General features: G+C 41.1%; 48 protein-coding genes (1 of these 48 running past the window's edge). 34 read left to right on the top strand and 14 right to left on the bottom strand.

Annotated elements, in window-relative coordinates; translation table 11 throughout:
* Positions 1 to 1,401 carry the 3' portion of a serine hydrolase gene (locus ACM0OP_RS03125; protein WP_414526920.1) on the top strand. The gene continues 84 nt to the left of window position 1, outside the view, so 1,401 of the gene's 1,485 nt are visible here — the last part of the coding sequence; its start codon lies beyond the left edge, outside the window; its stop codon occupies positions 1,399 to 1,401.
* A gap of 25 nt (positions 1,402 to 1,426) precedes the next feature.
* On the opposite strand, the gene ACM0OP_RS03120 is transcribed toward ACM0OP_RS03125, so the two are convergent.
* Positions 1,427 to 3,025, bottom strand: a complete 1,599-nt coding sequence (locus ACM0OP_RS03120) for a DGQHR domain-containing protein (protein WP_414526919.1) — start codon at positions 3,023 to 3,025, stop codon at positions 1,427 to 1,429.
* A 181-nt stretch (positions 3,026 to 3,206) separates the two neighbouring features.
* On the opposite strand from ACM0OP_RS03120, the gene dndC reads away from it, so the two are divergent.
* From dndC to ACM0OP_RS03065, 11 genes are all read left to right on the top strand, one after another.
* Positions 3,207 to 4,805 (top strand): DNA phosphorothioation system sulfurtransferase DndC, encoded by a 1,599-nt coding sequence (gene dndC, locus ACM0OP_RS03115; RefSeq protein WP_414526918.1) that lies wholly within the window; start codon positions 3,207 to 3,209, stop codon positions 4,803 to 4,805.
* Positions 4,806 to 4,886: 81 nt separating this feature from the next.
* A complete protein-coding gene (gene tnpA, locus ACM0OP_RS03110; protein ID WP_414526917.1) occupies positions 4,887 to 5,318 on the top strand; it encodes an IS200/IS605 family transposase in 432 nt (143 codons plus the stop codon).
* A gap of 196 nt (positions 5,319 to 5,514) precedes the next feature.
* Positions 5,515 to 7,500, top strand: a complete 1,986-nt coding sequence (gene dndD / locus ACM0OP_RS03105; RefSeq protein WP_414526916.1) for a DNA sulfur modification protein DndD — start codon at positions 5,515 to 5,517, stop codon at positions 7,498 to 7,500.
* A 468-nt stretch (positions 7,501 to 7,968) separates the two neighbouring features.
* Positions 7,969 to 10,119: a sensor histidine kinase gene (locus ACM0OP_RS03100; protein ID WP_414526915.1), complete on the top strand. Its 2,151-nt coding sequence runs from the start codon at positions 7,969 to 7,971 to the stop codon at positions 10,117 to 10,119.
* Positions 10,120 to 10,192: 73 nt separating this feature from the next.
* Entirely contained in the window at positions 10,193 to 10,594 is a 402-nt protein-coding gene (dndE, locus tag ACM0OP_RS03095) for a DNA sulfur modification protein DndE (RefSeq protein WP_414526914.1), read from the top strand.
* A 26-nt stretch (positions 10,595 to 10,620) separates the two neighbouring features.
* Complete coding sequence (locus ACM0OP_RS03090) at positions 10,621 to 12,075, top strand: DNA phosphorothioation-associated putative methyltransferase (RefSeq protein ID WP_414526913.1); 1,455 nt, start codon at positions 10,621 to 10,623, stop codon at positions 12,073 to 12,075.
* A gap of 204 nt (positions 12,076 to 12,279) precedes the next feature.
* Positions 12,280 to 13,572: an AmpG family muropeptide MFS transporter gene (locus tag ACM0OP_RS03085; protein WP_414526912.1), complete on the top strand. Its 1,293-nt coding sequence runs from the start codon at positions 12,280 to 12,282 to the stop codon at positions 13,570 to 13,572.
* A complete protein-coding gene (locus ACM0OP_RS03080) occupies positions 13,557 to 13,982 on the top strand; it encodes an ABC transporter permease (protein ID WP_414526911.1) in 426 nt (141 codons plus the stop codon). The genes ACM0OP_RS03085 and ACM0OP_RS03080 overlap by 16 nt, the downstream gene beginning before the upstream one ends.
* Positions 13,983 to 14,076: 94 nt before the next feature.
* On the top strand, positions 14,077 to 14,283 hold the full coding sequence (locus ACM0OP_RS03075) for a hypothetical protein (protein ID WP_414526910.1): 207 nt from the start codon (positions 14,077 to 14,079) through the stop codon (positions 14,281 to 14,283).
* A 104-nt stretch (positions 14,284 to 14,387) separates the two neighbouring features.
* Positions 14,388 to 14,798, top strand: coding sequence for a GNAT family N-acetyltransferase (locus tag ACM0OP_RS03070; protein ID WP_414526974.1), 411 nt, complete (start codon positions 14,388 to 14,390; stop codon positions 14,796 to 14,798).
* A gap of 184 nt (positions 14,799 to 14,982) precedes the next feature.
* The gene (locus tag ACM0OP_RS03065; protein WP_414526909.1) at positions 14,983 to 15,744 is read left to right on the top strand and encodes a HEAT repeat domain-containing protein; all 762 of its coding nucleotides are present in this window, start codon (positions 14,983 to 14,985) and stop codon (positions 15,742 to 15,744) included.
* 18 nt (positions 15,745 to 15,762) lie between these two features.
* Here ACM0OP_RS03065 and ACM0OP_RS03060 read toward each other — a convergent pair whose 3' ends face one another.
* The 5 genes from ACM0OP_RS03060 to ACM0OP_RS03040 all read right to left on the bottom strand — a co-directional run bounded on the left by ACM0OP_RS03060 (position 15,763) and on the right by ACM0OP_RS03040 (position 24,210).
* A complete protein-coding gene (locus tag ACM0OP_RS03060; protein WP_414526908.1) occupies positions 15,763 to 16,980 on the bottom strand; it encodes an EAL domain-containing response regulator in 1,218 nt (405 codons plus the stop codon).
* Positions 16,958 to 20,908, bottom strand: a complete 3,951-nt coding sequence (locus tag ACM0OP_RS03055; RefSeq protein ID WP_414526907.1) for a PAS domain S-box protein — start codon at positions 20,906 to 20,908, stop codon at positions 16,958 to 16,960. The genes ACM0OP_RS03060 and ACM0OP_RS03055 overlap by 23 nt, the downstream gene beginning before the upstream one ends.
* 495 nt (positions 20,909 to 21,403) lie before the next feature.
* Complete coding sequence (locus tag ACM0OP_RS03050; RefSeq protein WP_414526906.1) at positions 21,404 to 22,729, bottom strand: TIGR03279 family radical SAM protein; 1,326 nt, start codon at positions 22,727 to 22,729, stop codon at positions 21,404 to 21,406.
* A 45-nt stretch (positions 22,730 to 22,774) separates the two neighbouring features.
* Entirely contained in the window at positions 22,775 to 23,740 is a 966-nt protein-coding gene (locus ACM0OP_RS03045) for an undecaprenyl-diphosphate phosphatase (protein ID WP_414526905.1), read from the bottom strand.
* Between the two features lie 197 nt (positions 23,741 to 23,937).
* A complete protein-coding gene (locus ACM0OP_RS03040) occupies positions 23,938 to 24,210 on the bottom strand; it encodes a hypothetical protein (protein WP_414526975.1) in 273 nt (90 codons plus the stop codon).
* Between ACM0OP_RS03040 and ACM0OP_RS03035 the strand changes: the two genes are divergently transcribed.
* From ACM0OP_RS03035 to nadB, 3 genes are all read left to right on the top strand, one after another.
* On the top strand, positions 24,092 to 24,739 hold the full coding sequence (locus ACM0OP_RS03035) for a DUF3120 domain-containing protein (RefSeq protein ID WP_414526973.1): 648 nt from the start codon (positions 24,092 to 24,094) through the stop codon (positions 24,737 to 24,739). The genes ACM0OP_RS03040 and ACM0OP_RS03035 overlap by 119 nt on opposite strands.
* Positions 24,740 to 25,057: 318 nt before the next feature.
* A complete protein-coding gene (psbU, locus tag ACM0OP_RS03030) occupies positions 25,058 to 25,483 on the top strand; it encodes a photosystem II complex extrinsic protein PsbU (RefSeq protein ID WP_414526904.1) in 426 nt (141 codons plus the stop codon).
* Between the two features lie 194 nt (positions 25,484 to 25,677).
* Positions 25,678 to 27,354, top strand: coding sequence for an L-aspartate oxidase (nadB, locus tag ACM0OP_RS03025; protein ID WP_414526903.1), 1,677 nt, complete (start codon positions 25,678 to 25,680; stop codon positions 27,352 to 27,354).
* Between the two features lie 91 nt (positions 27,355 to 27,445).
* Here nadB and ACM0OP_RS03020 read toward each other — a convergent pair whose 3' ends face one another.
* The gene (locus ACM0OP_RS03020; RefSeq protein ID WP_414526902.1) at positions 27,446 to 28,444 is read right to left on the bottom strand and encodes a vitamin K epoxide reductase family protein; all 999 of its coding nucleotides are present in this window, start codon (positions 28,442 to 28,444) and stop codon (positions 27,446 to 27,448) included.
* Between the two features lie 101 nt (positions 28,445 to 28,545).
* Entirely contained in the window at positions 28,546 to 29,394 is an 849-nt protein-coding gene (btpA, locus tag ACM0OP_RS03015; RefSeq protein ID WP_414526972.1) for a photosystem I biogenesis protein BtpA, read from the bottom strand.
* Between the two features lie 752 nt (positions 29,395 to 30,146).
* On the opposite strand from btpA, the gene rimO reads away from it, so the two are divergent.
* Both rimO and ACM0OP_RS03005 read left to right on the top strand, forming a co-directional pair.
* Complete coding sequence (rimO, locus tag ACM0OP_RS03010) at positions 30,147 to 31,475, top strand: 30S ribosomal protein S12 methylthiotransferase RimO (protein ID WP_414526901.1); 1,329 nt, start codon at positions 30,147 to 30,149, stop codon at positions 31,473 to 31,475.
* A 234-nt stretch (positions 31,476 to 31,709) separates the two neighbouring features.
* Positions 31,710 to 33,209: a DEAD/DEAH box helicase gene (locus tag ACM0OP_RS03005; RefSeq protein WP_414526971.1), complete on the top strand. Its 1,500-nt coding sequence runs from the start codon at positions 31,710 to 31,712 to the stop codon at positions 33,207 to 33,209.
* 74 nt (positions 33,210 to 33,283) lie between these two features.
* On the opposite strand, the gene ACM0OP_RS03000 is transcribed toward ACM0OP_RS03005, so the two are convergent.
* A complete protein-coding gene (locus ACM0OP_RS03000; protein ID WP_414526900.1) occupies positions 33,284 to 34,234 on the bottom strand; it encodes an aldo/keto reductase in 951 nt (316 codons plus the stop codon).
* Positions 34,235 to 34,524: 290 nt separating this feature from the next.
* Between ACM0OP_RS03000 and ACM0OP_RS02995 the strand changes: the two genes are divergently transcribed.
* Positions 34,525 to 35,994: a BCD family MFS transporter gene (locus tag ACM0OP_RS02995; RefSeq protein ID WP_414526899.1), complete on the top strand. Its 1,470-nt coding sequence runs from the start codon at positions 34,525 to 34,527 to the stop codon at positions 35,992 to 35,994.
* A gap of 38 nt (positions 35,995 to 36,032) precedes the next feature.
* On the top strand, positions 36,033 to 36,839 hold the full coding sequence (locus ACM0OP_RS02990) for an inositol monophosphatase family protein (protein WP_414526898.1): 807 nt from the start codon (positions 36,033 to 36,035) through the stop codon (positions 36,837 to 36,839).
* Between the two features lie 238 nt (positions 36,840 to 37,077).
* On the opposite strand, the gene ACM0OP_RS02985 is transcribed toward ACM0OP_RS02990, so the two are convergent.
* The 5 genes from ACM0OP_RS02985 to petP form a co-directional block, all read right to left on the bottom strand.
* Complete coding sequence (locus ACM0OP_RS02985) at positions 37,078 to 37,440, bottom strand: cupin domain-containing protein (protein ID WP_414526897.1); 363 nt, start codon at positions 37,438 to 37,440, stop codon at positions 37,078 to 37,080.
* A gap of 37 nt (positions 37,441 to 37,477) precedes the next feature.
* Entirely contained in the window at positions 37,478 to 37,765 is a 288-nt protein-coding gene (locus ACM0OP_RS02980) for a hypothetical protein (RefSeq protein ID WP_414526896.1), read from the bottom strand.
* A gap of 187 nt (positions 37,766 to 37,952) precedes the next feature.
* Positions 37,953 to 38,993, bottom strand: coding sequence for a chlorophyll synthase ChlG (chlG, locus tag ACM0OP_RS02975; RefSeq protein WP_414526895.1), 1,041 nt, complete (start codon positions 38,991 to 38,993; stop codon positions 37,953 to 37,955).
* Positions 38,994 to 39,162: 169 nt separating this feature from the next.
* Positions 39,163 to 40,263 (bottom strand): Get3/ArsA fold putative tail anchor-mediating ATPase NosAFP, encoded by a 1,101-nt coding sequence (locus ACM0OP_RS02970; RefSeq protein ID WP_414526894.1) that lies wholly within the window; start codon positions 40,261 to 40,263, stop codon positions 39,163 to 39,165.
* An 87-nt stretch (positions 40,264 to 40,350) separates the two neighbouring features.
* A complete protein-coding gene (gene petP, locus ACM0OP_RS02965; protein ID WP_414526893.1) occupies positions 40,351 to 40,542 on the bottom strand; it encodes a cytochrome b6f subunit PetP in 192 nt (63 codons plus the stop codon).
* A gap of 158 nt (positions 40,543 to 40,700) precedes the next feature.
* Between petP and ACM0OP_RS02960 the strand changes: the two genes are divergently transcribed.
* The 15 genes from ACM0OP_RS02960 to ACM0OP_RS02890 all read left to right on the top strand — a co-directional run bounded on the left by ACM0OP_RS02960 (position 40,701) and on the right by ACM0OP_RS02890 (position 57,495).
* A complete protein-coding gene (locus tag ACM0OP_RS02960; protein WP_414526892.1) occupies positions 40,701 to 41,375 on the top strand; it encodes a Uma2 family endonuclease in 675 nt (224 codons plus the stop codon).
* Positions 41,376 to 41,629: 254 nt separating this feature from the next.
* Positions 41,630 to 42,475, top strand: coding sequence for an ABC transporter permease (locus ACM0OP_RS02955; RefSeq protein WP_414526891.1), 846 nt, complete (start codon positions 41,630 to 41,632; stop codon positions 42,473 to 42,475).
* 62 nt (positions 42,476 to 42,537) lie between these two features.
* Entirely contained in the window at positions 42,538 to 43,887 is a 1,350-nt protein-coding gene (locus ACM0OP_RS02950; protein WP_414526890.1) for an ABC transporter ATP-binding protein, read from the top strand.
* 14 nt (positions 43,888 to 43,901) lie between these two features.
* Positions 43,902 to 47,327, top strand: coding sequence for a glycosyltransferase (locus tag ACM0OP_RS02945; protein WP_414526889.1), 3,426 nt, complete (start codon positions 43,902 to 43,904; stop codon positions 47,325 to 47,327).
* Positions 47,308 to 48,387 (top strand): glycosyltransferase, encoded by a 1,080-nt coding sequence (locus ACM0OP_RS02940; protein WP_414526888.1) that lies wholly within the window; start codon positions 47,308 to 47,310, stop codon positions 48,385 to 48,387. The genes ACM0OP_RS02945 and ACM0OP_RS02940 overlap by 20 nt, the downstream gene beginning before the upstream one ends.
* 15 nt (positions 48,388 to 48,402) lie before the next feature.
* Complete coding sequence (locus ACM0OP_RS02935; RefSeq protein WP_414526887.1) at positions 48,403 to 49,077, top strand: class I SAM-dependent methyltransferase; 675 nt, start codon at positions 48,403 to 48,405, stop codon at positions 49,075 to 49,077.
* A 25-nt stretch (positions 49,078 to 49,102) separates the two neighbouring features.
* A complete protein-coding gene (locus ACM0OP_RS02930) occupies positions 49,103 to 50,029 on the top strand; it encodes a glycosyltransferase family 2 protein (protein WP_414526886.1) in 927 nt (308 codons plus the stop codon).
* A 46-nt stretch (positions 50,030 to 50,075) separates the two neighbouring features.
* Positions 50,076 to 50,621 (top strand): dTDP-4-dehydrorhamnose 3,5-epimerase, encoded by a 546-nt coding sequence (gene rfbC, locus ACM0OP_RS02925; protein WP_414526970.1) that lies wholly within the window; start codon positions 50,076 to 50,078, stop codon positions 50,619 to 50,621.
* Complete coding sequence (gene rfbD / locus ACM0OP_RS02920) at positions 50,614 to 51,507, top strand: dTDP-4-dehydrorhamnose reductase (RefSeq protein WP_414526885.1); 894 nt, start codon at positions 50,614 to 50,616, stop codon at positions 51,505 to 51,507. The genes rfbC and rfbD overlap by 8 nt, the downstream gene beginning before the upstream one ends.
* The gene (locus ACM0OP_RS02915; RefSeq protein ID WP_414526884.1) at positions 51,504 to 52,580 is read left to right on the top strand and encodes a glucose-1-phosphate thymidylyltransferase; all 1,077 of its coding nucleotides are present in this window, start codon (positions 51,504 to 51,506) and stop codon (positions 52,578 to 52,580) included. The genes rfbD and ACM0OP_RS02915 overlap by 4 nt, the downstream gene beginning before the upstream one ends.
* 34 nt (positions 52,581 to 52,614) lie before the next feature.
* Positions 52,615 to 53,592, top strand: a complete 978-nt coding sequence (locus ACM0OP_RS02910; protein WP_414526883.1) for a glycosyltransferase family 2 protein — start codon at positions 52,615 to 52,617, stop codon at positions 53,590 to 53,592.
* A 123-nt stretch (positions 53,593 to 53,715) separates the two neighbouring features.
* Positions 53,716 to 54,603 (top strand): glycosyltransferase family 2 protein, encoded by an 888-nt coding sequence (locus ACM0OP_RS02905; RefSeq protein ID WP_414526882.1) that lies wholly within the window; start codon positions 53,716 to 53,718, stop codon positions 54,601 to 54,603.
* Between the two features lie 145 nt (positions 54,604 to 54,748).
* The gene (locus ACM0OP_RS02900; protein WP_414526881.1) at positions 54,749 to 55,723 is read left to right on the top strand and encodes a GDP-mannose 4,6-dehydratase; all 975 of its coding nucleotides are present in this window, start codon (positions 54,749 to 54,751) and stop codon (positions 55,721 to 55,723) included.
* Positions 55,724 to 55,742: 19 nt separating this feature from the next.
* A complete protein-coding gene (locus tag ACM0OP_RS02895; RefSeq protein WP_414526969.1) occupies positions 55,743 to 56,864 on the top strand; it encodes a glycosyltransferase family 4 protein in 1,122 nt (373 codons plus the stop codon).
* Positions 56,865 to 56,907: 43 nt separating this feature from the next.
* A complete protein-coding gene (locus tag ACM0OP_RS02890) occupies positions 56,908 to 57,495 on the top strand; it encodes a Uma2 family endonuclease (RefSeq protein WP_414526880.1) in 588 nt (195 codons plus the stop codon).
* The last annotated feature ends 176 nt before the right edge of the window (positions 57,496 to 57,671 follow it).

Genomic DNA, 57,671 nt, shown 5'->3' with positions numbered 1-57,671 from the left:
TCGCGGGGACAACCCACAAACCACCGCCCCCGTCAGCGTAAAGTCCAAAAAGTGGGCAAGAAAAAAGTCAAATTACCACTACAGCAGCAGCGTTCTACCAAACCAGAAGTAGCTTTAACGCGGCTAAATCAGCATAATATCCCTCCCACACATCCCAATGGACTACGCAGGCCAAAATCACGGCTAGTAATGCCAGCAGCCGTAAAACCCATTTCCGCTATGCAGATGATCACACCTCAAACTCATCCCCAAACTGTGACATTAAAGACAGTGCGGAAAACGGGGAGACGAGTATCACGCAAAACACGTTTAAAGCCTATGGCCAGAACGATGTTATATGCTGTGCGCTTGTTAATTGTGGGTGTCGGCATTGGTGCGATCATGGGTACAATATTATCAGTTTTAGACCCGGCAACTCGTATGCCCAGTAATTCTGCGGCGCATAATTTGGGACAAAATCCGCCACAATTATCCCCTAGCAATGCTACTGGTTTATATTTATCTCAAGAAATTACCCCTTTAAAAAGTGCCATTCAAAATTTGGCCGCGACCAATTCCAATCTCACACCTGGGGTATTCTTGGTTGATTTAGAAAATGGTGGCTATGTGGATATCAATGGTTCTGGCACTTTCTCTGCGGCTAGTACGATTAAAATACCAATTCTGATTGCTTTTTTCCAAGATGTGGATGCTGGTAAAATCCGCTTGGATGAAATGCTGACAATGGAAAAAGATATGGTGGCTGGTGGTTCGGGAAATCTGCAATACCAAACAGTGGGAACCAAGTATACCGCCCTAGAAATTGCCACTTTAATGAGTACCATCAGCGATAATACAGCTACTAATATGCTGATTGCCAAATTGGGCGGTCAGGAGACGCTGAATCAAAGGTTTCAAAGTTGGGGATTATCAGTTACCGCTATTCGCAATCCTCTACCAGATTTAACGGGAACTAATACTACTAGTCCCAGAGAATTAGGAAGTTTGATCGCTATGGTGAATCAAGGTAATTTGGTGAGTATGCGATCGCGTGATTTGATTCTGGATATTATGCGCCGCACAGAGCGAAATCATCTTCTACCCTCCGGTTTAGGCACAGGTGCAAGAATACACCACAAAACAGGTGATATAGGTACAATGTTAGCTGATGCAGGTTTAATTGATACCTCCACTGGCAAGCGTTATATTGCTGCTGTTATGGTGCAACGTCCCCATAATGACCCAGAAGCAGAAAAATTGATTAGTGCTATTTCTGGGGCAGCTTATCAGCAATTTAGCCAAAATTCTGCACCCAATCCCGTGATGAATCCCCCAACATCTCCAAATATGCTCAACAATAATCCAGTTCCCAGTGGTAATCAACCGCCATTCTCAACTCCCCAAAATTTTCCTTCAAGATAATCGACAGTATCGTAAACTGTGTGAATTATAAAATTGGTGGAAGTCCTACTTGCTTGGGTTGAACAAAATTACCATCAAAACCTATGGTTTGATTTTCTGTAGTTCTCGCATCAGCCAAAGCCTTCCGCAGTTCAGCACGTTCCATTTGATCCTGAACTCCACCCAAAATATAAATTAGTAACTTGGCTGCTAATTCCCTTCCAGAAACCTGCACCCGCTTTTTATTAGGGTCATACAAAACGCCATACCATAAAGACTGTGGATACTCCATACCACTCAAACCGCCTTGCTGGTCGAATTTCCGCAACTTCTTAAAAATATTTACTAGTGTAAAACCTTTTTGAAAAACCAAAATTCCCAAAGCTTGCGCTAAAGCCACTTGAGCAACAGGACGAAAAAGCAGATTTCCTTCCCCCCCATCTTTTTCAAAACTAAAGCGTCGTAAAGCTGGAGTGTCTTCTTCATCCAGCAGCTTATAACTGGGAAGACTGGCTAAATGATCAAATAGCTGGCTAAATTCCTCAATTCCCTGTTCAAGTTCTTCATCCTCTGGACGCATGGGAATTAAGCCTTTTTCTAGAGGTTTCCAGTGAGGGAATTTTTGCCCCAAATAGCGCTCACACATATCATGGAGAGCTTGCAGAGTGGTTAATACAGTAGAATTAGATGCTACTGTCCCACTATTCCAATTAACACGAGGATTGCGGTCTTGTTGTTGTGCTAAAAGCGGATGAGTAACTGCAATTTTTCTCGCAACAATTGAAAAACCATCATCCTCATTTAGCTGTGCTAACTGACCTTTAGTTAATGGTGCAGCCATTAAGTTAACATGAACAAAGATGGATCTCACTCTTCGTCTGGCTTCGGTGCGAGTTTCCCCAGCAGCAACCGCGCAGATAAATTCGATACCAATTTTTTCTTTGGGTAAGGTTTGCAAGTAATCAAGGTCTACTTGGTACTTATCTCTCAAATCATCTAAGGTAATAAAGTTATCGTCAGCAGTTTTATCTTTTTTATAGCGCTGCAATTTACGAGTTTTGATTAACTCCATCAACCCTTGTACACTCATAAGTCGGTGCTGACCATCCAAAGCATAAATTGTCACATTATCTTCAGAAATATTCAGCAGACCAACTTTACCATCTTTATCTAAAGGGGTGAAATCAGTAGTAGATTTTAAGGCTATTCCCTGAGTATCCCACTCAGCCGCTTTGGGGTTATCTACCCAGGGTTGATTAATTACTACCAGTACAGGGGGGAATTTGTGACTTTTCCGCGCTGCTAAATACTGTACTAGGGGCGCTTGACGTGTCCAGTCAATGGGACGTTGCTGAATTTCATCAATGCTATCTGCATCAATTTCGATGTTACCAGTATCTGGATTGTACTTTTTTTCCAGCAAGGGTAAACCAGAGGCGAAGTGAACACGACCAGCAAACCATTCCAAGGTAACAGAACCAACAAAAGCCTCAGTACCCCCCATCTCGGTTTTTTGCACTAGAATCTGGTCTTTTTTCCCCAGGAACTTCTCTAGCAGTAAGGCGAGTACCTGTTTATCCTTGTTTTCTCGTTCCAGATACTCTTGAGCGATGTCAGCAGTTTGATCGGATACATTCTTCTTCATATTAATTTTTAAAAACTAAATGGTGTAGGATAGTGTAATTGTCTAAAAATTGAGTAATAGAAGTAAGGTTATTTAAAAATTTTGCACCCACTTAAGTAAATTTTGCCTGTATACCAGCTAATTCTATTCACTGGGATAGTAAAAATAAAGTCACGCCCATATTTAAAAATATAGAGAGATTATGACTACAGCACAAAAACCAGAAAAAAAAGGTCAGCAACAGCGTACTGTAGCAGATTTAGTGGATGATATCCAAGCGCTGACGACTGAAATTCAAGAATTGTATTGTTTAGATGAGATCCCTTGGGTGATTGGTTATTCAGGTGGTAAGGACAGTACAGCAACTTTACAGCTGGTTTGGAATGCGATCGCCGCACTCCCTCCTGAGCAGAGAACGAAGACAATATATGTTATCACTACTGATACCCTGGTAGAAAATCCTGTAGTTGCTGCATGGGTACGCAATTCTCTTAAACAGATGGAATCTGAGGCTAAAGCCCAAAATTTACCATTTGCACCGCATCTATTACAACCAGAGGCTAAAGAAACATTTTGGGTGGGTTTAATTGGAAAAGGGTATCCAGCACCCAAAGGAAAATTTCGCTGGTGTACAGAACGGCTGAAAATTAATCCTTCTAACCGCTTTATTCGTGATGTGATCCGCAGCAGTGGTGAGGCCATTGTGGTATTAGGTACTCGCAAAGCTGAAAGTACAAAACGGGCTAACAGAATGAAAAAACTGGAAGTTCATCGGGTACGGGATCATCTTAGTCCTAATATGAATTTACCCAACTCTCTGGTTTATAGCCCCATTGAAGATTGGGACAATGATGAGGTTTGGATTTATTTAATGCAATGGGAAAACCCTTGGAATTACAGCAATAAAGATTTATTCGACATCTATAGAGGTGCGTCTGCTGATAATGAATGTCCTTTAGTAGTTGATACCACTACTCCCAGTTGTGGAGGATCGCGTTTTGGTTGTTGGGTTTGTACATTAGTTAGTGAGGATAAATCCCTCGCTGCGATGATTCAAAATGATGAAGAAAAAGAGTGGATGCAACCTTTACTAGATTTTCGTAAACAATTGGATGTGGAAGAAAACCGCAAGCGCCGAGATTTTAGGCGGAGAAATGGGGATGTCCAACTGTACGAACGTAACTTAGATGGTGAAGTCTCAGTTGAGCCGATTCCTGGCCCTTTTATTAAAGAAGCGCGTGAAGATTGGCTCAGAAAGTTGTTGACAATTGAAAAAGAATTACGGCTGAAAGCACCAGAAAATATGCGCGATATTACTCTCATAACTCTAGAAGAAATGAGCGAAATTCGCCGGATTTGGTTAGAAGAAAGACACGAATTTGATGATAGTTTACCCCGGATTTATCAAGAAGTGACTGGTGAAGTTTTCAAAGATCCTCGTCCCGGTGCTGGCTATAGTCTCCTGGGTAGCGATGAGTGGGAAGTGTTAGAAGAAATTTGTGGCGATGATGCTATGCACTTAGAACTGATGTCTAAGCTGTTAGACACAGAACGCCAGTACAGGAAAAAAGGTCGTCGGGTGGGAATATATGACAGTTTAGAGAAATGTTTTGTCACCAGTTCCCATTCTCCAGAGGAAGCGATTAAAAATGCTCATTTGAAACGCGATTTAAAAACAGCCGTTGACCAAGGGGATGTGAAAAAGGTCAAGCAGTTGACTTTGGGCGATGCTGTGGATGAAAGCGACGACGCAAGCGATGAACAGCCAAGTTGGGGAAGTATGAAGTTTAAAAAGAGTTAAGGAGAAATTTTGATTATCAAATACCGGGCGATTGAAATCGCGGCTACACAAACGAAACCCGCCTGCGCGGGTTAAGGAGAAATGAGAGCAAATTTTACGCAATTGTATTTACATTATGTTTGGGCAACATGGGATAGATTACCGCTAATTAAACCTGATATTCAAAAATTAGTTTATACAGCAATTGTTAGAGAATGTAAACGATTAAAATGCACGGTTATTGTCATCGGTGGTGTTGAGGATCATGTTCATCTTTTAACAGGTTTTCCAGCAACTGTTAGTGTATCGGAAGTGATTAAACAAATTAAAGGTAGTTCTTCTCATTTTATTACTCATGAAGTTAAGCCAGATGAATTTTTTAAATGGCAAGGTAGTTATGGAGCATTTACAGTTAGTCATGATGCTATTGACAATGTAGCTAATTATATTAGAAACCAAGGCATACATCATAGTGAAAAATCTATCATTCCTTTATGGGAACTTACTCCTATTTCAAATAGCCCTGGCGACTAGAAGTCGCGGCTATACAAACATGACGCGAAGCGTCTTCCTGTAGGGAAGGCCGCCTGCGCGGGTTAAAAACTTCACTTTTCCATTAGTCCACGGAGGTGGACTTCGCTTGTGTAGCCGCGTTCGCCCTTGGCGTTGCGTTAGCAATATTCATTCGCCCGGTATTGTCTCGCCCCGTATCTTAAAAACTCAAAGATAAATGATATTTCTTGAACTTGTATTACAAAACTTTGGTCCTTACTGTGGTCGTCAGGTAATCAACCTTGACCCAAAAATTGATGGAGAAAATTCCTATCCAATTATTCTATTAGGTGGAATGAATGGGGGCGGAAAAACTACCCTGATGGATGCAATTCGCCTAGCATTATATGGTCATCGCGCCCAATGTTCTACCCGTGGTAACTTGAGTTATAACGATTTTCTCAACCAATGCGTTAATAGTCACAGTTCACCCACTGAAGATACTCGCATTGAATTGGTTTTTGAACACATTGAAAATGACCAACCAGTAAAGTATAGAGTTGTCCGGCGTTGGACAAAAAACCCTAAAGATGGTAAAGACCAATTAGGTATTCTAGATGCTCAAGAATGGCTGGATACGGCTTTAGTTAATATTTGGGATGAGTATATAGAAAATCTCTTACCTTTAGGGATTTCTAATTTGTTTTTATTTGATGGTGAACAAGTTAAGGAACTCGCCGAACAAGAAACACCTCCATCGATTGTAGTTGATGCAATTCGCGGACTTTTAGGTTTAGAATTAGCTGAACGTTTAGGTGGTGATTTAGAAATTATCGTCAATCGGAAGAGAAAGGAAATTGCTGATACTCAAGATTTAGCTGATTTAGAAGAAATTGAACAGGAACTCAAGCTACAGCAAGAGGAATATCAGGAAGTTGAAATTCAATTAAAGGAACTGAGCGAGAATTTAGTAACAGCAGAAAAAAAGCAGCAAGAAGCTGTGGATAATTTCATTTCTGAAGGTGGTAAAATTGCAGGCGATCGCAGTTATTTAGAAAAACAAAAATCTCAACTAATTGCTGAGTCAGAAAATAGCCGTCAAGCCATGCGCGGATTAGCTGCGGACATTTTACCTTTAGCTTTAGTTGCACCTTTGCTAAATCAAACTTATATCCAAGGACAAAAAGAATTTCGGACTCAACAAGCCAAGGTCGCATATAATTTATTATTACAACGAGATCACCGATTAATTGAATTAATTAACCAATTAGCCATTGCTGATCAACAAGTTGGAAAAATTCAAGAATTTATCGACGCAGAAAATAATATCCTCAAGCAAGATACAGCAGGGGAAGTTTGGCTATTATCTGATACAGAAACTCTGCATCATTTAGATAATATTATTCATCATTATTTACCTTATACAAAAAATGCAACTCAAAAGCAGCTAGAACTACATCAAACTCAAGAAGAAGAAGTTATTACCCTAGAAAGACAAATTCAAACAGCCGCATCTCCAGAGGATTATCAAAGGCTGGTAGATGAATTGCAAGCAGCACAACAAGAAGTTGCAGAAGCGCAAGCAGCTTGTGAAATAGCGAAACAAAATTTAAATGAATTAGAAACTCAAATTCGGACTACTAAAAAAACTTTAGAAAAATATACAGAAACCAATATTGATCGCAAATATAATGAACATATTATTACGGCAACGGCTAAAGTTCAAGATACACTCAAACTTTTCCGGGAGAAACTGACTCTCCGCAAACTGAATAAATTAGAAGTTGAAGTTACAGAATGTTTCCGCTATCTGCTGCATAAATCTGATTTAGTGCATCGTGTGGCCATTCATACTGATAGTTTCAGCCTCTCGCTGTATGATTTCAATGGTAAACCAGTACCTAAGCATAGACTTTCAGCAGGCGAAAAACAACTGTTAGCGATCGCCTTCCTCTGGGGATTAGCGCGAGTATCTGGACACCGCTTACCTGTAGCCATAGATACGCCTCTGGGTAGATTAGACTCATCTCACCGGGGAAACCTCGTAGAACGCTATTTTCCATCTGCGAGTCATCAAGTAATACTATTGTCTACTGATACGGAAATCGGTAAACAGGAAGTAGAAACACTGAGAAATAATCAGGCGATCGCTCGTGAATATCTCCTTAAATACGACTCCTCCACCCGCCAAACCACAGTCATAGAAAATAAATATTTTTGGTAATGCGTCAGTCTGGCGGTATGAGAGGATGTTTTAAAAGTTTTAGGCGAAACTACATAGGCCAAGTTAATGAAAAATCAAGGTTCTTAACCCGCGCAGGCGGCCTTCCCTACAGGAAGACGCTTCGCGTCAAGTTTGTGTAGCCGCGACTTCTAGTCGCCAGGGCTAGTAATAATCGATACTTTACAAACATCCTCTGAGCTAATCAAGATCATGACTCTGCTGTGCGAACAAAAAATCGCAGGTTTCAGCTAAAATACGGTATTCTGATAAACTTATAGTAGTGGCGTGGCAAGGCTAAAATGTTGCAATAGATTTTTGAGAAAATTGAGATAAATCAATGTTTTCTGCTTTTCCATGCACTATTTTAAGCTTGCCACGCCAGTAGTATAAAATTAAAAGAATCACGTAACGAGTCGCTTCCCTGTCAAGTTTTTAGACACGCTCGTTTCCCGCATACCGACTATTCTTATGAAACCCCTGATTCAGATTGGTGTTTTAGCAGATCGAAATATTCAGCATACGTTACAAAGCTGGCAAACAACGGCAGACTACCTCACCGCCGAACTTCCGGAATATCAATTTGCTATTGTTCCCCTCGATTTCACCCAGATGGGGGTAGCAGTAGAGCAGGAAGCAGTGGAATTCATAATTACCAGTCCGGGGATGTATGTGGAATTTGAAGCCCTCTATGGAGTGAATCGCCTAGCAACTTTAAAGCACCTCCGCCTGGGACAGGCTTACACTTTATTTGGTGGAGTAATTTTCTGTAATGCCGATTCTGAAGATATTCAGAACCTCACCGACTTACGAGGTAAACGCTTTCTGGCAGTTGCGGAAAATTCTTTTGGCGGTTGGCGATTAGCATGGCGGGAAATTGTCGAAGCGGGGATCAATCCTCACCGAGACTTCCAAAGTCTGCACTTCAGCAATAGCCATGATGCCGTTGTCTATGCCATTGAGCGAGGTGAGGCAGATGCGGGAACCATTTCCACTAACGTTTTAGAACAGATGGCGTTGGAAGGAAAAATTGACCTGAAAAACTTCAAAATCATTAATCAGCAGACCCAGTATGGAGAAAAGTTTCCCTTTGCTTTAAGTACCCGATTATATCCCGAATGGCCTTTTGTAGTTACTCAAAAAGCACCGAGTGATTTAGCAGAACAAGTAGCGATCGCATTACTGAAATTGCCCAAAGATCACCCAGCCGCAAAATCCGCAAAATCCGAAGGTTGGACAATTCCCCTCAATTATCAATCAGTCCATGAGTGCTTTCAGGTTTTGCAGGTTCATCCTTATAAAGATTTCGGCAAAATTAGTTCCAGCTTTCAACTTGCAGTCAAAGGATCAAATGATGGACTGTGGGACTGGAATCTAGAAACAAATGAAGTCTTCTTCTCAAATCGCTGGAAAGAAATGTTGGGGTATGCAGAAGCCGCTTTCCCCAATCACTTTCAAGAATGGAAACAGCGTTTGCACCCAGATGATCAAGATCGGGTTTTGACAACCTTCCAACAATACTTTGAGGGGCAACTTTCCACCTGTGAACTAGAATATCGCCTGCAACATCGTAACGGTAACTATCTCTGGGTGTTTTGTCGGGGGGTATTGTTGCGCGATGTCTGGAACCAACCATACCGCATGGCAGGTTCCCACACCGATATTACCCGACGCAAACAGGCAGAGGAAGAATTGCGACAATCGGAATTACAACTCAAAACCCAAACTCAGCAATTGCAACAGGCATTAAAAGAGTTGCAGCAAACCCAAATGCAATTGATTCACAGTGAAAAAATGTCCAGTTTAGGACAACTGGTTGCCGGAATTGCTCACGAAATCAACAATCCAGTCAATTTCATTTATGGTAATCTGAACTATCTAGAGGAATCTGTTCAAGGCTTATTGAATCTGGTTCAAATTTATCAGCAATGCTATCCCCAACCAGTAGATGCTGTTGAGGTAGCAATAGAAGAGTTTGAACTCGGCTTTGTGCGTAACGACCTGCCACGATTGCTCAATTCTATGCGAGTTGGCAGCGAACGGATTCGAGATTTAGTGCATTCTTTGCGAAATTTCTCCCGCTTGGATGAAGCCGAAGTCAAACCAGTTGACATTCACGAAGGAATTGAGAATACATTACTACTTTTGCAGCATCGTTTAAAGAGGGATGCTGATCAATCTCGTATTGTTATTCAGAAAAAATATGGTGATTTGCCACAAGTGGAGTGTTCCCCAGGACAACTGAACCAAGTATTTATGAATATCTTGAGCAATGCCATAGATGCCTTAGAAGAGACTATTGCCCATCAGCCAAATAATTTTACTCCTACCATTACTATTTGCACTAAAATCATAGCTGAACGTTGGATTTTTATTCACATTGCAGATAATGGATTAGGAATGGCAGAAGAAACCAAGCTACGATTATTCGACCCATTCTTTACAACTAAACCCGTTGGTCAGGGAACAGGATTAGGGCTATCCATTAGCTATCAAATTGTAGAACGACATCATGGTAAACTTAACTTTTTATCGGAACCCGAAAAAGGAACAGAATTTCAGATTCAGCTTCCCGTTTTTCGAGATAGCCGTGTTTCATTAAAGTGCGAAGTCAAAAAATAATTAGTTCATTTACAGCTAGATATGATCAAGTGTTCTAGATTGTTAATTATAATGATTTTTTTTAGTTTTAATTATGGAATCTCCCATCGAAAGAATTAAACTCTCTCAAACAGCTAAAGACCAACTTCTTAAACTCAGACGCAGTACAAAAATTGACCAATGGAATGTATTATGTCGTTGGGCGTTTTGTCGTTCCCTCGCCGAAGCAACCGCACCCTCACCCGTACCAATTCCCCAAGATAGCAACGTGGAAATGACCTGGCGCGTATTTGGCGGCGAAATGTCTGATATCCTTCTCCTCGCCCTGAAACAACGCTGTCACAACGACGGCTACCCCATAGATAAAGACAGCCTAGTTACCCAATTTCGCCTGCACTTGCATCGGGGGATTGGTTACTTAGCAGGTGATCCAAATATCAAGAAAATTGAAGATTTAATCCAACTGGCGCTGAAAGATGGAAAGGATATTAATTAACTGTTAACTGTTGACTGTTAACTGATATGCCTGAATCTTTAGAAATCGAGCGTCATCGAGCTGCGATCGCACGTAATGATATCTCTCGCCCCGTGCGTTTAGCAATAGAATGGGCAATCCTCCATCAGGAAACCTCATTCTTTGATTACGGTTGTGGTTACGGTGGTGATGTGCAGCGTGTAGGAAATTTAGGCTATACCAGCGCTGGCTGGGACCCTTATTATTTTCCCCATGACACCATTACCGCCGCCGATGTGGTCAATTTGGGTTATGTCCTCAACGTGATTGAAGATCAAGAGGAACGCCGTCAAAGTCTCATCCATGCTTGGGAACTGACTCAGCAAGTGTTAATTGTGGCGGCACAAGTATTAATTAATGCCCCTAGTAAAGCACAACTTGCTTACAGCGATGGTATTGTCACGCGTCGCAATACTTTTCAGAAATATTATGAACAGCAAGAACTGAAAACTTACATAGACGAGATTCTCAATGTCGATGCAGTACCTGTAGCTTTGGGTGTGTATTTTGTTTTCCGTGATGACGCTGCAAAAGAAAGTTTTAAAGCTATCCGCTTCTTTTCTAGCACTGCTACACCCAGAGTCCGTATCCCCAGCAAGCGGTTTGAAGATTACCAAGAACAACTGCAACCACTGATGGACTTTTTCGCCAAACGTGGCAGACTACCCGTTAAAGGTGAATTAGCTAACCAAGCAGAATTACTGAGTGAATTTGGTAACTTCCGCCGGGCTTTTAATGTGGTGTTACAAGCTACTGATGAGGCAGAATGGGATGCGATCGCCTATCGTCGTTCCTTAGATATCCAAGTATATCTCGCCCTCAGCCACTTTGATCAACGTCCGTCATGGCAAAAACTAGCGCCAGAAATGCGTCACGATATCAAAGCCTTTTTCGGTAGTTATGCAGAAGCCTGTGAAGTCGCCGACCAAAAACTATTTAGTTTAGGTAATCCCAAAGTTGTGCAAACAGCTTGTGAAAAAAGCAAAATTGGCAAACATACACGGGGCGCGCTTTATGTTCATGTTTCCGCACTCCCAGCATTAGACCCCTTATTACGAATTTATGAAAGCTGTGCCAGCCGCACCATTGGCCGTGTCGATGGAGCCACATTAATCAAATACAACATTGAAAAACCGCAAATATCCTATTTATTCTACCCAGAATTTGACAGTGATCCCCATCCCGCATTAACAGCCAGTATCACCATTGACTTAAAAACTTTATACATAACTCACCGTGATTATGCAGATAGAGATAATCCGCCAATTCTGCATCGCAAAGAAAACTTTGTCACTCCCAATTACCCCCGCTATGAGGAATTTGCTCAACTTACCCAACAGGAACAGCAACTAGGATTACTCAAGCAGAAAAGCGAAATTGGAACTCGTGCTGGTTGGGAAAAATGCCTCGCCACACACGGGGTAGAAATCATAGGTCATCAAATTCAAGTCATTGGTGATTGATGATTGGGTATTGAGAATAAATCCATGCCTAGTCCCCAATCCCCAGTCCCCAATCCCCAGTCCCCAGTCCCCAATCCCCAGTCCCCAGTCCCCAGTCCCCAGTCCCCCAGAAAACCTGAGCAACTTTTTATCTGTGCGTAGAATATGACAGCAGCTATGGCAAGATAACTGCAATTCACAAAATTGGGAAACTAGCGTAACAAAATGAAACCAGTGCGATCGCTGCTGACAGTTTTCGGTAGCCGTAAAATGGCGGCTTTAACATTCATCGGTTTTTCGTCCGGTTTGCCCTTATTCTTAACCAGTAGAACCCTGCAAGCTTGGATGACTGTGGAAGGAGTAGATTTAGGTGCTATAGGCTTATTAAGCCTTGTGGGTCTACCCTACTCCTTAAAATTTATCTGGTCGCCTTTCATAGACAGGTTTACAATCCCAATTTTAGGTAGACGAAGAGGCTGGTTAATTACACTGCAAATTGGTTTATTGATTGCGATCGCCCTCATGGCTTTCCAACAACCGAAACAAGCATTACAATTATTAGCAGTTAATGCAGTAGCGATCGCCTTTTTAGCCGCTAGTCAAGATATCGTTGCTGATGCTTACCGCACCGACGTTCTGGAAGAATTAGAATTAGGAGCCGGTGCAGCCGTTTTCGTCTTAGGTTATCGGATAGCACTATTATTCACAGGTTCTCTAGCATTAATCCTCGCCGATATCATGCCCTGGTCATTCGTTTACCTATTCATGGCTTTAGGTATGGTAATTGGCATTATTGCCACCTTATTTGCCCCAGAACCCAAAGAAATCAGTCCACCAGAATCCTTAGCTGCGGCCGTAATTCTACCCTTTGGGGAATTTTTCCAGCGCCAGGGTGTAGTCAAAGCTCTTTTAATCCTGGTGTTTATCCTCCTGTATAAATTGGGCGATGCCTTTATCAACAATATGGCCACACCCTTTTTATTGCAAACAGGATTCACCCAAACCGATATCGGCGCAATTCAAGGGGGAATGGGGCTAATCGCTACCATCGTTGGTACTCTTTCCGGGGGCGTGATTTTGAGTAAAATTGGACTCAATCGCTCACTTTGGTTATTTGGCGGTTTGCAAGCAGTCAGTAACTTAGCTTATTATGTTCTCTCTAACCTCGGTCAAAACTACCAGGCTTTAGTTTTAACCATCAACATCGAAAACTTTTGTGGCGGGTTAGGCACAGCAGCCTTTGTGGCCTTCTTGATGAATATGTGTAACCAGCGCTTTTCTGCCACTCAATATGCTTTATTATCCAGTTTTATGGCTGTTAGTCGTGATATTCTAGTTGCGCCATCAGGGATTTTAGCAGAAAGAACCGGTTGGCCGTTATTTTTCATTATTAGTATGGTCGCTGCTATCCCAGGACTACTTCTATTACCATTCTTTGCCCCTTGGAACCCTAAACCAGTGGCAATATCCAGACCAGGACTAGAGGAAGACGACGAGGATTTATGGGGAACCAAGTAGTTATTATTGTCGGCACATTTATTCTCTTAATCACCGGCTTGTTGCTCGGCTATGTTCTCACCCAGTTAGTTTTAGGATTTCTAGCGTTTAACCTCCTAACTATCTTGGGAACATTGAGCCTATTCGTGATTTTTGGTACACTCTATTACGTTTTGTTTTGGCAGCTAAAACGAGAACAATCTCCAGTAGTACGACCACAGAGACCAGAGCAAGCCCGAACAATAATAACTGAAGCAACACCTGAGGCAATACCTGATGATGATTTGAAAAACAAATTAATTGCCAAGTTAGGAGGTGATATTGCCGCAGCCGAACGTTTAATTGAACAGGCTAAGGTAAACTATCCGCAAATGCCAGAAATTTGGTATTACGAGCGAGTAATTGATGATTTGGAACGGGATCAACGCTAATCATCCTCAAAAGCAGGTAGAATATGTCAAGTAAAGTTCACAAATCTTCAGCTAGATTCTCCAAAAAGCAGCCCTATCCGATTTTAATTAAATTATGACCATAATTCGTCAATACATTGCCCCATTGCTGGCGGTGTTAGTATTTTCTTTAGCTCTCGTGGCAGTCAGCGCCCGCATTTTTTTACCCTCAGATATGGCAGCACCCGCACCCATTGAAGAAAATGGCGAAATAGGACGCTGGGAAACTGGTGAGTCACAATTCTTTGTCCTGGCACAACCATCTGTGGTTGATTTATCTTGAGTGTAGCAAAATAGCCCTGGAAATTGAGTTTGTCTGAGTCACTGCTACCCGATTACTATATACGTCCTGGTTCTACACTAGAGCAATCGCTGCTAGTTAAATTTATGCAGCAAACTTACCAGGAACTATTTCCCCAGCAAGATTTTACACATTTAGTGGCAACAGTGGAACAATATTTATCCCCACATACACCCTTGTGGTGGGTAGATTATTTGGGTGCAGGTGCTTCTCCCCAACTTCCCATTGGTTGTGTTTGGGTAGGAAATGCCATAGATCAAGTCCAGGGCGATCGCCATGCTCACATTTTCCTGCTTTACGTCGTCCCAGAACATCGGCGGCGAGGAGTAGGTACAGCTGTGATCAAATATGTCGAAAATTGGGCAGTTCAAAGAGGCGATCGCCAAATCGGTTTACAAGTTTTTCCATCTAACCCCACCGCCTTAAATCTTTATAATCACTTAGGTTATCAAACCCAATCCCTCTGGATGCTAAAATCACTTCATAACCATAAATAAGCTCATATAGCTGGGGACTGCGGACTCCGGACTGGGGAATGAATTAAGATCCGAATGATGTCTCGGTTTTATCATCCGTTTATGTCCTAAATTTCTTGGCGGTTGTTATATATCAATTATTTACGCCCTCAGATAAACGATTAATTAGGTTCAACTAAAACCTACTAGCGCATTTAAATTCAATATGTATGACGAAGAAGAACTAAACTTACTTGATAGCGAAGTAGAGCTAGAAAGTCCCCTAGATCACATGGAGCTACTGGATGCGACTTCTGAACTGCCCAAGCCCGATCCAGAAGAGATGCTGGCTCTGTTAGAAAATCATCAACCCCAGCAACGAATGTTAGCAGCTCGTGCTTTTTGTGATCTTCAAGAGCCACGAGCTACACCCCATTTAATTCGCCTCTTAACTGATACCTGTCCCCTTGTACGAGTCAGTGCAGCCTATGGTATTGGACGCAATCCCAGCCCAGAAGCCGTGGAACCGTTAATTATTCAACTTGACAAAGACTGGAATGGCTATGTGCGTAAAGGAGTAGTTTGGGCTTTAGGAAACTGCCGCGATCGCCGTTCTCTAGCCCCCCTAGCCAATGCTTTAAGAACAGATATATCCGCAGTCCGTTTATGGTCTGCTAGTGCCTTAGCGCAGATGACAGACGTAGGTTATGAAACAGTTGTAGGAGCCATCCCTCCCCTAATTGAAGCCTTAGTCCAAGATCCAGTAGCAGCCGTCCGCAGTAACAGCGCTTGGACAATTGGCCAATTATGCCGAGAATTGCCATCTAACATAGTTTATGCCACAGCCATTGATGCCCTGATTCAAGCCTTTGCCGAAGACCAGGATTTGGGAGTCCGGGAAGACGCTAAAGCCTCCCTCTTAGGCGTAGGTGATCCTCGTGGTTTACAGTTGATTGAAACCCTAGAACAAGAAGGATGGTTTTCTTAACTAACTTTACCCACAGAGTTACACAGATAAACTGATACTATTCCAGAAAAAATTTTCTAATTCAGCAGCTGGTAATGGACGACTGAATAAAAATCCCTGCATAGCATCACATTTATTTTGGCGTAAAAAAGATAGTTCAAATTCTGTTTCTACACCCTCAGCAATTACCTGTAAGTTGAGATTATGCGCCATTTGTATTAATGCCTTAGTAATCGCAGATTTCTGAGAGTCATTATCTACATTATGAATAAAGTAACGATCAATTTTTAATGTATCAATTGGTAAATTCTTCAGGTAAATTAAGGAAGAGTAGCCTGTACCAAAATCATCAACAGCAATGCCTACACCCAAATTATGTAACTGATTCATAATAGCGATCGCACTATTAGCATTTTGGATAATCATGCTTTCAGTCAGTTCTACTTCTAAAAACCTTGGATCTAAGTTATTTATCTCCAGAAATTCATTTAACTTTCTGAAAAAATTGGGATGATTAAATTCCAAGACTGATATATTGACAGCAACTTTCAAAGATTTGCCAGTCATATCTTTCCAGACTCTAATCTGTTGACATACAGTCTCTAACACCCATGTATCAATAGCAGTAATCAAACCTGTAGACTCTGCAACAGGAATAAATTCCCCTGGAGAAACCTCACCCAATTCCGGACTATTCCACCGCAATAAAGCTTCTGCGGCCATCATTTTTCCAGAATCAATATCAACAATAGGTTGATAATAAACTTCAAATTCATGAAACTTTTTTTGGTGAATAACTCGGTGTAGATTCATTTCCAGCAACTGCATCTTGGGAGTAAATGTTTGAGTTGCAGGTTGATTAGATCCAGATAAATACATTTTTAATGTAGCTTGTCTGTTTAAGCGATTCATAATCGCCCTTAACAGTTCCGTGCGAGTAAATGGCTTTGTGAGATAATCATCCGCACCCATATCCATACCCTGACGAAAATCAGACTTAGCCGATTTCGCAGTCAAAAAAATAAACGGAATTGTTGCAGTCAAAGGTTCTTCACGTATTGCTGTTAGCACACCTAAACCGTCAATTTCTGGCATCATCATATCGCACAAAATTAGATCAGGTTTGAAAGATGTTGACAAATGGATGCCAACTTTGCCATTCTCAGCCGTCATCGTCTCAAAATTCTCAGCCCTTAATAAATCTAAGAGATTTTCACGAACTGATTCTTCATCTTCAATAACCAATATTTTCGTCATTTATTTCCTCAGTTTTTATCTGATAATTTAATGGCAACTTCACAGTAAATACCGTACTTACACCCTGAGTGCTGGTGACAGAGATTTTACCTTGATGTAAATCTACGCATTTTTTCACAATTGTCAAACCTAAACCAGTTCCCATAATATTGCCCACATTCTTAGCCCGATGAAAAGATTCAAATAACCTGGGTAAGTCTTCTTCTGGAATACCAATTCCTTGATCGTGAATTTGGAAGATTGCTTCTTCATCCTCACAACTGAGGTTGAATTTAACTGTGCTGTTATTAGGGGAATATTTGATAGCATTGCAAAGTAAATTATTGAGAATATGTTCTAATAATTTACGATCCATACAGCATGAAATAGATTCATGTTGACTAGTAAAATCAATTACGCACATATTACTATTATTCGTCTGTACTTCCGACAATAAATAACGAGAATATTCCACCAAATCGAAACAGCTAGGGTGATAATCTAGTTTTCCCGCTTCTGTCTTGCCAATTATTAAAATATCATTTAGCATTTCTGTCATCCGCTTCACAGCAGCTTGAATCCGATGTAAATGAATTAGTTGTTTTTCTGCTGTCCATTGGTGGCGATAATGTTCTAGTAATTCCGCAGAAGAAAGAATCGTACTCAAAGGCGTGCGAAATTCATGGGAAGTCATGGAAACAAAACGAGATTTCAGTTCATTTAGTTCCTTTTCCTTTTCTAAAGCTACTTTCAGTTCTTGTTCTAATTGTTTAATTTCGGTGATATCTGCCAAGTAACCCACAACTTCTAATGGATTACCTCCTTGATCCCGTACTAGCTTACCTTTGTCATGCAGCCACCGATAAATGCCATCTGTATGTAAAAAGCGATATTCCAAAGTATAGTGTTTTTTCTGCATTACCTGGGAAAGTGCAGACAGTACATAAGATAAGTCTTCTGGGTGGATACGACTCATCCACAGGCGAGAATTTTCGGTAATTTCCCTAGCTTGATAGCCGGTAATAGCAGTAATATTTTCACTAACAAAAGTAAAATTAAAATCTTTAGTGCTGGAAGTATAGATGACAGCCAGACTAGATGAAAGTAAATATTGCAGACGTTTTTGGCTGACTAGTAAAGCCGTTTCTGCCTGCTTGCGCTCAGTTATATTGGTTTGAATAGCAATGTAGTGAGTCAGTTTCTCCGCCACATCATAAACTGGCGAAATATTTAACTCATTCCACAATAACCTACCATCTTTATGATAATTCTGGAGAATCACAGTGCAGTCTCTTCCTGCTGCCATTGCAACGGACAGTTCCGCTATGGCAGATTGATTACCATCAGCACTTTGAAATGAACAAAAGCTTTTACCAATCACCTCTGCCGGACTATAGCCTGTGATAGTCTCAAAGGCAGGATTTACATAGATAATCGGTATGTGAGGAAGAGTACCATCGGCAATAATAATCCCATTACTACTGGCAGCGATCGCCCGATTCCGTAATCTTAAACTTTCTTCTGTGTGTTTGCGTTGAGTAATATCTGTATGAATGCAGATTGTACCCATAAATTTACCCGTAGTATCTTTAATGCCATCAGAACGCAGATAAACTTGCATGATGCGATCGCTAGCAGTGCGGATAGTTACCTCACCACGCCAAGACTGATACTTTTGAAAATGAGTAGAGAATTTTTGATAAGCTGCTTGATCGTGAAAAATTACTTGACATCCACCAGCTGTTTCTAATTGCTCCAAAGTATATTCATACTGTTCCACAAAAGCCGGGTTGACATAGATAACTTTACCGTTAATGTCGCTAATCATAATGGCATCACTGATGCTTTCTATAGCTTTGCGAAAGCGTAGTAGTGATTCCTCTGCTAACTTCCGTTGGGTAATATCGGTAGAAATACCACCCACGCCATAGGAAGTGCCATCAGCATCTTTTAAAGGAAACTTAATAGACAAGTAGGTGTGCAAACCATCCTCTTGAGGAACCACTTCTTCCGTAGTGATAGCCACCCCATTGATCATGACTTCATGGTTATTCAGAGCAAAGTCATTGGCAAAATCAGCAGGCCAAAGTTCATGTATGCTTTTGCCAACAATTTCCTCTGAACTTAGGTTCAATAGCTGTTGATACTTGCGGTTGGCTAGGAGGTTATTACCATCAGGATCAGTCAGATAAATCACCGCCGGAGAATTATCTAAAATTGCTTGTAGCTGTTGTTCCGTTTGCCTCAGAGCAACTTCTGTAGATACACGATCATCAATATCAGTATTAGTCCCAAACCATTCTACAATCATACCCTGTGGATCGCGCATTGGCACAGCCCGGATTAAATGCCAACGATAGGTTTGATCACTAGCTCGCAGACAACGAAATTCCACTTCATGAGGGGTTCCCTCTGCCAAAGATTTCCGCCAGCCAGATAGAGTTCTTGGCAAATCATCAGGATGTATCCCTTGCTGCCATTTTATCCCTAAAACTTCTTCAGCACTGCAACCAAAATAATCAACCACCCGTTGATTAACATACTCCAATTCCCCTTCAAAATTAGCAATCCATACTTGTTGTGGGATAGATTCTGCCAAAAACCGAAACCTTTCTTGGCTCTCCTCTCGTTCAATAATTTCTGATCCTAGCTGCTGATTGATTTGAGTTAGAGCAATAGTTCTTTCTCTCACACGCCTTTCTAGTTCTTGGTTAAGTTTGGTTAGAGCTGCTTGGACTTGTTTTAATTCGGTAATATCTTCAGCAATGCCGGCAAAACGATAAAGTTGTCCTTGTTCATTATTGACAGGAAAGGTTTTAGCACAAATCCAACGCAATTCACCACTAGGGCGATGAATAGGAAATTCTCCGGTAAAATTCTGCCCTGATAATAAACCATCGACAACATTTATGTAGTGATCTCGATCTGAGGGATGAATAGAATCCAGTAGATTTTTGCGGAAATTGTCAGTAATTCCAGCAGAAGTTCTGCCCCAAATTGTTTCATAAGCCGGACTTATATAATATAGTTTCTCCTGATAAGCATCGCGCAGAAAAAAGACTTGAGGAATATTTTCTGTGACTTGGCGAAATAACTCTTCACTGCGGCGAATTTCTGATTCTTTTTGTTTATAATCGCTGATATTTCTTTGTATAGATACAAAATGAGTAATTTCGCCTTCTGAATCTAGAATTGGGACTATGTTAACGTCAACCCAGTAAGTAGCACCGTCTTTATGGTAGTTAATTAATTCTGTCCTGATTGATAAACCCTCTTGCAGTGCAGTCCGAATTTGCTTGAGTTGCGTTTGAGAAGTTAGTACACCTTGAAGAATACGTGGTGTTTTCCCAATTACTTCACCGGGGGTATAACCAGTCATCTTGGTAAACCCTGGATTAACATAAACAATTAGAGGCCCATCAGGTTCATCTAAACTATCAGCCGTAGTAATTAAGATAGCATCATTGGCATTGACTACTGCTGACTCTAGCAAGCGTAACTTTTCTAGAGGAGTTTGTGAATTTTCTGTTAGTTTTTCCTTGGTTGTTTTTGCTAAAGCTTGACAAATACTATTGGGAGTTATACTACCTACCAGTTGACCATATCCATCTACAACTGGCACAATCTCCCATAGATGCTGGTGCAACAGTGTAAGTACAGTTAATATACTGTCAAATTCCTCCAATTTCAACGTAACTTCTACAGGTTGCATAACTTGAGAAATTGTGGTTTTTTTTAAATCAACCCCTGAAACTAAAATCTGGATGACATCTTTAGGTGTTAAATACCCTACTACTTGTGACTGTGAAAGTACCAGAATAGTAACGCCATGATTCGCCATCAGCGACATAGCCTCTGATAATGATTTTTCTATATCTATGGTGATTGGAGAAAAATTAATAATAGACTTTAAACATCTTAGCCAGGGAAGCTGAGGTGAGGGTTGCATATAACAGTTTTGAATGGAAAAATAATTATAGATGATTATTCATTTATCATCTAATATACTCAGTAATTGCCTCCGAAATATAACTGATATTTGCTAACTCAAGCATCACTAGTTAAGAGGTTGTTTGATAAATTTTTACCGGTAAGTTTTATCACATTTTTACCCACCTTAATCCCCCCTTACCAAGCCAGGGCTGATTCATTAGCTTGTGTTGGAGATTTGTCAAGGGTATAATCTCACGCAAAGGCGCAAAGACGCAAATAAAAATTAGGTATTTCGGGCTGAAGATACCAAAATTTGTTGTCCTAATTGTGGATTTTCCCTCAATTTTTATCTCTTTGACCCTTGCAATTTTACCTGTTTTAGGGAACGAAACAGCCCTGCCTTACCAAGGGGGGGAAACAAGAAAATCCAGTTCCCTCTCCTTTGCAAGGGGAGGGTTAGGGAGGGGTAAAACAATATTTGATACATTAATCATCACTTTTCAAACACCCTCTAAGAAATACAAGTATTGATTAGTTCCTCAATACCAGAGATAGGGAAAATTTTGGTGTTCAGCTTTGTAGCTACTTCTGCAACAGTCATATCATCTAAAAATACTAATTCTCCATGTTTAAGCATAATTTGTGGTAGTAAAATTCCCTTGCCCAAATCTTGATCTTGAAGATTTAAAAGTAAGTCATGACCTGTGATTAAGCCAGTTACACTAATTTTTTGCCCCCAATAATTACTAGATAAAGCCTGCATATTAATTTCTAAATTTTCTACAGCATTTAATTGTTTTAGTATCGGTTGAAAGGCTTTTTCTACAGCATTGCCTACTACCCAAGTGAGTTTTTGGGGCTGATCAATTTTTGGCGGTAATAATTCTGCGGCTGTAGATGTAAATTGTTTAATAAATAAACGAATAGAACCTACACCGTTATCGATTTGGGGATATTCTTCATATTCTGCTTCACTGGGTAATTCTTCACCGGCAATTAAAAACCACTCATCGGCTAACCAAGCAAAGCCGGAACCAAATTTTTGGCGAAATTTTTGGGAGATGGTTTGTACTTGAGAAATCACTTCTTGGGCTTTTTCTCTGGTGACAGGAATCAGTTCATCTTCTTGGGGGCGAAACCGTGTTAATCCGACGGGGACGACAGCTACTGATGCGACAGCCGGGATTTCACCAGTATGAAAAGAGGCTAAATCCTTGAGGGTTTGTTCCAGGTGTTGACCATCGTTTATACCAGGACACACAACTACTTGGGCATGAATTTGTAGTCTGCGGTCTTGGAACCATTTAATTTGTTTTAAAATTTTTCCTGCACGCTGATTTTTCAGGAGTCTAATTCTAATTTCGGGTTCTGTTGCATGGACGGAAACAAATAGGGGAGAGAGGCGCATTTGTTCAATACGCTGCCATTCTCGTTCTGATAAGTTGGTGAGGGTTAAGTAGGAACCATATAAAAAGCTGAGACGGTAATCATCGTCTTTGAAGTATAAGCTGTCACGCTTACCTGGTGGTTGCTGGTCAATAAAGCAAAATGGACAACGGTTATTACATTGAATTAAGCCATCAAATAGGGCGGTGGCAAATTCTAGCCCTAAGTCTTGGTCGTAATCTTTTTCGATTTCAATATGATGAGTTGTACCGGATCTGTCTAAAACTTCTAGTTCCAGAATTTCATCAGCACAGAGAAATTGATAATCTATTAAATCACGGGGTTGGGTGCTGTTGATACTGACTATGGCATCCCCGACTTCAAAGCCAATTTCGGCGGCGATGGAATCGGGTAATACTTTGGTGATTTGGGCTGGATGGATGGTAGACATGATTGGGGATTGGGGACTGGGGATTTCCGAATGACTAATGATTATTTAACTATTTTTCAAGAAGCCGGTGCTGATTGCACCTAAGATGAGGATACCAAAGGCGAGGCGATACCAAATAAATACCCAGGTGCTTTGGGTTTTGAGAAATTGGATTAAGCCGGCGATCGCCATATAAGAAAATATCCCAGATGAAATTGTCCCGATAATCATGGGAATCATCCCGATGTTACCTACGCCTACTGCTAAAAAATCTTTTAATTCTACTAATCCGGCTAGGGTGATGGCGGGAATACCTAGCAAAAATGAGAATCTGGCGGCTGTTTCTCTTTCTAAACTCATAAATAGTCCTCCGGTGATGGTGGAACCGGAACGAGAGACTCCAGGAATTAAGGCTAAACATTGGGCAAAACCCATCCATAGTCCATCTTTCATGGTGAGATGCTGAAAGTCTCTTTGACGTTTTCCCAGTTTTTCTGCTAATCCCAATAACAGTGACATGAATATAGAGGCGATGGCGATCGCTGTCAGGCTTCTTAAAGGCGAGTTATCGTAATCTGGGATAAATCTTTTAATTAATAATCCAAAGACAACGATTGGGAATGTTCCCAAGGTAATTCCCAGAAACATCTGGAAATCTTGACTGTTATAGTCTTTCTGGGCTATGGCTTTTGTTGTACCTTTGGCAATTTGCGCCATATCATCCCAGAAGTACCACAGCACAGCAACAATACTACCCAGTTGAATAATCGCAGTAAAAGCGACTCCCGGATCACCCCAACCCAGGGCTACAGGGACAACTTTTAAATGGGCTGAACTACTGATGGGGAGAAATTCCGTCATTCCCTGGACAAAGCCTAAAAAAATAGCTTGCAAGATATTCATTTCTTGTTGTACTTCTTCTACACCGGAGTTAGCTTCGGTACTGAAAACTGCGATGGGAAATACTACAACTGAAAAAATAGCAGAGGCTGCACTTAACACTACAAACCCTTGACGTTTGAATAAATCCATTTAAAATTACCTGCGATCGCTTTTACTACAAACAATTACACAAACAGCTGTCTGGGTAACTCTCCAGGAAAAAGTCATTAGGAAGTTACCGTCTTCTCCCCCCTGCCCCCTGCCCCCTGCCTCTTCTCCCCATTCTCGGTAAATTTTAAATGCCCTGGGGGGGGATTTTGAATGTGATATCTTAAATAAGATAAACTTTAGTAACAAATATTAAAAACTTTGATTAATAATACCTTGTCTTCATACACTACTCCCACTACCCCTATTAATACTGATGTACCAGCCAATGAGTTTGGTTCACAGAGCATCAGTAAGTTAGAATCTACACTGGCTTTATCGCCGTCTATTCCCATATCTCCGGCTAGGCGAGAAACTTGGTTAGTATTGGCTGCGGCTGTATTTTTGGTATCAGTACCAGTATTTATAGAAGCGCCATTAGTGCGATCGCTACCAATTCTAAGTATAGCCATAACACCATTTTGGGTGTGGCTGAGTTTTACATTAATGTCCAGTTCCAGGACTTATCTGTGGGGAGATTTACTCTTTGGCTTTAGCTGGAGTTGGCTAGCAGGAGGGATTTACTGGGGTTGGTTACGTTGGGAACCCTTATGGCATTTACCTGTAGAGTCTATCGGTTTGCCCTTTGCAGTTTGGTGTCTCATGAAGAACTGGGGTAAAATAGGCAACTGGTTTTATTTAGGTTCTTTACTGGGTACAGCTTTGACTGATGTCTATTTTTATCTGGTAGATTTGATACCTTATTGGCGGCAAATTATGCAAGTTGAGCCTGCTAATGTGTCACCTATATTACAAACTGCTTTAATACAAGTGCAAACCCCTTGGGGACAAAGATGGGCGGTAATTTTGGCTGTCTTACTGTTAACGACAGGAATTTTGCCTTTACAGACAAAGGAAAAACATTGGTACGCTTTTAGTGGCGCAGTCTTAAGTACAATTTTGGTAGATAGTTTATTCTTAATAGCTGCCTGTGCGGCTTAAAAATTTTGTCAAGATATGTGTAGTATGAAAACCGGCCAAATTAGTATTTGGCTCCCGATTCCATTTGTGTAGATATAGCGATCGCCCAGACAGTTAAGACAAAAACATCTCATGAAACCCTTTCAATGAGGGAGTTTCAACCTATTCACTGTATAAGCGCAGAAAGGGGAAGTATTTCTTGTTCCCTGTTCTCGGCTATAACTTTTTGTAAAAATAAAACCAAACCCAGTAGCAGCAAATATTGCGGGTATTAATACACTGTATATTAGTTTTTGATGACTGCTGTATTTCAGTTTGATGGAAAGAGGGAGAAAAATTATGAAAACATTGGTGCGTTTATTAACAGTATTTAGCCTGTTGCTTGGTAGTTGGGGATGGCTGGGAACTCAGATCGCCACTGCTGCTAATATCAACAGTGTGGGATTTGGACAAGTTTCAGTTTTGGCAATTACACGGCAAAATAGAGCTGATGCCAAGTTAGGCACAGAATTTGGTAAAAAACTTGATTTGAATAATACCAACGTGCGCGCTTTTCAACAGTATCCAGGGATGTACCCCACTTTAGCTAAGAAAATTGTACTTAATGCTCCTTACCAAAACGTTGAGGATGTACTAGAAATTCCGGGATTAAGCGATCGCCAAAAACAACTTTTGCAAAGTAACTTAGATAGCTTCGCTGTCACCGAACAAGAAACAATCTTCAACGCTGGAGATGATCGCTTTAACAACGGTATCTACAGATAACTGTCTAGACAGTTAATGTAATTCAATATAGGAAAAAGCAGCCAGCTTCCCATTGTCGGGAGTGGCCGCTTTTTCTCAAAATGGAAACAAATAAATTACCGAAGAGGTACAGGAAAAGGTGCGTTTTGCCCCCCTGCTCCCCTGCTCCCTGCTCCCTGCTTCTTTTAACCCGCCCTTGCTATCCCAATTAGACTTTGCTGCAAATAGATATTCCGAGCCAATTTGATGTTTTAGTAGTCGGTGCTGGTGCTGCTGGACTATACACAGCACTGTGTCTACCAGAGAAATTGCGAGTCGGCTTAATTACCAAAGAAACCGTGACTCTATCTGCTAGTGATTGGGCGCAAGGAGGTATTGCGGCGGCGATCGATCCAGAAGATTCACCATCATTACATATTGAGGATACATTACAGGCAGGTGCGGGCTTGTGCGATCGCCCAGCCGTAGAGTTCCTAGCCGAAAAAGCTCCTGAGTGTATTCAATCCCTGGTGAACTTAGGAGTAGCTTTTGACCGTCACGGTAAGTCCTTAGCTTTAACATTGGAAGCCGCCCACTCTCGCCATCGGGTTCTCCATACAGCCGATACTACAGGTAGGGAAGTTACCACTACCCTGACAGCCCAAGTATTGCGCCGCCAAAATATTCAAGTCATCCAGCAGGCCCTGGCTTTGAATTTATGGATAGAACCCCAAAGCGGGAGATGTCAAGGAATTAGCCTGTTTTATCAAGGTAAAATCACCCCCATTAAAGCTAAAGCTGTGGTCTTAGCCACTGGTGGCGGTGGTCAAGTATTTGCCCAAACTACTAATCCAGCTGTCAGCACAGGAGATGGGGTAGCGATCGCCTATAGAGCAGGCGCAGTTCTTAGAGATTTAGAATTTGTGCAATTTCACCCCACTTCCCTCACTAAACCCGGTGCAGACCACTTTCTGATTAGTGAAGCTGTCCGGGGGGAAGGCGCACACCTGATTGATGACACAGGAAAGCGTTTCGCCTTTAACTATCATCCAGCCGGTGAACTAGCACCCAGAGATGTAGTCAGTAGAGCCATTTTTAACCATCTTAAACAGACAGCCGTGGATCTAGCCACTGCCCATGTCTGGTTAGATATGCGCCCTATAGCCCCAGAAAAGATTCTGTATCGGTTCCCCAACATTGTCAAAGTTTGTCAACATTGGGGCGTGGATGTCTTCCATCAACCCATTCCCGTAGCCCCAGCAGCCCATTACTGGATGGGTGGGATTGTGGCTGATTTAAGGAATCGCACAAACATTCCTGGTTTATACGCAGTGGGAGAAACCGCCAGTACGGGAGTGCATGGAGCCAATCGTTTAGCCAGTAATTCCTTACTAGAATGTATTGTGTTTGGAGCGCAGATGGCTAATATTGACCTAGCAGATATTACACTATCTTCAGAAGCAATACTGCCATTGCCAGAATTTACAGTTAATGATAGTGAATGGCAAAGGCAAAAAATACAGCTAGAAAAACTGAGAGAAAAATTACCCCGTTTAGTTTGGCAAAGTGCGGGAATTTGTCGAGAACAGTCAGGTTTGACAAATGCGATCGCTACTGTAGAATCTTGGCAAAAAGAATTTGCTACTTTGCCCTTAAGTCAATTCTTACTTAATTTAAATCCCAATCAAGCGGTCAGTTTCCCAATATCAGATATAGAACAGCAATTGCGACTATGGGCAGAAACCCGTAACTTACTGGATGTCGCCTATTTAATTCTCAAAAGTGCCGCCTTTAGAACTGAAAGCCGGGGTGGACACTATCGCTTAGATTATCCTCAATCAGACCCTGATTGGCAAGTTCATACTTTAGTCCAGAAAAAGTCTTCCCAACAGTCTCTGATTTGGAAAAATTAGATATAGCTGGGGAGTGGGGAAGTAGGAAGCAGGGAGCAGCATTGAAACTCCTAACTTCCTTAGCTCTTGCTATAACACGTAATCTCAGTAACTATCTGAAGTATCTGAAATTTCTCGGACCCGTGTAACCAGAAACCTTTGCTAGTTGCTCCAGGTTTTGCACTCCTCCATATAGCTCACCATTAATAATCCAACTGGGGAAGCCTTTGATGTTGGCTGCTTGACACACTTCTGGTTGACCTTTAGGGGTATCAGCAGCGCATTCAATGGGAATATTATTCTCTTCCAAAATATCGTAAGCTTCTTGACCAAAGAGTAGTTTTTGTTCGTGGCAATGAGGACACCAATATGCTACATATTCCTTGGCATCTGTAGTTGCTAAATGCCGAGCTAAGGCAATTTCCGCCTCACCAGAAGTAGTAGTGATTTTCCAACCAAAAGCGGGATCAGGATAGACTTCGGGGGTAAAGCTAATTCTTTGAGATTCTCCAGGAGGTGCATCTGAGATGACACCTGATGGATTCACACCAGAATAGATACCTAAAGTACCGATGAGCGTGACCATCGCCACAATAATTCCCGCAAATAATATTTGTCCGATATCCTCCCAATCACGACCGATAATTGTCAAAACTAAAAGACTGGTAGAGAATAAAGCCGAGCCAATGCAATAAGGACAAAGGGCTTGGATTTCAAATGCCAAAACATACATTAAATAGCCACTAAAAACTGACATGGCGATCGCCCCTAGCAAGAGTAGCCACCAAGTCAAGTTTTCTAGTTTTTGCAGAGTATTTTTGTCACTTGGCTTCCATACCAAAGGCGCAACAGCGAAAATTAACATACCGACATAAGCCAACAAGCCGAATAAAGCCAGTGGCTGACCCCCAAAAATAGGGATAGTTGCCCAAGGACTGGATAGGACATCATTACAGCCCTTACCACCAGCTTCAGCCACACAAGCGGTAGTCCCACCCGTTAACTTTTCGATAGTGAGATAAGCTGTTGTCAAAGCACCAAGTCCAGCGATCGCCCCCATCAATGGACGCGACCATTTATGAATCCAAGGAGTAGAACGACGGCGAATCATAAGCTTTTAATTGGTTATTGGGGACTGGGGATTGGGGACTGGGGATTGGGGACAATCTTTCCTTTTTGCGCCCTACGCCCCGGCTTTTTCCCCTTGCTACTCTAAGAATGTATTTTCATGGGGCGGGAAATAGACTCCATAGCGGGAGTATGACCCAGACTATTTGCGGCTTCTACAAATTGAGCGACGCGAATCGGGTCAATTGGTTGCTCAATCCGACCGTGACGCTTCAGAGAACTGGAAATAATCACACCATTTGCTGCCTGCATCAGTGTAGCAATATTTTCCCAGTTGGCTCCACTACCGATAAACACCGGAGTCCCATTTGCCGCACCACAAGCCAGTTCTAAGTCTTCTAAGTTGGGAGGACTACCCGTAGCCCAGCCAGACAAAATTACGGCATCTGCTAACCCTCTTTCAATAGTATCTTTCACAGCAACAGTGAGATTTGGGGAACCCAATGGCCGGGCGTGCTTCACCAACACATCAGCAAAAATCTTAACATCGCAGCCTAATTCCCGCCGATAGCGGAGTAATTGATGAGCTTCTCCTTCTATTAATCCTTGGTCTGTGGCCATGACTCCTGTGAGAACATTCACCCGAATAAATTGTGCTTGTACGCAGCTGGCGATCGCCATTGCACTTTTGGCATCGTTACGTAAAACATTTAACCCTATGGGCAGTGTCACCAAATTTTGGATTCGTTGTACCACCACAGTCATAGCACTGACAACTGCGGGATCAACTTCGTTTTTGGCAAAAGGCGCATCGAAAAAGTTTTCCACAATAATGCCGTCCACCCCGCCACTGGCCAGGGCTGCTGCTTCTTGTTCCGCACGGTGAATTACCGTTTTGAGATTACCTCCCCAACGGGGCGAGGTGGGCAGTGGAAGTAGATGAACCACGCCAATAATCGGTCTTCGAGTTTTAAATAGCTGATATAAGTCCACGTCTTTCATCCGCTTTGCGGGGTCTAGTGTTCACCAGTCGAGAGTCTAGAAGTTGTTTGACTATTGACTATTGAACGCCAGTCACCTCAAGTCAACCGAACCTGCTGATGACGCTGGCTCCTCTTGACTTTTAACTAACTAGTCAAATGTATTTTCAGTTGGTTGTTTTACTGCCTCTTCCCTAAGATGGAAATTATCGTAAAACCTCCCCTAAGATATGTTAAGATAAAACTTGGCTAGAAGAGGAGTTTGCCACTCACAAAACGCAAGGCAGCTTTCCCTAGTTTAGGCAACTTGTCAGCACATCGTTGTCGGCACATCCTAAACACCAGGGTAGTATTACTGCTTTATTAGGCGTGGTCTCGTAATCCTGAGTCGCCAAAACGACCCAGAGAGCGCGATTTACCTGCGGGTAGCGACTTCTCAAAATCAGCCCTTTGGGCGGCTTCCCGTCGGGTAAATTAACAACACAAGCGCTGCGGTAATGAAAAATACCAACAGACAATTTGTTAAAAAAATATAAGTGTCTCAGGTTATCCAAGACACTAACCTTACCCAGGGAAATAGACTAAATAGTAAAAACCTCATAACATGGCAGAAAAATATCCATGTTATGTATACACAGGCAGTAGCTGGCAGTTAAAACCTGCTATCCTATCCCTGAGTGTGTACAGGTGTATCTCACAAGGAGCAAAATATATATTTGCTGCTTGGTGATTCAGAATACAAAAAACGGAAAATGTTTGCAAAATATGGGTGAAAAGCCAACGATTGCAATTTCGCACTTAGGGTGCGAGAAAAATCGCATTGATACAGAGCATATGCTAGGACTGCTTGTAGAAGCAGGCTATGGTGTAGATACAAATGAAGAGTTAGCCGATTACGTTATAGTTAATACTTGTAGTTTTATAGAAGCAGCAAGACAGGAATCTGTCAGAACTTTAGTAGAACTGGCAGAAGCCAACAAAAAAGTGGTGATCACTGGCTGTATGGCGCAGCACTTTCAAGAACAACTATTGGAAGAGTTGCCTGAAGCAGTAGCATTAGTAGGCACTGGTGATTATCACAAAATTGTTAATGTAATTGAGCGTGTCGAACAAGGAGAACGGGTAAAAGAGGTTAGTCTAGAACCAACCTACATTGCCGATGAAAATACCCCCCGCTATCGGACAACAACTGAAGGGGTTGCTTACCTGCGGGTAGCTGAAGGATGTGATTATCGTTGTGCATTTTGTATTATTCCTTATCTGCGAGGAAACCAGCGATCGCGTACTATTGAATCTATAGTTGCTGAAGCGGAGCAGTTAGCTAGTCAAGGAGTGCAGGAAATTATTTTAATTTCCCAAATCACCACCAATTACGGGTTAGATATCTATGGTAAACCAAAGTTAGCCGAATTACTTCGCGCTTTAGGTCGAGTAGATGTACCCTGGATCAGAATGCACTATGCATATCCCACCGGGCTAACTCCAGATGTCATAGAGGCAATTCAAGAAACTCAAAACGTCTTACCATATCTAGATTTGCCCCTTCAACACTCTCATCCAGATATTCTTCGCTCAATGAATCGTCCCTGGCAAGGACGGGTAAATGATGGGATTATTGAACGCATCAAAGCAGCCCTCCCAAACGCCGTACTCAGGACAACATTTATAGTTGGTTTCCCTGGAGAAACAGCAGAGCATTTTGAGCATCTACTAGAATTCGTCCAGCGTCACGAATTTGATCATGTTGGTGCATTCACCTTTTCACCGGAAGAAGGAACGCCCGCCTATAAGCTAGCCAATCAGTTACCCCAAGAACTGATGGACGAACGCTGGCATAGATTAATGGCGTTGCAAGAGCCGATAGCCGGTAAAAAAAATCAACAGGAAATCGGCAAAATTGTTGATGTCCTGATTGAACAAGAACACCCTGATAGTGGAAAGCTGATCGGTCGCTCAGGCAGATTTTCCCCAGAAGTCGATGGTCAGATATATGTCGATGGCGAGGCAAAATTAGGAACCATCGTGCCAGTAGCAATCCACAGTGCTGATACTTACGACCTTTATGGTGAAGTGGTCAATAGTTACCACAACTAAAGGTAGCAGGGTGAGTCTAACACCATGCAGTGTTGCAACCTGAGAGTCACATCCAGCCTAATAGCGGACTCTCTTGCCTGAAAATTGCTTGTTTCAGACACGCTACGCCAACAGCCTAGCGCTTTCTCTCAAGTGAGAGTTTCAGACACTGGCTGGAAATCTGACAAAGGCCGGAAACTGCCGTCAGATGCACAAATCGAATCGAAAACCAAAAAACAAAATCTAGGAGAATTAATGACACTTTCTTTTCAAGAACTCGGTCTTTCACAAAAACGTGTTGAGCAATTAGAAAATATTGGCTTTACAGCACCTACAAATATTCAAGCTCAAGCCATTCCCCAACTACTAGCAGGTCGGGATGTCGTGGGTCAATCTCAAACCGGAACAGGCAAAACAGCAGCATTTTCTCTGCCAATTTTAGAGCAGATAGATGTCAATCACAAAGCTGTACAAGCGTTAGTATTAGCCCCTACCCGTGAGTTAGCAATTCAAGTTCACGATGCCATCAACCAATTTGTCGGTAACGACGGATTGCGGATTTTGGCAATTTATGGTGGTCAATCTATCGAACGCCAAATGATGCAACTCAAACGTGGTGTTCACATGGTTGTGGGTACACCAGGGCGGATGATTGACTTACTAGATAGAGGCTGTCTCAAACTGGATCAAGTCAAGTGGTTCGTTTTAGATGAAGCCGATGAAATGTTGAGCATGGGCTTTATTGATGACGTGATCAAAATCTTGTCTCAAGCCCCCAAAGAGCGCCAAACAGCGTTATTCTCGGCGACAATGCCCCCATCCATTCGCATGATTGTTAACAAATTCTTGCGAAATCCAGCTACCGTTACCGTTGAGCAACCAAAAGCCTCACCTAACAAAATCAATCAAGTAGCTTATTTGATTCCCCGTCATTGGACAAAAGCCAAAGCGTTACAGCCCATTCTGGAAATGGAAGATCCAGAAACAGCTTTAATCTTTGTGCGTACCAGACGGACAGCAGCAGAACTCACCAATCTACTGCAAGGAGCGGGTCACAGTGTAGACGAATATCACGGTGACTTGTCCCAACAGGCGCGGGAGCGATTATTAACCCGATTCCGGAATCGTCAAGTGCGCTGGGTGGTAGCAACTGATATTGCAGCACGGGGATTAGATGTGGATCTGCTGTCCCATGTAATTAACTTTGACTTACCAGATAGCGCTGAAACCTATGTTCACCGCATTGGTCGTACAGGTCGGGCTGGTAAAGAAGGTACAGCAATTTCCTTAGTACAACCTTTTGAGCGCCGCAAACAGCAGGCATTTGAGCGCCATAATCGCCAAAATTGGCAGTTGCTTTCTATTCCTACACGGGCGCAAATTGAAGCCCGACACATCCAGAAATTGCAAGAACAAGTGAAAGAAGCCTTAACTGGCGAACGCCTAGCTTCATTCTTGCCGATGGTCAGCGAACTGATTGAAGAATATGATGCTCATGCGATCGCCGCAGCTGCATTACAAATTGCTTACGATCAAACTCGTCCTGCTTGGTTGCAGACAGGCGTAGATCCTCAAGATGATGCTCCTTCCACCAAGCCCAAATTGGCCAAGCGTCGTGGTGGTGAATCTTCAGGTGACAGAAACCGTTCCTGGAACAAATCAGACAGCAACGGTAGTACTCCCAAGCCCAAACTGCGGAGCGGTAGTAATCGCCGGGACGCTTCTGTATCATCTTCCAATGCAGGTAGAGATTAAGCTTCTGAGTAAGTAATCATTAGTCATCAGTCATTAGTGATATATAGCGACTAAAGACTCATGACTAATAGCTGTTAACTCAGCCAAAGACGAGTAACTTTTTCTAGTTGCCCTATTTCCTCAGTGTTTAATTTCCAGCCCAAAGCACCTGCATTTTGTTTTACCTGTTCAGGAGTTTTGACCCCAGCAATAGGAATCACATTTCCTTGAGCAATTAACCAATTCAGGGCTACTTGAGCAGGAGTGCGATCGTACTTTTCTCCCAGACTGTTAAGTAAAGAAATTACTGGAGCAATTTTTTGCAACCCTTCTTTACTAAATCGGGGATCAACCTTCCTCGCACCACTGGGAGTTGCAACGCGCTCAGGTGTGTATTTACCTGTAAGCAGTCCTTGTGCTAAGGGACTATAGGCCAAAATAGTCACACCCAATTCACGGGCTGTGGCTAAAATTCCATTACTTTCAATTTGACGGGTTAATAAAGAGTAACGGACTTGGTTCACCGCCAAAGGTATTCCTTTCACCCCTAATATTTGATGCGCTTCCCGCATTTGTGTTGCTGAATAATTACTTACCCCTACTGCGGCAATTCTACCCCGCTTCACTTCATCGGCTAGGGTATTCATCAAAGTTTCTTGACTTAAAAAGAAAGCAAAGGGCCAATGGACTTGATACAGTTCAATTCGCTCTAGCTGTAAACGTTTGAGACTTTCCGTTAAAGCATCAGATACCGATTGACCTGTAAAGCGCCAAGGTAAAGGACCGAACTTCGTGGCAATTTGCACAGATTGTGGGGCTTTTTGGATGAATTGCCCTAATAATTTTTCCGACAGTCCCAAGCCATAAACTTCCGCAGTATCAAAGAAAGTCACACCCGCCTCTAATGCTGCTGTAAAAGCGGCTTCTACCTCTTCTACACCATAGCCATTTCCATAATTCCAAAAAAGTTTATCACCCCAAGCCCAAGTACCAATGCACAGGGGTGTAACACTGGGGCCATGTTGTCCTAATGTGATATTTTTCATGTGACTATATTGATTTTCTTTACATTTCTTTACTTTTATAGTTTAACGCTAGGAATAAAATCGACCAAAATCAGGCAATAAACAGTGTCAATAATAGGGTGTTGGGGGTAGGGGTTAGGGTGTAACCCCCTTCTTTGTTGGTTTGTCTACACCTGTCAGAGACCCTACACTCCGCCCCAACGGGGCTTGGTGAATGAAAAATTTATTTTATCTGGAGAACTCCCTCAATTTCTGGGAGTTGGGTTTATCGTGAGTTAATAGGAAAATTAATCCCATATTCAAAAATAGCTATGGCAAACGGTGAAGTATTTGATTCTCCAACCAACTCCCAGGGGATACCCAAAGTTAATGTACTAACCATGTTTCGGTTAGGCTTATTTCAGATGGGATTAGGCATCATGTCACTGCTGACTCTGGGTGTGCTGAATCGAATTATGATTAAGGAATTAGCACTTCCAGCCACTGTGGTAGCCGGAACTATAGCCATGCACCAATTGGTTGCACCAGCCAGACTGTGGTTTGGTCAAATGTCTGATGCGAAACCATTTTTGGGACATCATCGCACTGGTTACGTTTGCGTGGGTGCGGCTGTATTTGTGACTACATCCTTTTTAGCAGTACAAGCAACGTGGCAATTAGGAGCTAGTTTTTATGCTCAGGGTTGGACATTGCAAACTTATGGTTGGGTGGCTTTGCTAGCAGGAATTTTTGCCTTCTATGGATTGGCGTTAAGTTCTAGTTCTACTCCCTTTGCGGCTTTGTTAGTAGATGTTTCTGATGAAGAGAATCGCTCTCAATTAGTTGGTGTTGTCTGGTCAATGCTAATTGTGGGGATTGTTATGGGTGCAATTATTAGCTCTGTATTATTACCAGCACCAACCCCGGACTCAGATGTTTTAGAAACTACACTCACATCTCTTTACAGTCAACCGGAACAGTTAGCAGCACTGCAAAACTCTATTAATCGCCTATTTTTAATTCTCCCCGCCGTGGTTTTTGGGTTATGTCTATTATCTACATACAAGGTGGAAAAAAAATATTCTCGTTATACCTTGCGCTCCACTGCGGTAGAACGGGAAGATAAAATTACTCTGCAAACTGCTTTGAAGGTACTGACTGCTAGTCGCCAAACGGGTTTATTTTTTAGCTTTTTGTTAGTTCTCACCATCAGTTTGTTTATGCAAGAACCGGTGATTGAACCTTATGGTGGTGAAGTTTTTGGAATGTCTGTGGCAGAAACCACGAGACTCAATGCTTATTCGGGTGTAGGGACACTGATTGGTCTAGGTGGTACAGGATTTTTAGTTGTGCCACGGATAGGTAAACAAAGAACTGCGAAATTGGGCTGTTTTTTGGTAGCATTTTCCTTTGTATTGGTGATTTTATCCGGTTTTACTGCCGATAAAGAACTGCTGCGGGGGGCATTATTTTGTTATGGTCTGACATCTGGTGTGACTACAACCGGGGCGATTAGCTTAATGTTAGATTTAACCGCAGCCGAAACGGCGGGGACTTTTATCGGCGCATGGGGTTTAGCACAGGCAATTTCGCGGGGTGTGGCTACTGTGAGTGGCGGTGCTGTGTTGGATTTGGGGAAAGGGATTTTCTCACAAACAGTTATGGCCTATAGTTTAGTTTTTGCTATCCAAGCCTTGGGAATGCTGCTGGCTGTGTGGTTCCTGAGTCGAGTCAATGTCAGGGAATTTCAAAGCAATGCTAAACAAGCGATCGCATCTATTTTGGAAAATGATTTAGACTAAATCTTGGCTCAAGAACGCTTTTGGGCGAGAATTAAATCATGAATGATTTTTGGACAACAATTCTCGACTTTGCTGAAACTACCACTACCAGAGTGGGAAAGCAGTTGATGCAAGATTTTGGCAAAGTGCAGGCTTCTCAAAAAGCTGACGGTAGTTTAGTCACCCAAGCGGATAAATGGGCAGATCAAGAAATTTGTGATGTGATCGCCTCTCATTTCCCCGATCATGGCATTTTAAGCGAAGAAAATAACAAGGTGTTTCCAGGTACAGAGTGGTGCTGGGTTATCGACCCTTTAGATGGCACTACCAACTTTACAAGGGGTCTGCCCATTTGGTCAATTTCCCTGGGATTACTGTATAAAGGTACACCGATTTTTGGCTACGTTAATGTTCCACCATTAGGGCAAGTTTTTCACGGTTTCTGGGCTGGTTCATCTGGATTAACAACACCTTCAGGGGCTTTTCTCAACCATCACCCCATCCATACCAGTAGTGATGCTCCCAGTAACAATCACTTCTTTAACTTCTGTTCCCGTAGCACTTCTGTGATTCAAACAGGGTTTCCCTGCAAAATGCGGATGCTGGGTGTCGCTAGTTATAATTTTCTCACAGTGGCAAGTGGGGCAACATTAGGTGGAATTGAAGCCACACCCAAGATTTGGGATATAGCCGGGGCTTGGGTAATTGTGCAGGCTGCCGGTGGTAATTGGAAATCTCTCAAAGATCAGCCATTTCCCTTGTTATCAGGTGAAGATTATAGCGATCGCTCTTTCCCCACTTTAGCTGTCAGTCGTCCGGAAATAGTGCCAGTATTTACCCCATTTCTGAAAAACTTAAAAATTTAAGTAGAAATCAGTTTTTTCACTGAATCAAAATGTATTTTATAGCTGGGGAGTAGGGAGTAGGGAGTGGGGAGTGGGGTAAAAGCCTTTCGGTGTCTAACTTTTATGATCAGTTTATCTCCTCATGTGTATGCGTAGTGCTATATATTTCATTGCTTGCAATAAAAAGCATTCCCGAACTGTTGTAGGGACATAATTGTCCCTACGTTATTTATTGCAGATATTGGCATTCAAGGAAGAATTAATCAAAAACCGTTTCATCTTCTTTGCGCCATGCAGGATCAACCATACAAATAAATATCAATGGTTCAACCCCAGAGTTACGAATAAATTGGCGCGCATTGGGGGGAATATACACCGCATCTCCGGGTTCAACTATTCGCGTTTCACCATCAATATGCATTTCTCCCTGGCCACTGAGAATATAATAAACTTCTGAAGTAGTCAGGGAATGGGGTTGAGATGTTTTCCCCACTGGTAAAGTGGCGTGAGCCAAACTATAGCGTAATTCCAGAGCTTGCTTATCCGGATGTAGCAATTCCCGCAGAATAGTATTATCTCCAGCCATAAATTCTGGACAGTCGTTAAGCTTTTGAACTAGCATCAATCTATTTGTGATTTAAAATTTTATACTCCCTATTCTAGTAGAGCATAGGATTGGTCTTTGGTTGATAGTCAGAACAATCAATAGCCTCTTCTGTACTAGCAGTGGATGGGTGTACAGTACATTTTAAACGGTAATTGTTAGTAAAAAATTGGCAGTTAGCACAAGGGATTTGATGCATTTGTTTGGCTGTAGTGACACCATCTTTAGCCGCTACCCAAAGACTCCAAGCCAAGAGAATTATTACAGTCCAAGCAGTGATAAAGCAAATAGGGATTAATAATGGTTGAATCCCCTGAAGAACAAAATTTATCAAATCTAACATGGTAAGTCCTGATAAAAATTGAGAGTTAGAAGTATATTAACTCCTAACTCCTGATTCCTTACTTCCGACTACAGAGGTACAAATTTGAGGTGTGGGAGGTGTGGGAGGTGTGGGAGGTGTGGGGGGAAAGATTGTTACTTTCCAATACCTAATACCCAATCCCTAATCCCCAATCCCCAGTCCCCAATTAAATCCCCGCATGACCGAGGGCGATACCAGCTACAAGCATTCCTAAAACTAGGAACGGTTGAGCGCTGGCTTGATATTTTACATCATTTTTCAGGGGATCACGGAGGAAATACATATCCTGAAAGGTGATTTGGGGGATAATTAACAGTAGCAAAATTGCTGCATAAAGGTTTTCGTGAATAGTGATCAGATAGACTGCAATTAGGGCTTGAAAGACATCAATCATGATGGCGCAGAGCCAAGCTGCCTTGGTGACACCAAACATCACAGGAAATGATTTTAACCCGAACTGGCGATCGCCCTCCACACTCTTAAAATCATTCACAATGGCGATACCCAAACCAGCCAAACTGTAAACCACAGTAATCACCACAATTTTCCAGTTCAGTTCGCCAAACAACGCATGACCAGTACACCAAGGAAAAGCCATATAGCTAGCGCCAAGGGCATAACCGCCTAACCAACCATTTTGTTTCAGCTTTAATGGTGGCGCAGAATAAATGTAGGCAATAAAGGAACCCAAAATAGCAATAGTGGTGATGGTGGGATATTCATTACCAGCCCAAACATCTAGCGCAAAAGCCAGAGCATTTCCCGAAATTAACAATACCCAAATTTGTGTAATCACTTGGGGTAAAGGAATCGCACCAGAAGGAATGGGGCGATAGGGTTCATTTACCGCGTCAATTTCCCGGTCATAGTATTCATTTAAAGTTTGGGTATAACCTGCAAGTAAAGGCCCCGAAAGCAACATACAAGCTGCTGACATCAAGACATTTTCCAGTGTCCAGGTGTAATTACCCGAAGAAGCCGCACCACAGACTACGCCCCAAATCAGGGGAATCCAGGTGATGGGTTTCATCAGTTGCAAACGAATTTTCCAGATAGATTTTTCCCCTGGTGCTGCGCCTTTCATCCCTAGTAACTGGCGAGTCTTGGCGCTGCGATCGCTAACTGCTGTAATTTCCTCGTTGGGTTTCACTGAATCCATAGCCTCAGTTGGCTGAGAATTAGGGTTAATCGGGGTTGATTCTGACATAACACTATGAGTAAGGAGTAGGGAGTCGGGAGTGGGAGGTGTGGGGAGTGTGGGGAGTGTGGGAAGTGTGGGAGATGTGGGAAAACATTGTTACGATATCCAATACCCAATACCTGATACCAAGTCCCCAATCCCCAGTCCCCAGTCCCCAATCCCCAATACCCAGGACTTAAAAAGAAATTATCAAATAATTATTCTGAAATTTGGCTCCTGTCACCTGTCTACCAGTTAGTGCTGGGGGTAGGAAGAGATTCCGCCGTTGGTCTCCGGCTTCTATTGTCACCTCTGGACCATATTGGGTAAGTTTGACTTGCTTTTTATCAAATCCTGGCAAGAATAAGCGGACTTGACGATTGTGAGTGTCAATTTCAATGGGTCTGGGAGCCTGTAGTGCTTGTTCTACAAAGTTGGGTAGAGCATCGATCACAGGTTGCCATTCCCCTGTGGGTACATCGGGAACAACGCTCACAGGCAGAGGTGTAAATTCTTCCGAGAGGTTGACTTGTGGCTCAGGTGATACCAGAATTACACCACCAACAGTTAAACCGATTTGTTGAGCGCTACCCCACAAATAACGAGAACTTGCTACTTGTAGGGGGTCTGGTGTACTCACCAAGAAGGCTGCAACACGATTGGGATCAGCAAGGGCGGCTTTTCCCTTATCTAAAAAACCATTCACTTGGTTGGTGGGGAGAGCAAAATTATCTGCTGTCCAGTTGACATTAAAAAAGCTGCTAATGAGCGGCTGAATTAAGGGCGATTCCGCAATAGTTTTGCCTAAATCAGAGTTGACAAATAATTGCTGAAATCGCCGGACATACCAACTGAGAGATTCTGGCATCCCTAACAGTCGTAGGGTTAAGGAATCACCTGTGCCGTCGTAGATAATCGCGTCATATTTGCCACTGGCATCATATTCGCGGATAGCATTCAAGGCCAGGGCGCTGTCCATCCCCGGTAATACTACCAGTTCTTGACCATAAACATCTTTGAAGATGGGCGTGCGGAGATATTGCGCCTCCAGTTTTTTCACTTCTTCCCAGCTGCGTTCTAGCAAGACAGACGATTGAAACTGCACAACCTGTAAATTCGGGGCAATTTCCTGGGGGTCAGGAGTTAGGGTTTGATCCAGTAAAATGGGTAAAACTGGTTCTGCTAACCCTGCTAGAAGTACACGCTTGCCTTGGCTTGCCAATAACTTGGCGGCGGCGATCGCAATTTTAGTCCGCTCTACACCGCCTTTGCCCAAAAATGTCAATATCAGGGACATTAGTTGATTCTCTTTTTCCCGCCAATTTGTTCAACTCCAACTTAGCACTAGGCAAATACTCTTAGCTTCCGCTTGGAGTTTTATCTACTACACAAGTTTGATTTCATCTTCAAAAAACCAAGTGGAAGAATTGTCGTCAAACAGTACCACTACACCAATTCCCCGACCATCGGTAACTTTGTAGCCTTGGATAATGCCTATTTGTCCGAGTTTTTTCGCAATAGAAGCAGATACGCGATCGCGCAGACGCAAAACTTTAACCTTTTGTCCGATTTCCATGCCTAGTCACAATGCAATAAACCAAGTCTCAGTTTAGCCGAATCAGTGTCCCTTCGGTGATACATTTCGGGGATAATAGCGAACAAAGGCAAAAATTTGTGGAACCTTTGCGTACTCTAGGAGTTAACCCAGATACTTTAACTGATTAGGTAACATCTATGACTACCACAATCAATTTAGCAGCTACAAACATTGACTATCCTAGTGCTGATGGAGAACCTGTGGCGGAAACTTATATACATCTCTATGCCCTTTTAACCACCTTAGAAGTCCTGAAACAGTACCTTACAGGGAGACAAGCCACGGTATTAGCAAATCAATTTCTTTATTATGCTCAAGGTTTTCCCAAATTAAGAGTTGCACCGGATGTCATGGTAATTTTTGATGTACCGCCTGGAGGTAGAGACAACTATAAAGTTTGGGAAGAAGGTCAAGTACCACAAGTGGTATTTGAGATGACCAGTAAAGGTACTCAAAAGCAAGATCAAGAGCAAAAAAAACTCTTGTATGAACAACTAGGTGTTTTAGAATACTGGTTATTTGACCCCAAAGGAGAATGGATTAACTCCAAATTACAGGGTTATCGTTTGCAGGATGAAATTTACCAACCAATTACCGATGGATTGTCTCAACCTTTAGGCTTGCGGGTAGAAGTTGAAGGGGAACTTTTACGATTTTATCGCTTAGATACAGGGGCTAAATTACTCATACCCACAGAACTGGCAGAATTAGCCGAACAAGAACGACAACGGGCAGAACAGGAGCGACAACGGGCAGAACGACTGGCAGAACGTTTACGTGCTTTAGGTGTTGATCCTGACAGTTTAACTTAAGCCAAAAATTGCCTCTAAATTTAGAGGCAAAATCATTTTTTTGTCTGTTTTTTGTCCGTTAGTTTTAAATTAATCATATATTTGTGTATAGTTGATTCATTCTGAAACCAAACAGATAATTGGGAATAATAATCTTCAGTTATAGGTATTATTTATACTAACAACCATTGAAGATAATTTCCTCAAAACAGTTGGCTTCATTGATGATACTTAAGTGTGAGTCGTGAGCGAGGAAACGAGAATTGGTACGAATTATGCGGCGCGCTGTCAGTAAGGCAGGCAAGCTGAGGACTATACTGCCAATAAATCAGCAATTGTGGGCTAAATTCGATTTACTGAGAACACTAGTACGCCGAGATTTAGAAGGAAAGTATAAGGGTTCAATTCTGGGCAATTTATGGCCTTTGGTAAATCAGCTTTCCCAACTACTAATTTACACTTATGTATTTTCCATTGTACTGAGAGTCAAGTTAACTATCAGCACTTTGCCAGAAAGTAATTTTACCTTTGGTTTGTGGTTATTTGCCGGTTTGCTGCCCTGGATTGCTTTTTCTGGGGGACTAATGCAATCTGCTGGTTCAGTGGTAGCACAGCCAAACTTAGTTAAAAAGGTAGTATTTCCCCTGGGTTTATTACCCTTAGTATCTATTTTATCAACATTCATTGAAAGTGCCTTTGGCTTGATATTGCTGATTGTATTTGTGGCAGTAAATACTCAGACTTTACATACTACCTTGGCGCTGTTACCCTTGGTTTGGTTAACCCAGTTATTGTTAACGGCAGGTTTGGGTTATTTGGCTGCGGGATTAACAGTTTTTTTGCGGGATATTCCCCAAACGCTGGGAGTAGCTTTAAATATTTGGATGTATTTAACACCAATTATTTATCCGGCTTCCTCAATTCCCGAAGAGTGGCGTAATTGGGTATTTTGGTTAAATCCGTTGACGGCGATCGCCGAAGTATATCGTGATTTAATTTTAGTTGGGGAGGTGCAACACTGGGGAGAATGGGGCGTAGCTACGGGCATATCATTGATCATATTTTGTTTTGGGTTTGCAGTTTATAAACGCTTGCGTCCAGCTTTCGCAGATGTCCTGTAAATATGTGATAAAAGTTTCATTTTCCTGATTATTTGAAAAATTTAAGGAGTGATATTCACAACATGGGAGAAGAAATTGCAGTTTCTCTCAAAAATGTCTCCAAATGTTTTCAGCGCTATTCTCATCCCGTAGATAGATTGAAAGAAATTTTATTACCGGGTAAAAGTAGTTCTGACGAATTTTGGGCGTTGAGAGATATTAATTTAGACATTCCTAAAGGAGAAACAGTCGGATTTATCGGCCGCAATGGTTCCGGTAAAAGTACCCTATTACAAATTATCGCCGGAACTTTGACAGCAACCACCGGTGAAGTACACGTTAAAGGGCGTGTGTCTGCTTTGTTAGAACTGGGAAGTGGTTTTAACCCAGAATTTACAGGACGACAAAATGTATTTTTTAATGGGCGTTTATTGGGGTTAACACAAAAAGAAATTGAACACAAATTTGATGATATAGCCGGATTTGCAGATATAGGCGACTTTATTGATCAACCTGTAAAAACATACTCAAGCGGGATGTTTGTCCGTTTAGCCTTTGCTGTAGCGGTTAACGTCAATCCCGAAATTTTAATAGTTGATGAAGCATTAGCTGTTGGTGATGTTGTATTTCAACATCGATGTATGCGGCGGATGCGAGATTTAATGGATTCTGGGGTGACAACTTTATTTGTTTCTCACGATTCCGGAGCTATTAAAAATTTGTGTAATTCCGCAGTCATGATTCACGATGGCGCAATACGCACTTCCGGTTTGCCTAATACTGTGATCATTGAATATTTAAAACTGGTAACTGATTTAGAATTGAGTTTAAACCAGACAGAGCTAGAATCTCAACTAATACAGCCAATAGAGGAAATTAACGCTGTCAACAATCAATCATCAGAATCAGTAGATGTTGATATTCTATCAGTTAAGGAATCTTCGGGAAAACTTCAACGCCGAGGAAGTGGTAAAGCGCGGATTGAAAAAGTTAAGTTATTGAACCATTTAGGAGAAGATGCTGGGGAAAGTCCGGTCTTGGGATTTAATGAAGAAGTGAGTTTAATTGTCCAACTGAAAGCTTATGTTCCTCTCAAAAGTTGTATCGTTGGGTTTTTCATTTGTGATAAAAATGGGAATGAATTAATTGGCAGTAATACTTTAGAAGAAAATATTCTAATTGAGAATTTAGAAACTGAAGAAAAACTAGAAATTAGATTTAAATTCAAAGTACCTTTAAGAGCCAGTTCTTATAGTATTACAGTTGCGGGTGCAGAAAACTATGAAGCCCTAACTTTTGATTGGATTGATAATGCAATGGTTTTTCAAGTTTTACCTCCAGATACGGGAAAACGGATTCATGCTTTAATCGATCAGCCAATGGTTGTGGAATTTGCAAGAGAGATAGTTTCAACAATTGCCATAGCACAGTAAGTTATCTAAAAATTATGAATAAAGATTATCCATCGCCGGAAGAACTGACAGAAGAGGCTCTTGATGACAATAGCAGTCTCAAAAAAATGTTGCAGTTGATTGGAAAAGGAAAGCAAGTTGCAGACTTTGGTTGTGCAACAGGTTTATTAGCACATTTGCTGCAAAAAAGAGATTGTGTTGTTACAGGAATTGAAATCAATCCAGATGCAGCTAAAGTAGCTGAAAAATACTGTGAAAAAGTCATAGTAGCAGATTTGGATTTTGTCTCTTTGACTAAAATATTACCCAGGGAAAAGTTTGATGTGGTGATATTTGGAGATGTGTTAGAACATCTGCGTAACCCCTGGAAAGTTTTAGAAGAAACCAAAGGTATTTTAAAAGAATATGGTTGTATAGTTGCTTCTATTCCTAATATTGCTCATGGAGCTATTCGTTTAGCATTACTTAATGGTAACTTTAAATATACGAATTTAGGGATATTAGATGATACCCATTTAAGATTCTTTACCCGTGAAACATCTCAAGAATTATTTCATAATACGGGATATTTTATTGATGAAATAGACAGAACTAAATTAGCGGTTTTTTCTGAGTCTGATTTAATCCCTAAACTTGATGAAAGTAACTTTAGCTCAGAAGTTATTCGCTATCTCCAGGAAGATAAAGATGTTGATACTCTACAATTTATCATTAGAGCATTTCCTCTATCTCCAGAAGGTAAAGATAGTTTACTCAACAGTAGATATCAAAAATTATTAGTAGAAAGGGATTTGACGGAATCTCAACTACAAAAGGCAGAAAGGCAAGTTGCAGAATCTCAGTTGCAATTACAATCAACTCAGGGAGAGCTAGAAACATCCCAATCTCAACTACAAAAGGTAGAAAGGGAAGTTGCAGAATCTCAGTTACAATTACAATCAACTCAGTCGGAACTAGAAAAATCTCAATCTCAACTGCGACATACTCAGGGGGAACTAGAACAATCCCAATCTCAACTGCGACATACTCAGGGGGAATTAGAAAAATCTCAATTCCAATTGCAAGAACTAGAGGTAAAATTTGCGCGATCGCAATCTCAATTACAACATACTCAGGCACAATTTGCGCGATCGCAATCTCAAAGTGAACATAGTCATAGAGAACTGGAACGCCTCCAAGCTCAACTGAAGCACACCCAGAAACAGTTAGAAAAATCCCAATTTCAAATCAGACAAACTGAAACCGAATCAGAGCGATCGCAATCCCAACTACAAGAGATTCAGAGGGAATTAGAATACTGTAAAACCATCATTGCAGCGATGGAAACTAGCAAGTTTTGGAAGCTGCGAAAATTGTGGTTTAAATTCAAAGAAACAGCTTTTAAATCTTCTGTATCTCAACCAAAATCAACTGCTAATTATACCACAAATTCTGTTTCTAGCAACAAACAAACAGCATCATTTTCTCTGCAAATAGAGCAAATATTACCTCCCGCACCACTTACAAAACATTCTCTAAATGTAGATGTAATTATTTGCGTCCACAACGCTCTAGAAGATGTCAAAAAATGTCTGGAATCCGTTGTGCGTTACTCCTCAATGCCTTATACAATTATTATTGTCAATGATGGTAGCCAAGAGGAAACGACTCAATATTTGGCAGACTTTGCCCATAGTCAAAATGTTACCTTAATCAGAAACGAAACAGCTAAAGGTTACACTTTCGCCGCTAATCAAGGTTTGCAAAAGTCTAAAGGTGATTATGCCATCTTATTAAATAGCGATACCATCGTTACACCCAATTGGTTAGATAGAATTGTTGCTTGTGGGGAATCTGACCCTAAAATTGGCATTGTCGGACCACTTTCTAATACTGCATCTTGGCAATCTATCCCAGAAATTACGGAGAACGGCGACTGGGCGGAAAATAAATTACCCTCAGGGATGACTGTCAGCTATATGGGTAAGCTAGTGGCTGATTACTCCTGGCGGTTATATCCCCGTATATCCTTCTTAAACGGGTTTTGTCTGGCTATTAAACGGCAAACCATCGCCAGTATAGGTTACTTTGACGAAGACACCTTTGGCGCAGGGTATGGTGAAGAAAACGACTATTGTTTAAGAGCGCAAAAAGCAGGATTGCAATTAGCGATCGCCGACGATACATATATATACCACAGTCAATCCCGCAGTTATTCCCACGAAAAACGAAAACAACTGTGCGATCGCGCTGACAAAGCCTTAATTAGCAAACATGGACAGCAAATCGTCAGCGACGGTGTGAATCTTTGTCAAAATGACAGAGTAATTGCAGGGATGCGATCGCGTAGTCGAGTTATGCTATCCCGCCAAAAATTGCTCACCGATGGTAAAGCGCGCTGGGAAGGAAAACGTCTTTTAATCATCTTACCCATCATGCAACCTGGTGGTGGTGGAAACGTCGTCTTTCAAGAAGCCGCAGCCATGCAAAAAATGGGCATAGATGTGAGAATCATCAACTTTACTCATCATCGCCCCAGTTTTGAAAACGGCTATCCCGAAAACACAATTCCCATTATTTATGTAGATAACGAATACGAAATATCCCACCTATTACCTGAATATGATGCCGTAATTGCCACCTTATATAAATCAGTTTACTGGCTAGAAATATTCAATCAAAACGGCAAAACTCCCGTCAGAGGATACTATGTACAAGACTTTGAACCCTACTTCTTTGCCCAAACATCACCAGAATATCAAATAGCTTGGAAATCCTACACCAAATATCCAGACTTAGTTAAATTTAGCAAAACAGAATGGAACCGTAACCTAGTTCAAAATCAACTAAATACTGATTGTGAAATAGTCGGACCCAGTGTCAACATAGACCTATATCGACCCCAAAAACGCCGTGATGTCAATTGGCCCCAAAGACCTTTAAGAATCAGCGCAATGATTCGCCCAGACAGCCCCCGTCGCGCCGCAGAGTTAACAATGCAAGTATTACAAAAAATCTCTTTAACTCACGGTAGCAACATAGAAATAATTATCTTTGGCTGTCAATCCAACGACCCACAATTTCTGCAACTAACTCAAGACTTTCCCTGGTGTAACGCCGGAATTTTAACCCGTTCACAACTAGCATTTCTGCTGAATGAAATTGACATCTTTGTGGATTTTTCCAGCTTTCAAGCAATGGGTTTAACCGCAATGGAAGCAATGGCTTGTGGCGCAGCAGTTATAGTCCCCAAAACAGGAGGTGCATCCAGTTTCGCTATTCATGGTAAAAATAGCTTAATCGTAGATACTAGCTCTCAAGAAGCCTGTTTTAACGAATTGAACAGCTTAATTTTAGATCAAAACCTCCGCCAAAAACTACAACAAACTGCAATTAATGACATTTGTCAATACTTTCCCGAAAAAGCTGCATACAATATTTTAAATTCCCTATTTCCAGGTAATGACTCAAGTAAATTGTAAAAACATCAGCATTCATGTTCTTTACGAACATAGCAATACAACATCCCCCCACGGTTCCTCCTTTATCAGGTTACTTCTACCTCTAACACACCCTACGAACCAAGAAACTTTTTTAGTTAGTCAAGGAACCAGATTTCAAGCTGCGGATGTCACTATTGTGGAACGCACCTGGAAATCAAATATTACCTTGTCTCAAGCCGAAAAATTAGTTGAAAAAGTCCGCAGAAACGGTACTTGCTTAATCTATTCTATTGATGATAACCTCTTAGATTTAAAATTTCATGCCATAGCACAAAATGAACTAGCCGATGAAAAACTCATGGTAATCCGTTATTTAGCCAGAGAAGCTGACGGTATTATCGTTTCCACCCACTATTTACAGCAACGTTTATCTATATTAAACTCGAACATTTTTGTAGTTCCCAATGCTTTAGATGAACGGCTTTTAGAAAGTAGCATTTCTGGGGAAAGTGAACAGCAAAATTATCAGCATAAAACAGTTATTGGTTATATGGGAACTCGTTCCCATGACGATGATTTGATGATGATTTTACAAGCATTACGTACCACCTTAAGAAAATATTCAGGTCAAATCGAACTCCAATTAATTGGTAGTATTGCTGACGTATCTATATTAAAAGCTTTTCATAACTTATCTGTGAAAGTGGTAGACGTAGGTGGAAATGATAAATATCCTGATTTTATGCGCTGGATGAGTCAAAATATCAAATGGGACTTAGCAATTGCACCTTTAGAAGACAATTTATTTACACGCTGTAAGTCTGATATTAAATTTCTCGATTACAGTGCTTTAGGAATACCGGGTATTTACAGTGATGTTCCACCATATCAAAATACCGTTCGTCATTTGGAAACTGGATATTTAGCAGAAAATCACTCCCACGCTTGGATAGAAGCCTTTGAAATTTTATTAAATGATCATACCTTACGACAGAAATTAGCGAAACAAGCTCAAGCATACGTCTTATCCACCAGAACATTAAAACATTGCGCTCAAGATTGGCAAGATGCTATTTTAGCAATTCACACTCGTAGTTAATTAGGAATTATAAACATGAGTTACTTACAATTAGATTTGGGCTGTGGTGGTTGTAAAAAACCAGGAACAATTGGGATTGATATATTTCCTCAACCTGGTGTTGATTATGTGGTGAATTTTGAAACTGATACTTTACCCTTAGCTGATAACAGTGTTGATTATGTTTACTCATCCCACTGTTTAGAACACCTGAAAGATCCCACAAAAATATTTGCAGAAATTAGTCGAGTTTGTGTAGATGGCGCTAAGTTAGAATTATGGACTCCTTATGCTTGGGAAAATTCAGCATTTATTATCGATCACAAGTTATTTTTTAATGAAGATCATTATTTACATATTTGTGTGTGGTTTGTGGATTTTTGGCAGAAAATTTTAAACTCTACGTGGTTATTAAGTGAGTTTACATTTGTGGTTGAGCCGAAAATTTTGGTTGAGCTTTACGAAAATCAAATTAGTCTGGATTTTGCTCTCAAGTATTATAAGGGGATTGTTAAGGAGTTTTGCGCGAATATTCAGGTGAGAAAAAATTATCAAGGGGAAATAGTCGAACCTCAAAGAACTTTTGCTATTAGTCGTTCTGCGCCTAGATATTTAATAGAATCACAAACAAATACTAGTTTTTCTGATGCTAAGTTGGAAGCTGCTATTGATTATTTGTCGAACCGCCAAGTCGCCAAGTACGCCAAGTGATTGAGATTTAATTATCTAAAAAATAATGGTATCTCAATATAAAATAGCTGCTTATATTACTGCTTATGAAGACTCGGAAGCAGTTATGAATTGTATTAATGCTATTCAGTCTCAATCTGTGTCTGTGGAGAAATTGCTGATATTAGATAACTCTAGTCAGGAGCCTTTATTAGGTTTAGTAAATGCAGATAATATTGAAATCAAGTTTCATCCAGAAAATATCGGCATTGGTGCAGGCTTAAGTTGGGCGATCGCATGGTCAATTGAGCAAGACTATGATTTTCTATGGACTTTTGACCAAGACAGTATACCACAAAAGGATTGCTTAATTCAACTGTTATCTGGTTACGAAAGCATCAAATTATCTCAAGATTCTATTGGAATTATTGCACCCACGGCCATTGATTATAGAAGCCATCAAACCGTTCCCGGAGCCATATTTTATCGAGATTGTTTTACCCCTTGTCAACCGCAAAATCAGGAAAAATATTATGAATGTGATGCACCGATTACTTCTGGTTCTTTAATTGTTCTATCTGCTGCAAAAACTGTTTCTCTTCCCCGCACCGATTTATTCATTGATGGAATTGATCTTGATTATGGTTTGCGCTTGAAGCAAGCAGGTTTTCATAACTTCATCGTGATATCAGCTATTATGCAGCATAACTTTGGCACTCCTGTGCAAATCAAATTCTTTCACAAAAAACGCTCTTTACAAAAGTATTCGGCTTTACGTCATTACTATATCTGTCGTAATCATACTTATTTAGAAACTCGTTATGCTCAAGGTGTCTATCAAATAAGCAGCATAATGAGGCGGATTAAGTATATGCTGAGTAATATGTTTTGGATTATGTTGTATGATTTTGACAACCAACAATTAAAGCTGTGGGCTTGTGTACTCGGCACTTATCACGGTTTAACAGGTAAGCTGGGTAAAATTTGGTTGTGACATCTATGGTAAATTATTCTTGCCAATAGCATTATCATTCATACCTGTGAAAGTTATACCAACTGAAATTTCTGAGGTTTACCTCATCGAACCGCAAGTATTCGCCGATTCACGCGGTTTTTTCCTGGAATCCTACAATGAACAAAAGTTTACAGATAAATTAGGTATTAGCCTGAATTTCGTTCAAGATAACCACTCAGCTTCCCAGGAAAATGTCCTCCGGGGACTACACTATCAAATAATTCAACCCCAAGGGAAATTAGTCCGCGCTGTGGTTGGGAAAGTTTTTGATGTAGCGGTAGATATTAGAAGAAGTTCCCCCACCTGCGGAAAATGGGTAGGTTATGAACTCAGCGCCGAAAATAAACGTCAACTGTGGATACCACCGGGCTTTGCTCACGGTTTTCTGGTACTATCAGAAACTGCGGAAGTGCTATATAAGGCTACAGATTATTATTATCCTCAAGGCGATCGCACTATTATGTGGAATGATCCAGATATAGGGATTAATTGGCCTATCAAACAGCAGCCTATCCTATCAGATAAAGATAGCAACGCGCAAGCATTGAGCAGCGCAGAAATATATGAATGAACCCATTTTACTATTAGGAAGTAACGGTCAAGTTGGTCAGGAATTAGCACAAATTCTTACACCTCAATACAAGGTTATTTCCCTAGCACGTGCTGAAATAGATTTGACTCAACCCGATAACCTGCGTCAAATTATCAGAGATATCCAACCAAAAATAATCATTAACGCTGCTGCTTACACTGCTGTAGATAAAGCGGAAACGGAACCAGAATTAGCTCACGCCATCAATGCTACAGCACCGCAAATTATGGCGGAAGAAAGTCAAAAAATTGGTTGTTTCTTAATTCACATTTCTACTGATTATGTATTTGATGGTGAACAAAGTCGCCCATATCAAGAAACAGATCAAACCAACCCTTTAAGTGTTTACGGGAAAACTAAACTAGCGGGAGAAATAGCAATTAAAAAAATCCATCCCGATCATATTATTCTGCGGACAGCTTGGGTTTATGGCAGTTTTGGTAAAAGTAACTTTGTCAAAACCATGCTGAGATTAGGTAAAGAACGTTCAGAAATTGGTGTAGTTACAGATCAAATTGGTAGCCCGACTTGGGCGCGAGATATTGCTGATGCGATCGCTCAAATAATACCACAATTAACACCAGAAATAACTGGCACTTACCACTATACTAATAGTGGCGTGATTAGCTGGTATGATTTCGCCGTCGCCATTTTTACAGAAGCCCAGCAACTGGGTTTTCCCCTCACACCTCCCCAAGTTATCCCCATCACTACCGCCCAATATCCCACCTTAGCCCGTCGTCCTGCTTATCCTGTCCTCGCTTGTGGCAAAATATCACAAGTTCTCGGAACATATCCCCCCCATTGGCGACAAAGACTCAGACTCATGCTCCAAGACTGGTACTCTCAATCATCATCATTATGAAAGCATTGATTCTCTCTGGTGGTAAAGGTACACGCTTACGCCCGCTAACTTATACAGGTGCAAAACAACTCGTTCCCGTTGCCAATAAACCTATTTTATGGTATGGCATTGAAGAAATGGTAACTGCGGGAATCACAGATATTGGCATCATTATTAGTCCGGAGACGGGAGGGGAAGTCAAAAATCAAACCGGAGATGGGCAACTTTTTGGTGCGAATATCACCTATATTTTACAAGATAAACCCGCCGGATTAGCTCATGCTGTGGCGATCGCCCGTCCCTTTTTAGGCGATTCACCCTTTATCATGTACTTGGGTGATAACTTGATTCAACAAGGAGACTTAAGTTACTTTTTACAACAATTCATCCAACAACAGCCAGAAGCATTAATTCTCTTGCGAGAAGTCGTCAACCCCAGTGCTTTTGGTGTAGCGAAAGTAGACGAGAAAGGGCGAGTTTTAGAACTCATCGAAAAACCCAAAGTTCCCCCATCAAATTTAGCATTAGTCGGGGTTTATTTCTTCTCCCCTATTATCCATGATGCCATTGCACTAATTCAACCCTCAAACAGAGGTGAACTAGAAATTACCGACGCAATTCAATGTTTAATCGACCAGCAAAAGACAGTAATAGCTTGTAAACTAGATGGTTGGTGGTTAGACACTGGGAAAAAAGATGATTTGCTAGAAGCTAACCGCTTAATTCTCGACACTTATTTAACAGCATCCAATTGTGGAGAAGTTGACAACCAAAGTCAGATTATTGGGCGAGTTCAAATTGGTAGTAATTCTCAAATTATTAACTGCACAATTCGTGGACCAGTAGTGATTGGTAACAATTGTTATTTAGAAAATTGCTTTATTGGTCCCTATAGTAGCATTGCTAATAACACCAAGCTTATTGATACCGATTTAGAACACAGTGTAATTTTAGAAGGTGCTAAAATTATCGGTATTAATCAACGTATTATTGATAGTGTCATTGGACAACGCGCCCAATTAACAGTTGCGCCTCGTCGTCCTAAAGCCTTACGGTTTATGATTGGTGATGATTGTCAAATTGAACTCACATAAGTTCTCATAAATTTATGCTTTCTGACTTAAAAAAATGCAGTCGGTAGAAAAAATTGGTATTGTTTTAGCTACCTATAATCCCAATCCAGAATATTTCGAGAAACAAATCAACTCAATTAAAAACCAAAGTTACAAAAATTGGATATGTCACATTGTTGATGATTGTTCTCTGACCAAATATCAAGTGGGGATAAAAAAACTGATTGCTTATGACCCCCGTTTTATTTGCCATTTTCATAGCGATAATCTCAACCATTATTATAACTTTGAACGGGGCTTGCAATATTGTGTAGAAGATCAATCAATTACTGCGATAGCTTTGGCTGACCAAGATGATATTTGGCGTTCTGATAAACTCACTGTATTATTAGAGAAACTCCGTTTAGAATCAGCCGTTTTAGTCCATTCTGATTTAGAATTAATCGATAGTCACGACAAGACCACTCATCCTTCAGCGTGGGAATTTGAAGGACGTAAACCAGAAAAATTATCTCCGCAATTCTTATTATTACGAAATGTAATCACAGGATGTTCTCTGTTATTTTGCACTTCACTTCTCCCACAAATATTACCATTTCCGCCACAAAGTCAAATTGGCTGGTATCATGACTGGTGGATAGCATTAGTTGCAGCACATCAGGGTAAAATTGCCCATATCCATCAACCTTTAGTGCGTTATAGAATCCACAATGCTAATAATGTGGGAGTAGTGCAAGACTCAGGTAAGTTACATCGGGAACTATTGCACTTATTCCGGAAAAATTTTCAAATAGCAGGTAATGGTTATGTAGTACATCGTGACCTTAGTCAAGCATTTTATAATCGGTTTTATGCAGAAATAAATCAGTCCAGTTACTCTAACCCCTTTGATGATCAAAAGATTGATTTTGGGGTCAATATTTTTAGACTTTTTTATCAAAGTTTAGCCATAGGTTATAACTCCGAAGGTGTAGCCTTGAGAGTCGGTTTATTAAAAATAATTTTCGATATAAAAAAAATACTGCAAATATAGGATTCCTATTTGATTTCTGTTGGTTTAGCCTGCGTTTTGCGCTTACAACTGAAAAAGCTGTTTCCCACTCCCTACTCCCCACCTACGCAAGTAAGTTTAAAAATCAAAGCGGATTACTATACTATGGAAGCATCAAAAAATCTAATTTTAGTATCAATTATTTTAGTAAACTATAATGGTGCTGATGTTTTACCAAGTTGCTTAAATTCTCTCAATAAATTTCTTCCTCAAGATAGCTGTGAAATTATTTTGGTTGATAATGACTCTCAGGATAATAGTGTTGATTTTGTGAGTAAAAATTTTCCTGATATCAAAATAATTAGGATGTCTAAAAATTGCGGTTTTGGAGCCGGAAATAATGCTGGTGCTAAAATTGCTCAAGGTGAATTTTTATTTTTATTAAACACTGATATCATCCTTACTGAAAATATTCTCCCTCATCTAATTGAGTTAATGGAAAAACGCCAAGATGTGGGAATTATAGGGACTAAATTATTATTTCCTGACCAAAGTTTTCAGCTTTCTATTTCATCTGCTATTGGGATAAAGGGAGAATTTAAATCTAAAAAGTTACATAATATTGCCAATAATAAATATAATGCCAGTTGTTTAGAAAAAGACTATAAATTAATTAGAGAAGTTGATATTGTTGTGGGAGCTTCTATGTTTATCCGAGCTAAACTATTTGAGGATTTATGTGGTTTTGATGAAAGGTTTTTTATGTATTTTGAAGATTCTGACTTATGTCAAAGGTCGCAGAATCAAGGTTATAAGATTCTCTACACTCCAGAGGTATCGGTAATTCATATTCGAGGACATTCGATGAAAAAAAATCCCCATGCAATGGCTCTGGAATACAGGCGCAGCCAAATGTACTATTATGAAAAACATCGCCCAGTTTGGGAAAGTGCTATTTTGAAGGTTTATCTGTTTTTTAAGTTTATATCTGAATATATTAAAACGCGCAAGTCTTATATTTTGGATATTCTGCTTTTGTTGGTAGGTAAATAATTATGATCACAGAATGCTGAAGGATGAATGAAAATATTTAATCAGAGGCACTGATGTGGCGATCGCTGATATGATGCTTTTGAGTACAGACGTGAATCGATACCATAACTGAATTGAGTCCAAATATTAATTAATTTTATAGCAAATGACTCCTAAAAAAGCTCTAATTACCGGATTAACCGGACAAGACGGCTCTTACCTCGCTGAACTTCTAGTTAGTAAAGGTTATCAAGTATTTGGCTTAGTCCGCCGTTCTAGCACCAGTAATTTAGAACGTATTAGCCATATTGCCAATCATGTCCAAATTGTATCAGGTGATTTGCTAGACCAATGTTCCTTAATGGATGTAATCACCCACTCACAACCGGATGAAATCTATAACCTTGCTTCTCAAAGCTACGTCCCCCTATCCTGGACTCAACCATCTTTAACTGCTGAATACACAGCTTTAGGTGTTTCCCGTCTGTTAGAATCAATTCGTCGCTGTAAGCCAGATGCAAGATTTTATCAAGCATCCAGTAGTGAAGTTTTTGGTCAACCTGATGAGTCACCCCAAACTGAACGCACTGCTTTTCGTCCCCGCAACCCCTATGGTGTGGCGAAAGCCTACGCCCATTGGATGACGGTTAACTATAGGCAAAAATACGACCTTTACGCCTGTTGTGGGATTACTTATACCCACGAATCACCCCGACGGGGTACAGAATTTGTTTTTCGCAAAATTACCCGCGCAGCAGCCCAAATTAAACTGGGTTTGGCGCAGGAATTAAAGTTAGGTAATTTAGATGCGCGTCGTGATTGGTGCTACGCCAAAGATGCTGTTTATGCTATGTGGTTAATGTTGCAGCAGGAACAACCGGAGGATTATATTATTGCTAGTGGTACAACTTATTCTGTGAAAGAATTGGTAGAATGTGCTTTTAATTCGGTGGGTTTAAATTGGGAAGATTATGTTTCAGTAGACCCTGCTTTTTACCGTCCTGATGAAGCAGTGCAGTTAGTTGGTTCTGTGGATAAAATTAAAACTGAGTTAGGTTGGCAACCTGAATATAGTTTTGCACAAATGGTGGAGTTAATGGTTGAGCATGACCTGAAAAATTTGCGCCATGAAGTAGGTTAAAAGTTGTATTGTGTCCAGAATTGTTACAGCAAATTCCCAGGAAGATTATCAGAATTTTCGCTCTGATTCGTTAACTATTAATTTATCTATTCTTTTAGCCAAGCCAACAGGAATTAGTAATTATGCTATTAACATTATTCCTTATTTAAAATCTCTGGAACCTACTTTATTAACAGCACAAAATTTTCCTGATTTTAACTGCTATGGAATCCCCAATAATCTCACGCCTGCTGATGGGATAAAAGGACATTTGCGCCGAATTTTCTGGACTCAATTTCATTTACCAAAAATCTGTAAACAACTGAAATCTCGGTTGTTATTTTCTCCACTGTCGGAAGCGCCACTGTATACAGATTCTCGCTTTGTGGTGATGTGTCACGATTTAATCCCTTTGCGCTTTCCTAAAGGTTTATCGCCGTTAACAATATACTGGCGTAACTATGTTCCTCAAGTATTAAAACAGGCGCAACAGATTATCTGCAATTCTCAATCTACAGCAGATGATATTATTAACTTTTATCACATTCCCGCCAGTAAAATTACGCCTATTCTTCTGGGGTATGATCGTGAACATTTTCGCCCTTGTCCAGAAAAATGGCGAGAGGATGAGGGTTATTTTCTGTATTTGGGAAGACATGAACCCTATAAAAATTTACAGCGCTTGATGTCTGCTTTTGCGGCGTTACCAAATCGGGGTAAATATGAATTATGGTTAGCTGGGCCTGTTGATGGGCGTTATACTCCAGTTTTACAAACTCAGGTTGCAGAGTTGGGAATCACTGAGCAGGTAAGGTTTCTCAATTATGTATCTTATGATCAATTACCTCATATTATTCATGGTGCGATCGCACTAGTTTTTCCTAGTCTGTGGGAAGGTTTCGGTTTCCCGGTGCTAGAAGCAATGGCTTGTGGGACTCCGGTAATTACTTCTAACTTGTCTTCTCTTCCAGAAGTAGCCGGTGATGCGGCGATTTTAATTAATCCCTACAACATAGCGGAAATTACCCAAGCTATGGAGATGATAGCTGAAGATAGGGAATTGCGATCGCACCTCTCCATAAAAAGTATAAATAGAGCTAATCAATTCAGTTGGGAAAAAACCGCACTAGCTACTGTGGAAGTGTTATCACGCTATTTATAAATGTTAGGCTAAACTTATCTTGCTCCCACCCGAAAAAAATCCTATGGTTGTGCAAACTTCCCCCCGGCAATATTCTATAGAAGAATACCTCGCACAAGAAGAAACTGCTGAGTACCGCAGCGAATACCGTAATGGGGAAATTATACCAATGACTGGTGGCTCTCTTAATCATAACCAAATCATTATAAATTTAGTAGTGGCTCTTAGCCTTGCTCTTAGAGAACAAGATTACCACGTTTACACCAGTGACTTACGTTTGTGGATTCCTGATTACCAACAATACACATATCCCGATATTTTGATCATCAAAGATACAGCAATCTTTCCAGAGGGACGCACAGATACAGTGCTAAATCCCAGCATTATCTTTGAGGTACTGTCTAAGTCTACCAGTAGTAGAGATAGAGGCGATAAATTTACTTATTACCGTTCTATTCCCCAATTTCAAGAATATATATTAATTGACCAATATCAAATTCATATTGAACACTTTAGCAAAACTCCAGAAGGTAACTGGCTGTTAAGAGAATCTGACAATCAAGACGGAGTTTTAAACTTAGCTTCCGCAAATTGCCAAATTCCCCATCGCCAGATTTACGAGAAAGTAAAATTTGAAAATCAACCACAGTAGATGTGTCTAAAAATTCATAATTACGAATTACGAACGCTGATTAAAGGATTGCGCGGATGAGATTATTTGTGATAGCAAAAGAGGCTAAAATCAGTGAAATCCCTTAATCCGTCTCATCCGTATTACGAATTACGAACGCTGATTAAAGGATTGCGCGGATGAGATTATTTGTGATA

This window comes from Nodularia chucula CCY0103, assembly GCF_963923915.1.
GTDB classification, from domain to species: Bacteria; Cyanobacteriota; Cyanobacteriia; order Cyanobacteriales; family Nostocaceae; genus Nodularia; species Nodularia chucula.
Note: the sequence above shows the minus strand (reverse complement) of the source record. Positions and strands in the feature narration are given on the sequence as shown.

What these genes read in the sequence shown, in the direction of transcription:
- ACM0OP_RS03090 (WP_414526913.1), top strand. Translation starts at nt 10,621, where the DNA reads ATGCCTGAATCTTTAGAAATCGAGCGTCATCGAGCTGCGATCGCACGT.
- ACM0OP_RS02990 (WP_414526898.1), top strand. Translation starts at nt 36,033, where the DNA reads ATGAATGATTTTTGGACAACAATTCTCGACTTTGCTGAAACTACCACT.
- ACM0OP_RS03005 (WP_414526971.1), top strand. Translation starts at nt 31,710, where the DNA reads ATGACACTTTCTTTTCAAGAACTCGGTCTTTCACAAAAACGTGTTGAG.
- ACM0OP_RS02955 (WP_414526891.1), top strand. Translation starts at nt 41,630, where the DNA reads ATGCGGCGCGCTGTCAGTAAGGCAGGCAAGCTGAGGACTATACTGCCA.
- ACM0OP_RS02960 (WP_414526892.1), top strand. Translation starts at nt 40,701, where the DNA reads ATGACTACCACAATCAATTTAGCAGCTACAAACATTGACTATCCTAGT.
- ACM0OP_RS02970 (WP_414526894.1), bottom strand. Translation starts at nt 40,263, where the DNA reads ATGTCCCTGATATTGACATTTTTGGGCAAAGGCGGTGTAGAGCGGACT.
- ACM0OP_RS03080 (WP_414526911.1), top strand. Translation starts at nt 13,557, where the DNA reads ATGGGGAACCAAGTAGTTATTATTGTCGGCACATTTATTCTCTTAATC.
- rfbD (WP_414526885.1), top strand. Translation starts at nt 50,614, where the DNA reads ATGAATGAACCCATTTTACTATTAGGAAGTAACGGTCAAGTTGGTCAG.
- dndD (WP_414526916.1), top strand. Translation starts at nt 5,515, where the DNA reads ATGATATTTCTTGAACTTGTATTACAAAACTTTGGTCCTTACTGTGGT.
- rimO (WP_414526901.1), top strand. Translation starts at nt 30,147, where the DNA reads ATGGGTGAAAAGCCAACGATTGCAATTTCGCACTTAGGGTGCGAGAAA.
- ACM0OP_RS03055 (WP_414526907.1), bottom strand. Translation starts at nt 20,908, where the DNA reads ATGCAACCCTCACCTCAGCTTCCCTGGCTAAGATGTTTAAAGTCTATT.
- ACM0OP_RS03060 (WP_414526908.1), bottom strand. Translation starts at nt 16,980, where the DNA reads ATGACGAAAATATTGGTTATTGAAGATGAAGAATCAGTTCGTGAAAAT.
- ACM0OP_RS02890 (WP_414526880.1), top strand. Translation starts at nt 56,908, where the DNA reads ATGGTTGTGCAAACTTCCCCCCGGCAATATTCTATAGAAGAATACCTC.
- psbU (WP_414526904.1), top strand. Translation starts at nt 25,058, where the DNA reads ATGAAAACATTGGTGCGTTTATTAACAGTATTTAGCCTGTTGCTTGGT.
- ACM0OP_RS02935 (WP_414526887.1), top strand. Translation starts at nt 48,403, where the DNA reads ATGAGTTACTTACAATTAGATTTGGGCTGTGGTGGTTGTAAAAAACCA.
- ACM0OP_RS02910 (WP_414526883.1), top strand. Translation starts at nt 52,615, where the DNA reads ATGCAGTCGGTAGAAAAAATTGGTATTGTTTTAGCTACCTATAATCCC.
- ACM0OP_RS03075 (WP_414526910.1), top strand. Translation starts at nt 14,077, where the DNA reads ATGACCATAATTCGTCAATACATTGCCCCATTGCTGGCGGTGTTAGTA.
- ACM0OP_RS03065 (WP_414526909.1), top strand. Translation starts at nt 14,983, where the DNA reads ATGTATGACGAAGAAGAACTAAACTTACTTGATAGCGAAGTAGAGCTA.
- ACM0OP_RS02980 (WP_414526896.1), bottom strand. Translation starts at nt 37,765, where the DNA reads ATGTTAGATTTGATAAATTTTGTTCTTCAGGGGATTCAACCATTATTA.
- ACM0OP_RS03000 (WP_414526900.1), bottom strand. Translation starts at nt 34,234, where the DNA reads ATGAAAAATATCACATTAGGACAACATGGCCCCAGTGTTACACCCCTG.
- ACM0OP_RS03120 (WP_414526919.1), bottom strand. Translation starts at nt 3,025, where the DNA reads ATGAAGAAGAATGTATCCGATCAAACTGCTGACATCGCTCAAGAGTAT.
- ACM0OP_RS02995 (WP_414526899.1), top strand. Translation starts at nt 34,525, where the DNA reads ATGGCAAACGGTGAAGTATTTGATTCTCCAACCAACTCCCAGGGGATA.
- ACM0OP_RS02940 (WP_414526888.1), top strand. Translation starts at nt 47,308, where the DNA reads ATGACTCAAGTAAATTGTAAAAACATCAGCATTCATGTTCTTTACGAA.
- dndE (WP_414526914.1), top strand. Translation starts at nt 10,193, where the DNA reads ATGGAATCTCCCATCGAAAGAATTAAACTCTCTCAAACAGCTAAAGAC.
- ACM0OP_RS02945 (WP_414526889.1), top strand. Translation starts at nt 43,902, where the DNA reads ATGAATAAAGATTATCCATCGCCGGAAGAACTGACAGAAGAGGCTCTT.
- chlG (WP_414526895.1), bottom strand. Translation starts at nt 38,993, where the DNA reads ATGTCAGAATCAACCCCGATTAACCCTAATTCTCAGCCAACTGAGGCT.
- dndC (WP_414526918.1), top strand. Translation starts at nt 3,207, where the DNA reads ATGACTACAGCACAAAAACCAGAAAAAAAAGGTCAGCAACAGCGTACT.
- ACM0OP_RS03045 (WP_414526905.1), bottom strand. Translation starts at nt 23,740, where the DNA reads ATGGATTTATTCAAACGTCAAGGGTTTGTAGTGTTAAGTGCAGCCTCT.
- ACM0OP_RS03040 (WP_414526975.1), bottom strand. Translation starts at nt 24,210, where the DNA reads ATGGCTATACTTAGAATTGGTAGCGATCGCACTAATGGCGCTTCTATA.
- ACM0OP_RS03085 (WP_414526912.1), top strand. Translation starts at nt 12,280, where the DNA reads ATGAAACCAGTGCGATCGCTGCTGACAGTTTTCGGTAGCCGTAAAATG.
- ACM0OP_RS02985 (WP_414526897.1), bottom strand. Translation starts at nt 37,440, where the DNA reads ATGCTAGTTCAAAAGCTTAACGACTGTCCAGAATTTATGGCTGGAGAT.
- ACM0OP_RS02905 (WP_414526882.1), top strand. Translation starts at nt 53,716, where the DNA reads ATGGAAGCATCAAAAAATCTAATTTTAGTATCAATTATTTTAGTAAAC.
- tnpA (WP_414526917.1), top strand. Translation starts at nt 4,887, where the DNA reads ATGAGAGCAAATTTTACGCAATTGTATTTACATTATGTTTGGGCAACA.
- ACM0OP_RS02900 (WP_414526881.1), top strand. Translation starts at nt 54,749, where the DNA reads ATGACTCCTAAAAAAGCTCTAATTACCGGATTAACCGGACAAGACGGC.
- ACM0OP_RS03020 (WP_414526902.1), bottom strand. Translation starts at nt 28,444, where the DNA reads ATGATTCGCCGTCGTTCTACTCCTTGGATTCATAAATGGTCGCGTCCA.
- ACM0OP_RS03050 (WP_414526906.1), bottom strand. Translation starts at nt 22,729, where the DNA reads ATGTCTACCATCCATCCAGCCCAAATCACCAAAGTATTACCCGATTCC.
- ACM0OP_RS03070 (WP_414526974.1), top strand. Translation starts at nt 14,388, where the DNA reads ATGCAGCAAACTTACCAGGAACTATTTCCCCAGCAAGATTTTACACAT.
- petP (WP_414526893.1), bottom strand. Translation starts at nt 40,542, where the DNA reads ATGGAAATCGGACAAAAGGTTAAAGTTTTGCGTCTGCGCGATCGCGTA.
- ACM0OP_RS02915 (WP_414526884.1), top strand. Translation starts at nt 51,504, where the DNA reads ATGAAAGCATTGATTCTCTCTGGTGGTAAAGGTACACGCTTACGCCCG.
- ACM0OP_RS02930 (WP_414526886.1), top strand. Translation starts at nt 49,103, where the DNA reads ATGGTATCTCAATATAAAATAGCTGCTTATATTACTGCTTATGAAGAC.
- ACM0OP_RS03100 (WP_414526915.1), top strand. Translation starts at nt 7,969, where the DNA reads ATGAAACCCCTGATTCAGATTGGTGTTTTAGCAGATCGAAATATTCAG.
- ACM0OP_RS02950 (WP_414526890.1), top strand. Translation starts at nt 42,538, where the DNA reads ATGGGAGAAGAAATTGCAGTTTCTCTCAAAAATGTCTCCAAATGTTTT.